Genomic DNA, 57,671 nt, shown 5'->3' with positions numbered 1-57,671 from the left:
GGTGATGCCCTGGTCGATGAACGCGCGGTCCAGGGCATCGGAGCGTTTGGCCAGGTCGTCGACGTCGTTGGCCGCCATCGCGGCGTGGATGCCCTTGTACGGCGCGCGCACCTTTCCCGACCCGTCGAACATCTCGTCGAACGCGTCGGCGAAGCGGCCCGGCCCGTATCCCTCGAACAAACCGGTGTGCGTGGAAGCCGGTAACCCGTTCGTTCTCACCAAGGCCGGTGATGCAGATCGAGCCGAACCCGGCGCAGTGGTGGAGGTCATGACAAAAACTGTGCATCACCCGGCAGCAGGGTCGTGTGTGACACAGGTAAATTCTTCGCATCACCTGAAACGGGTGAAATCGGCGTCGCCTCCCCGGTCGGCCGGATGAGGGCCGATTTCGCCGGGGCGGTGCCGAGCTGGTAACCTCGATCTTCGGCGCGGTGTTACCTGTAGTTCAGCACCAACTGCTGCATCGTGGGCGCGCGCCCGACGAGCTTTCAAGGAATACCACCCAGCGACAGGAAACCAGAGGATACAGGCGTGGCCAACATCAAGTCTCAGATGAAGCGGATCCGTACCAACGAGGAAGCGCGTCAGCGTAACCAGTCGGTCAAGTCCGCGCTGCGCACCGCGATCCGCAACTTCCGTGAAGCTGCCTCCAGCGGTGACAAGGAAAAGGCTGCTCAGCAGCTGCAGTTCGCGAGCCGCAAGCTCGACAAGGCCGCGTCCAAGGGCGTCATCCACGCCAACCAGGCGGCCAACAAGAAGTCCGCGCTCGCGCTGGCTCTGAACAAGATCTGATTCCCGGCGAGCCTGGTGCTCGCTGGCAATACTTCGCAAGACGCAGCCGCCGTGGCCTCGATGACCACGGCGGCTTTTGTCGTTCCCTTCGAGGGGCTACCATTCGCGCCATGTTGACGGTGTACGCGAATCAGACGGTGGTACGAGGCGATGACCTGGCCGAGGTGATCCGCGCGGCGGAGATCCTGGGTATCGGTCTCAAGGTCGAAAATGTGATGGTGCCCGACGAGGACGGTGGCTACGGCGCCGCCTGGATCGTCACCCGTGAGGACGAGGTTCCCCTGTACGACGAGTGGGAAGGCCGCTACGACGATCTGGACGACGACGAGGACGCGGATGTCTCGCTCGTCATCGCGGGCGAGTAGCTAGTTCACGCAGGGCACCTGCCCCGAGGTGATGTCGCTGCGGACCGGCTTGCCCGCGTCGGGAGTCTCCGGCTCCGATGCGGTCGTGCTGGTCTGCCAGGCGCCCGCTGTCGACTCCGCCGACCAGGCGGCCGGGGGCTCGGTGCGTTGTCCGGTGCGCTTGGTGGTGGAGGCCGGAACCGGCATGCCGAAGGCCGCGGCGATCTCGCGGCGGATCGCCGCCCGGTCCACGATGTTCACATCCTGGCCATTGATCACGTCGTAGCGCAGCACCGGCAGGGTGCGGAATTCGACCTGTGGATCGTCGGCGTTGCCGAGGGTGCGGACGAACTCGGTCATGTTCCAGCCATCCGACAGCACGATATTGCGATGTGCCACGTCCATCAGTGCCGAGAGTTTGCCCGCGTCGGTGAGGGTGCCCGCACTGCGGAGCTGCCGGGCCACCGAGGTCAAGAACGCCTGCTGACGGTGGGTTCGGTCCAGGTCACCGTTCTCCAGTCCGTGCCGTTGCCGGACGAAGGCCAGTGCCTGGGCGGGATTCAGGTGCTGGCGGCCCGCGGGGAAATCGGCGCCGGAGTACGCCTCGTCGCGGACCGGGGAGTTCAAGCAGACTTCCACCCCGCCCAGCGCGGCGGCCAGGTCGTAGAACCCTGCGAGGGTGACCTCGGCGAACCTGTCGATCGGCACTCCGGTCAGATCGCGGACCGCCGCCACGGTCGAGGCCCGCCCCGCCTCCCTGCCCGCCTGTTCCAGCTTCCGCTGATCGGTGACTCCCCGCGCGATCAGCTGGTCCTGCACGGCCGCCTTCCTCAGCCCGTACGCCTCCTTGATCTTGGCGTGGGTGTAGCCGGGGATGCCGCGCACCGGCACATAGTCGTCGCGAGGGATGGATACCGCGACGATCTTGTTCATCGCGGCCGGAATATGCACCAGGATCAGGGTATTGGCGTTGTACCCGCCCTCGTCGCCGTCACCCGCGTGCAGTTGATCGAGGACCTCGGCCGGCAGTTCGTTGCCGTTCTGATCGCGCCGGGTATCCAACCCGATCAACAGGATATTGAGATCACCCCCGAGCGAATGCGGAGCGTCGTCCCCGATCGCCCCCGACCGCAGGAACCCCGCATCGAAGCTCCCCGCCGTCGACCACCCATACGCCGTCACCACCACTACCGCGGCCGACAAGAGGGCCGCGACCACCTTCACTACTTGCCTCGCGACGCGCCCCGCCGAACCCCGACCGCGTCGACCGCGCCCGCCTTGTCCGTTCCGGTGACCCGTCGGCTCAACCATCGCATGATCAACTGTGCCAGCCGTGACAGCGAACAGACATCGCGATTCGATCCCGATTGGATGGAGGTGCGGCGCGCCTCATCAGTGGGGACGGGTGCCGAGGTCCTGCGAAATCCGCAGCGGAGCTGTCCGGTCCTGCACCGCGAACTGGCGCACGCCGACCGCAACGGTACAGACCCGCGCCTGGTTCAGCCGGTGGCGCGGAGATCGAGGATGCGGGCGAGGGCGTGCTCCACGGCGTAGGTGGCGTCGGCGGCGCCACCTTTGACGTCGGCGTTGAGGGTGGCTACTACCTGGAGGGCGGTGCCGATGGTGGTGGGATTCCAGCCGCGGGCTTGGGCTTGGGCCTTTTTGATCTTCCAAGGGGGCATGCCGAGTTTTTGGGCGAGGGCGAACGGGTCGCCGCGGCCTGCTGAACCGACCTTGGCGATGGTGTGCACGGAGTCGGCGAGGGCATCGGCCAGGAGAACGTGCGGGACACCGCGGTCGGTGGCCCAGCGCAAAGCCTCCATCGCGCCGGGTCGATCGCCTGCCACGGCGAGGTCGGCAACGTCGAAGCCGGTGACCTCCGCTCGGCCGGAGTAGTAGCGGCGAACCGCGTTCGCATCGACCTTGCCACCGGTGTCGGACACCAATTGCGAACAGGCGGCGGCCAATTCGCGCAGTTCCGAACCGACGGATTCGAGCAGCACCTGAACCACCTCGGTCGGCACCTTGACGCCGAGGGACCGGAACTCGCCACGCACGAACTCCACCCGCTCGGCACCCTTGTTGAGCTTGGCGCACTCGTGGACGGTCGCGCCCTTCTTCTGCAACGCGGGCGCCAGTGCCTTGGCCCGCCCGCCGCCCGAATGCAGGACCATCAGCACCACACCGTCGGGCGGATCGGCCGCCGCCTCGGTGATCACCGCGACCGCGTCCTTGCCTGCCTCCGCCGCCGACTCCAGCACGATTACCCGGTCTTCGGCGAACAGCGACGGGCTGAGCAACTCCGCCAGCTCCGCGGTGCTGGCATCGCCGGCACGCAATCTGTCGACCGGCACCGAATCCGGGTCGGGCGCACAGGCCCGCACCTGCGCGGTCACCTTCGCAACCGCACGTTCGACCAGCAGTTCCTCGTCTCCGAGGACCAGATGCACCGAGGCAGGGCGTTCGCTCACCTCCGCGATCCTACGTACGCCCACCGACAACCGGACACGCGCGGCCTTCCCGCGCCGGACCCGTCGACGGACCCGTCGACGGGTCGTCACAGTTCGCAGGTCGGCGGCGGTCCCCACGATCACGACATCACCGTCGAGGTCGGTCCGAGCCACCGTGGTGCCGAGCGTGGCAAGGGTGGTGGTCACTGTGGGGTGCGGATGACCGAAGGTGTTACCTGCCCCGGCGCTGACCAAGGCCAGACGTGGACCGACGGCACGCAGGAATTCCGGTGTGGTGGTGCGTGATCCGTGATGCGGCACCTTGAGGATGTCGGCCCGGACATCGCCACCGCGCACCATTCGCCCCTGCGCCTCGGCCTCGATGTCACCGGTGAACAGGATCGTTCCGGCCGGCGTCCGGGCCCGCATCACCAGTGACCGATCGTTGGCCTCGTCCGCGGCCAGCGAACCAGGCACCGCGCGGCTCGGCGCCAGCACCCGCAAACCGACTGTGCCGAACGTCATTTCGTGCCCGGCGAAGAGCTCCATCAGCGGGATCCCGGCCGCACCGGCGAGCTCCGCCACCCGTTCGACCCCACCGGTGTCATCGCTGTGACCGTGCGACTCCCGCTGTGCAACGCCATGTTCCGGTGGCGTCACCTCAGGCATCGGAGCCCGCTCCCCCGGTGTTCCACTCGGACACACCGAGTTATCTCCCGTCGGCCGAGGCTCTGCACCCACGCTCGATTGCCACGCCCTAGAGGATGATCCAGCGACCCCGGCGCGGTGCGACGACTCCACTCCGTTCTCGTGGTCCGGCGACGAGCCGATCTCCTGGGTGAGGCGCGTCGGACTCGTGGCGGAGTTCGCGGACGTTCGGTTCGCCGCCGCGCATGTGCTGGCGATCGCTGAGCGGAGTTCGCCTGGCGCGGTGGCTATCGCGTCGACGGTACGGCCGCGGAGGGCGCCGGCGAGCCCGTTGATGTGATCGGCATGGGGATGGGTGAGCACGAGGAGCGGGATGTGGGTGATTTCCAGGCGGTCCAGACAGGTCCGAATCGGGCGTGGGTCGGGGCCGACGTCGATGACGACCGCGGCAGCCGGGGCGACTGACAAGACCAATCCATCCCCCTGGCCGACGTCGCACATCGCGAGCACCCAGCCCGACGGCGGCCAACCCGGCTGCAAGAAGCGGACCGGAACCAGCACGATGGACACGCCCAGTGCTGCCACCGCCAGGAGCCTGCGGGTGTGCGACCAGCGCAGTGCCGCCACGACCCCGACGACTACCACCGTCGCGGCCCCACCGCCGACCGCGCCGCCCGGCACCGTCATCGTGGCGCCTGGCACGGCGGCCGCACGATCCGCGACGCCGAGCAACCACCACATCGGTGGCCGAGCGCACCACAGCACCCACACCGCGGCATCGCCCCACGCACAGGCCACGACCGCGCCCACCGCCCCGATCACCGTGATCAGCCCGACGACCGGTGCGACAAGCGCATTCGCCACGATCGCGACCAGGCTCACCCGTCCCGACAACGCGACCATCAGCGGCACGGTGACGACGAAGGCGGCCGCCGACACCGCGACGATCTCCGCTGGTGCGCGCCACCAACCGCGCGCCCGCAACCAGTCCGCCCAGCTCGGCGCGAGCAGGATGAGGCCGGCCGTGGCAAGCACCGACAGTGCGAATCCGGCGCTCACGGCCAATTGCGGTGCGACAGCGAGCAATCCGATCACCGCCGCGCACAGTGCGGGTAGCGCCTGTTTTCGCCTGCCGGTGAGCAGGGCAAGCACCGTCACCGAACCCATCGCCGCCGCGCGCAGCACACTCGGGTCGGGACGCGCGATCACCACGAACAACCCGACCACCACCGCGGCCGCCGCGGCACTGGTCCGTGGACCGGCGGTGAGCAGTCGGGCGAGCGCGAGCAGCGCAGTCAGGATTATGGTGAAATTCGCGCCGCTGACTACGCACAGATGTTGCAGGCCAGCGATTTCGAACGCATCGCGCACATCGTCGGGCAATGCGGCGGTATCGCCGACGACGAGTGCGGGCAGCAGCCCCGCGGCGTCCGGCGGGAGTGCCCGAGCTGAGGCGTCGGCCAGATCCGATCGCACACTTGCGGCCATCCGCTGCCACCACGGCGGCGCACCGATCCGCTTCGGTGCATCAGTGGTGTTCAAGGTAGCCACCGTCAGGTCGGCACGGTTCGGTTCACGCACCTGCGCCCGGAACCGCACCATCTGTCCAGGCGACAGCTCGGCCCATTCACTGCCCTGCGCGAGCACCACAATCGATCCGCCGGCCCGCGTCCACGCCTGGCCCTGTCCGAATTCGCGCAGATCCGCACGGACAATCCACCGACGTTCGCCACCGAATCCACCGGCGCGCATGGGTTTCGCATCGTCGGTGACCACCGCGCGCACGTGTACCGACCGCCCGAACGACTCTCGCAGTGGGTGCGACCGCACATGATGCTCCTGCCAAGCACCCGCTGCCGCGAAGCCTGCCCCGAGCAGCATCGTCGCCAACCCGGCCACCGCGACAACCCGCCACCGCTCCCGCCGATGCGCCATCGCCCACAGCAACACCACCCACAGCCCGATCGCCACCACCACGGCACCAACCGCCACCACCAGTCCCGCGACCCACCCCACGGTCACCGCGACGATCGTCGCCGCCCAACACCCGAGCGCTGCAGGTACCAGCCGCATGTCCAGTACCTGCGGCTTCGACTCCTCCGCTTCCGGCTCCTCCCGTACTGCTCCCTCGCCCGGCGCTGCTCTCATCCGCCGGCCAGGTCGTCACGTCTGTGCGTGCCGCTGTCCGTATTCCCCGTGGCCACGTCCGCAGGGCACTGCATTTCGCCGAGTCCGTTCGCACATGCCGGGCGGGTGTCCCCCGATGCCGACGCGCAGTCGTCCACCGCTCCCTCGGATCGGTCTGTGGTGCGCCGACTTTCCTTCCTCGCGCATGGCCACACCGGGCAGTTCATGCGGTCACCTCCGCGAACGCGACCGTCCGGTTGCCATTGATTGCGGTGCACCGGACTTCGTACTGGGTGTTACGCCACGGCGGAGGGATCATGTCGTCACCAGGTCGCGCAGTTTGGCCAAGCGAGCCGGGCCGATGCCGTCTACCTCGCCGAGTTGGGCGACATCGGTGAAGCGGCCGTTGGTGGTGCGCCACGCGAGGATCGCTGTCGCGGTGACCGGGCCTACGCCGGGCAGGGCGTCCAATTCGGCTTCGGTCGCGGTGTTCAGATCGACGCGGGAATTGCCGGGCGCGGCACCGGCGCTGGTGCTCGAACCCACCGTGCTCGAACCCGCGGGCTTCGAAGGCGAGGTGTTCGAGCCTGCGGTACTCGACGGAGTCGCCGGTGGACGGCCCGCGCCGATCATGATGCTGCCGACGCGTGGTTGGCCGGACTGTGGGTCGGTCGCTCCGACGACGACTTGGTCGCCGTCCGCGAGTCGTTGAGCCAGATTCAGGCCTGCCAGGTCGGCACCTTCCCGGATACCGCCTGCCTTCTCCAAGGCGTCGGCAATCCGCGAGCCGTCCGGCAATCTGTGCAGCCCGGCGCTTTCGACCAAGCCGACCACACTGACAACGACATCGGCGCTCGGGGACGGGCCCTGCCCGGATATCGCCGCGACCACGGCAGTCGGTCCTGGCTGTACCGCAGCACTCTCCGCCCGCAGCACCGGCACCGGCACCGGCGGCACCGCACGCGCCACCGGCTGATCGCGCAGCACCATCACACCGGTCAGCACCACAGCGATAACCCCGACCAGGCCGAGCACCAGCGCACCGCGTCGGCCCGGATCCAGCCGCGCTTCCCGAAAGCGCTCGGGCACCAGCCGGTTTCGCCGTCCCGTTCCACCACCTTCGAGCCACCCTGGTGTCCCCACCGCACCAGGTGGTCCCGACGACGGTGCGAGTTCGTCGTCGTCCCAATGCCCTTCGCCATCATCAGAGTCCGAAGCGCTGTTCCCGTCCGCCATCCCGGACTCGCGCAGCGGTCGGCTGCTCGGTCGTGCTCGCTCGCGGACCGCCAGACCACCCAGCCGCTGCCGTACTCGCTCGTGCTCTTCGTGTCGTGACATGGCAGCGACGCTATGCCTGCGCCGACCGAGCGAACACGCGCCGACCTGGCCTCCGAAGAAACCTGTGGATAACTCCGACCCTGTGGATAACTCACCCTTCAGGCGCCATCGAGCCCGGAATCGGCCTGCCCGAATAGATACCGTGCGCTCATGACCGGATCGAAGTACTCATGGACGTATGGGACTCGCACAACGATTCCGCGACTTCGCACTTCGCGAAGCACGCGACAATTCCCCGCTGTATCACCAGCGCGCACTGGACATCAGCACGGACCAGGACGTACTGGCGCTGATCGCCCAGTTGCCCACGGACAAGCAGCAACCCAACCTGGTCCTGGCTGCCGCGCGAGTGAACGGCGCGATCGCGGTTCCCTACAGCGAGTTCCGCGATCAGCTGCGCGAGAACTGGTCGGCGATCTCGGCGACCGCGCTGCGTCGGCGGACGCAGACGAACGAGGCGGGCCGGGCAGCCACCTTGCTGCCGGCACTGGCACTTCTACCTGGACCACTGTCACTCATCGAGGTCGGAGCCTCGGCCGGACTGTGCCTGTATCCGGATCGTTTCAGCTATCGCTACGGCAGTGCCGCGCTCGATCCTTCCGACGGCCGGTCACCGGTCGTGCTGACCTGCAAGACAACCGGGGCGGTACCGATCCCGGACCGGCTCCCCCGAATCGTCCATCGCGCGGGCGTCGATCTGAACCCGCTCGATCCCGGCGACAGCGACGACCGGCAATGGCTGTCCGCGCTCGTCTGGCCGGGTCAGGGCGAGCGGCTGTCGCGGCTGAACGCGGCCTGCGAGATCGCCGCGGCGGATCCACCGACCATCGTCACCGGCGATCTGAACGAGAAGATCACCGAACTGGTACACGCGGCACCGCGCGACAGCACCGTGGTGGTGTTCCACAGTGCTGTGCTCAGCTACCTCTCGCCCGAGGCGCGGGCGGACTTCCGCGCGACAGTGCGGGGCCTGCCCTGCCACTGGATTTCGCAGGAGGGCACCGGGGTACTCAGCTCGCTGGCCGACCGGCTGCCGCGACGCGAGAGCGTGGCGGCCCGGTTGGTGCTCGCTCTCGACGACGAGCCGTTGGCGTTCGCCGGGCCGCACGGCCAGTCGCTGGACTGGTTCGGCCCGGCGTAGCGACCTCAGATTCGGCGCATCACCGACACCACGCGACCCAGGATGACTGCCTCGTCGCCGTCGATCACGGAGTAGGCGGGGTTTCGCGGTTCGAGGTGGACGTGGCCGTTGCGGCGGCGATACACCTTGACCGTGGCTTCCTCGCCGATCATCGCGGCGACGATATCGCCGGAGTCGGCTTCGCGCTGACTGCGGATCACGACGAGATCGCCGTCGCAGATCGCCGCGTCGATCATCGAGTCACCGCGCACCCGGAGGCCGAAAACCTCGCCGCGGCCGACCAGTTCACGCGGGAGGGTCATGACGTCGTCGGGGTTGTGCTCGGCCAGGATCGGGGCACCCGCGGCGATGTCACCGACAACGGGCACCGATACCGAGGCGTCGGAATCGGCGGCGGGCGCGCCACGCAGGAACAGGCGCACGTCGATGGGACGGCCCATGGAGGCGGAGCGACGCAGGAAACCGTCCTCCTCCAAGGCCTTCAGGTGTTGAGAGACCGTGGATGTGGAGCGCAGGCCCACCGCGTCGGCGATCTCCCGCGTGCTCGGCGCGTAGCCGTTGGCCTGCACCGAATCCCTGATCACGGCGAGAATGTGTTGCCTGCGGGGAGGCAGGTTCGCGGCGTCGAGATAGTCGAAGTCGTCGTATCCGGTCATCGGGAAATCGTAGATCCCCCAGCGATCACGACTTCAGTGCAGGTTCCTCGCGCGCACCCGCATCACCAGCGTGCGGTTTGCCCTCAGCGAGATTCTGAGCCGCCGCGATCAGACACAGCCGCCCGGCAGTACCGCGACGCCGAGGGCGCCGACGCCCAGGTGCACACCGAGTGCGGGGCCGAACTCGGCGATGTACAGTTCTCGAACTTCCGGCAGCTGCTCACGCAGTTGTGCGGCGATGTTTGCGGCGGCCTCGGGGGCACCGAGATGCTGGATGCCCAGCGCCGCACCGTCGGACGCGGCCGCGTCCACCGCGGCGGCCACCAGCTTGGTGTAGGCGCGCGATCGGGTTCGCACCTTTTCGCGCATTTCGAGCTTGCCCTCCACCAATTGCAGCAGTGGCTTCGTCACCAGTTCGCTGCCGAAGAACGCGGCGGCACTGCTCAGCCTGCCGCCCTTGCGGAGTTGCTCGGTGCGGTTGACCAGGATGAACGTGCGCGACCGGGTCGCGGCCGACACCGCGCACTCGTAGACGTCGTCCAGCGCAGCACCGGCCATCGCCCTGCGGGCGGCCGCCAGCACCGGCAAGCCGGTGGCCAGGCCCGCGCCGAGCGAATCCACCACGCGCACACGGTCTTCGGCGCCCATGTCGCGCACCGCCTGGCGGCCCGATTCCCAGGTTGCCGACAGCAGGCGCGACAGGTGGACGGCCACGACACCGTCGCCGTCGCTGCGGGTCAACGCGTATTCGTAGGCTTCGCGCAGTTCACCGGGCGAGGCGGCCGAGGTGGTGACCGAGTCGGCGGTGTAGTCGATCTCGATCGGGTCGACGCCCTCGCGGATCTCCCGCTCACCGACGAGCACGTGCAACGGCACCACGTCGATACCGAGCTCGGCGACGAGGTCAGCGGACAACCCCGCCGCCGAATCGGTGACCACCACAACGGCCACGGACTACCGGACCTCCTGCAGCGCCTTGGTCATCGCCGTCGCGACCGCCGCGTGCCCGGCCCAGCCCCAGTGGATGCCGTCCGGGTTCGCGGACCCCGACTCGATGTCGTCGCGCACGGCCTCACCGAGGTCGACGAGCGGTACCGAGGTGCGACCGGACCACGCCTGCAAGGCCTTGACCGCCCGCGCCCTGCCCCGGTGCACTCGCCCGTAGGCGTCGCACTTGTGCACCGACGGCAGTACCGCGACAACCGGCAGCTCCGGACGCAGATGGTTCAACGCGGTACGCGACTGTTCCAGGTAGTCCACGCTCACCCGCGGCGGAAGGGCAACCGGGCGGCCGAGTTTCGACAGCTTGGGCTGCAACCAGTTGTAAGAAGCCCGCACGCCACGACGCAACCGCGGCGGACGGATGTAGCGGATCATTTCCCGCAGCGCGGTGGGCAGCGGGGACGGCAGGGTGTCCATACCGCCGACGGCGAACACGACCGCCCCGGCGCGGGGCACCGCGGCCCAGACCCGCGGATCTCCGATCAGCGCCCAGTAGGCATCGCGACAGGTCCAGCCGATCCGCGCGATCAGCTCGACATCCCAATCCAGTTCCGCGGCAACCATGTTCGGCCAGATCCGCGGATCGTCGGCGGGCAACCCACCCTTTGGCCCGTAGTAGGCGAGGGAATCGGCGATCACCAGCAGCACGGGTCGCGGTGCTGCGGACTCCACCGGCCTCGGCGAAACGGCTTCCTCGACGAGCACCGAACCGGCAGCGGCCTCAGCGACCGATTCACCTTGCGGTGCCTCGGGGTTCGCGGACACGTCGGCTACAAGATCGGTGTGCGCCGCAGACGAAGGCGCGAGCAAGGCGTCAGCGGAGCCCGCGTCCAGACCTACCGCGGAGGGCTCGACCTGAGCTCCTGCGTCGTTTGCGGAGTCGGCGGCAGCCGCCTCGCCGGCCGACAGAGTTTCGGAATCGTCGACAGAAGGAGCGACCTCGGCATCCGCGACAACCGGATCAGTCGTTCCCTGTCGGAGAACTTGTGGCGCAGCCGGATCGATCGATTCTGTGGCAACCGCGAACGACTCGGCGACCACCGCCGGATCGTCGACGGAGCTGCCGCTTTCGGAGACGACTTCGGCGGTATCCGCCGCAGGCTCTACGGTATCCACCTGCTTCTCGTCGGCCTCGCTCGCGACATCGTCACCGACCGAAGTCACCGCGCTGTCGGTGGCGTCGCCGTCGGCCACGGAATCGCCGTCGGCCGACGACGCGGAATCCGCTGTCGCCGAGCCGGACTCGACGGCATCCGCCGTCGAGCTGACCAGCTCGGGTTCCGGGGCGGCCGGCGGTGGAACCGGGCCGAACAGGGCATCGGGCAGCGATCGGGTGCTGCGCGCGGTGACCTGCTGGAAGAGTTCGTCCGGTACCGATCGGATCGGCTCCTCGCGCTCCGCGCGAGCGGGCCGAGCGGGTGGCGGACCGAAAAGCGCGTCCGGCAATTGCCGTCCGGCTTTGGCCGTCACCTGCTGGAACATCTCATCAGGTACCGATCGGACAGGCTCTTCATTGGACATCGGGAGCTACCTTCGCCGCTGCGTTCCAAACATCGAGGCGCCATCCGGGTCGGTCGATATCCGGGCCGTGACTGGAAAGCTGCACCCAGCTCGTATTGGCCAGCCCGCCGAGGGCAGGCCAGTTCTCCGGTGGCAGTTCCAGCAACGCGGCCGTCAGAGCAGCGATCAACCCGCCGTGCGCAACCAGGATGATAGTCCGACCGGGCCAATCCTGTCGCTCGTTGTAGAGTTCGCGCACCACAGGCAGCGACCGCGCACCGACCTCGAGCTTGCTCTCGCCGCCGGGCGGTGTGTAGGTGGCGTCGAGACGCCACTGCACACGCGCGCCGGGGTAGTCGGCGTCGACCTCGAGGTGGGTCAGGCCTTCCCAGTCACCGAGGTTGGTCTCGCGCAGCCGCGGATCGGTGATGACAGGCAGATCGGTGATGTCACCGAGCGCCTGCGCGGTTTCCTTGGCGCGCCGCAGATCGGAGGCGTGGATCGCGATGGAATTGCGTGAACCCAGTTCGCGCGCAGCCTCTTTGGCCTGCTGGCGACCGAGTTCGGTGAGATCGGTGTCGATCTGGCCCTGCATCCGGTCGGCGGCGTTCCATTCGGTCTGCCCGTGCCGCAACAGGATCAGGTTGCGCACATGGGCGTACTTGCTCACTCGCTGTCTGCCTCTACCTGCGCGTCGTCGTCGGCGGCCGGAGTCGGCAGTGCCGCGATGCCCTCGACGGGAACCGCCGGGCAGTCACGCCACAGGCGCTCGAGCGCGTAGAAGTTGCGCTCGTCGTTGTGCTGAACGTGCACGACGATGTCGACGTAGTCGAGCAGCGCCCAGCGTCCCTCGCGGGTGCCTTCGCGGCGGACCGGCTTGTGGCCTGCCTCGCGCAGCTTGTCCTCGATGTTGTCGACGATCGCGTTGACCTGGCGCTCGTTGGGCGCCGACGCGATCACGAAGCAGTCGGTGATCACCAGCTGTTCCGAGACGTCGAGAACGACGACATCGGTAGCGAGCTTGTCGTCGGCCGCGAGTGCCGCGACCGTGGCCATCTCGATGGCTTCGGTAGAGGCACTCATGCGGTCTCCTCCTGCTTGGTCAGAACCATGTGGCTCAACGTCAGCTACCTTCCGTTCCTGCGGGCACGTAGAGGTGCCGCTTCGATATGTACTGCACCACGCCATCAGGGACGAGGTACCAGACCGGTCGGCCGTCGGCGGCGCGGCGGCGGCATTCGCTCGACGAGATGGCCAGCGCGGGGATCTCGACCATCGTCACGGCGTCGGCGGGAAGGTCCCGCAGATGCTCCTCGAGATGATCGGTGTTGAGTTCGTAACCCGGTCGGCTCACCCCGACGAACTTCGCCAGTTCGAACAGTTCGGTCCAATCCTGCCATGTCAGGATGTTGGCCAGCGCGTCCGCACCGGTGATGAAGTACAGCTCCGCGTCGGGGTGGGTGTTCTGCATCTCCCGCAGGGTGTCGACGGTGTAGGTGACCTTGTTGCGTTCGATGTCGGCCCGGCTGACCGAGAACCTCGGGTTGGACGCGGTGGCGATGACCGTCATCAGATAGCGGTCCTCGGCGGGGCTGACCTGCTTGTTGACCTTCTGCCACGGCTGCCCGGTCGGCACGAAGATCACTTCGTCGAGCTCGAACCGGTTCGCGACCTCGCTCGCCGCGACCAGGTGGCCGTGGTGGATCGGGTCGAAGGTGCCGCCCATGACACCGAGCTTGCGGCGCGGCCGAGCTGTTTCGTGCATGAGGTCTGAGCTTAATCCGGGCGCCTGGATCGGGGCGGACCGGACTACTGCGCGACATCACGGTGCTCGTGCGGCGCCGACGTCTGCGCACACATCTGCGCGAATTGCGCGCGGGTGGTCTTCAGCTCTTCGACCAGGTGTGCTGCCGGGTCAGCGGCGACCCGGCGATCGAGTTCGGTCAGCAACACCTTGATCGTCACCCACCATGGCCCGCGCACCCGTCCCCGCGGTCCGCGCAGCTGTAGCCAGGCAGCGGCGCGCAGGCAGCGGGCCCGCGGCACGATCTTGTCCTGTTCGCCCCACAGCCCCGCGGCGCGCAGGTAGCCGCCGAGCGCCTCGGATTCCTGTCCGCAGCACTCGCGGGCGACCGCGGCCGACCACACCAGGTCGGCGTGGTGGCGGCGCTGTGCGGGCGAGCCGGCGATCAGCCGCGCCGCCTCGGCGAACTGCCAGGCGGCCTGGCGGTAGCGGCCGAGGTGGTTCAGCGATTCGGCGAACTGGGCGCGAACCAGCGCGAGTTCGGCGGGTGGGTAGCCGACGGGTCCGGTCAGCAGTGGGCGGTCGAATGCCGCGACCGCCCGCGCGTGCTTGCCTGCCCGATGCCACGCGCGACCCGCGACCAGCCACAGGTGGACCGCGTCGGCCGGGGAGATCGGCTGCCAGCACGCGGCGGCCGAGGCGGCGGCTCGGGCGACATCACGGTCTCGACCCGGCTGGGCGGCGACGGCGGTGACCAACTGGGTGCGCATCGCGGCGAGCTCTCGTCCACCCAGCTCACCGGCACCGACGACGAGCGCCCTGCGCAGCTGTTCCTCCGCCGCGGCGGGCGCGTCCACCAGTCGCGCCGCGGCGACCCCGGCCAGACGCCGCGCCGTGCGCGCCCCCGAACCGGGCGCGAGCTGCGGAGATTCGGCACCTGGTGAGCTGTCGACGACCGCCATGGATGACCGGGCAGCGGAGTCATTCCCGGAACCGGGCGAAGCGCGTCGCGAGGCGCCTTCCGGGGAGGCCGCCTCCCACCAGTCGACAGGTCGACCTTCCACCGAGTCGGCCGGGGTGCCGCCTACGGCGATGGGCTCGCCGTAGGAGCGATCGTTCTCGAGCGGATCGGTCACCGGGTGGACCGCGCCCAGCCGGCGAGCGCACGGCCCGACCGCACCATCTCGACATCCGATATCCGTCGATCGGATCGCTCGTCGTCGCGCGACGCCCCTGCCAGCATGGGCGTGATCTTGGTAGCCGCGCCATGTGAGGCGCTTAACGTCGGCTGAAGTGGTCAGGCGGTGGGGCGTTTCGACTTCGGGAGTTTGGCGACGACCGCGTCGTAGGAGGCGTCGATCAGTTCGCGGAGCTCGTCGTCGGGCACCGCGCCGCCGACGCGGATGCTGTTCCAGCCGTAGCGGCCGATGTAGGCCGACACGGTGACATCGTCGGGGTACACAGTGACCAGTTCGTCGGCTTCGGTGCGGTCGCGGCCGCATTTGAGGCCGATCGATGTGCCCGCGCCGAGGAAGGCGAAGATCTTGTCACCGACCTTGGCGACGGTGTCGCCCTCCCACGGCTCGTCTTCCCAGGCACCGGGTTTGGCCAGGCAGTAGGCCAGCACGTCCACACTCATCCTCGAAGCTCCTTCAGACGGGCAACAGTCGGGAGACCACCTCGGTCAGCTGCCGAGCAGATCGGCATTCGTGCATCTCGATCACCGAACCGTACTCGTGAGCCGCCGAATCGCCTGTCCCCCATAGATTTTTGGGCTCGGGGTTGAGCCAGTGCGCGTGCCGGGCGGTGCCGACCAGTTCACGCAGAGTGTCGAGTCGCGGATTGCGGTAGTTGGTGCGGCCGTCGCCGAGGACGAGCAGCGAGCTACGGCTGGTGACGGCTTCGCCGAAGTTCTCGGCGAAGCTGGTCAGCGCGTAGCCGTAGTCGGAGTGGCCGTCGGCGTCGATGATGCGCGACTCGGTGAAGATCCGGGTCATCACGTCGTCGAGGCCCGCGTACGGCTCGAAGAAGCTGGTGACTTCGTCGGTGCGGTCGACGAACGCGAAGATCCGCACCCGCGAGAACTGCTCGCGCAGCGCGCTCATCAGCAGCAGGGTGAAATTGCTGAACCCGGCCACCGAGCCCGAGATATCGCACAGCAGCACCAGTTCCGGGCGACCGGGGCGAGGTTTGCGGTTCACCAGGTCGATCGGCACGCCACCGGTGGACATCGAGGCACGCAAGGTCTTGCGCAGATCGATCTCGCCGCGCCGGGCTCGTTTGCGCCGCACCGCCAGCCGGGAGGCCAGGATTCGAGCCAAACGCTGGGTGCCGCGCCGCAATTCGGTGAGCTCGCGTTCGGAAGCGCGTAAGAAGTCGGCGTCCTCGGCCTGGCGGGCGACGCCGTAGGTCGCGACGCGTTCGCGTCCGATCTGTTCGGCCACGCGCCGGTTGGTCTCGGCTTCCACGCTCGCCCGGAACCCCGCGATGCGTTCCCTGGCGACGCGGCGCGCCACCTCGGTGTCGCGCTCGCTCGCGTCCGCCGGCAGGGCAAGGCCCGCCAGCACCTTGGCCAGCAAGGTCTGTGGCGCAAGATCTTTGAGTGCCTGGTACGCGGAGAAGGATGGTCCGCGCGCGGACTGGTACTGCCCGAGCTGCTCGACGACCTGTCCGGCCAACATCTGCAACTGCTCGCCACCATCCTCGGCGGCGAGCATCTCGGCGAGTTGCGCACGGAGGGCGGCCAGGTCGATCTGACCGTCGGGGGTGCGTGGCAGGTCCGGCGCCGCGGCGGTGCGATCGCCCACGGCGACGGGGAACCATAGGTCGAACAGACCGTCGAAGGTGGCGCGATGGGTGGGCCTGCGCAGCAGCGCACAAGCCAGCCCCTCACGCACCGCCTCGCGATCGAGCAGATCCAGCACAGTCAAGACCCGGCCCGCGTCGACGGTTTCCGAGGGCCCGACCGGCACCCCACGGGCCCGGAGCGCACCGACGAAACCGGCGACGTGGCCACCGATTCCATGTGGTGCCGGCGCAGTCACGGTCAGGCCAGCTTCAGCTCGGCCAGCGCGCGCTGGTGATCGCTGCGGTGCTTGAGCACCACGCCGAGCGTGGCGCGCACGGTCGCGTCGTCCAGGTCCGCGGCGCCGAGCGCGAGCAAGGTGTTGCCCCAGTCGATGGTCTCGGCGACCGAGGGCAGCTTCTTGAGCTGCATACCGCGCAGCACGTGCACGACCCGCACCAGTTGCTCGCCCACAGTGCTGGGGAGTTCCGGTACACGGCTGGCCAGGATGCGGCGCTCGAGGTCTTCGTCGGGGAAATCGAGGTGCAGGTACAGGCAGCGGCGTTTGAGCGCCTCCGACAGTTCCCTGGTGGCGTTCGAGGTGAGCACCACGAACGGCTTGCGGGTGGCGGTGATGGTGCCCAGTTCGGGCACGGTCACCGCGAAATCGCTGAGTACCTCGAGCAGCAAGCCCTCGATCTCGACGTCGGCCTTGTCGGTCTCATCGATCAGCAGCACCGTCGGCTCGGTGCGGCGGATGGCGGTGAGCAACGGGCGCGAGAGCAGGAATTCCTCGGTGAAGACGTCGGCTTTGGTTTCGGCCCAATCGTTTTCACTCGACGCCTGGATGCGCAGGATCTGCTTGGCGTGGTTCCACTCGTAGAGCGCGCGTGCCTCGTCGACGCCCTCGTAGCACTGCAGGCGCACCAGTTCGGCGTCGGCGACCTGGGCCACCGCGCGCGACAGCTCGGTCTTGCCGACACCGGCCGGGCCTTCGATGAGCAGCGGTTTGCCAAGCCGATCGGCGAGGAAGACCGACGTGGCCGTTGCCTTGTCGGCCAGGTAGCCGGTGGTGGCGAGCCGGTCGATGACATCGTCGACCGAGGAGAAGATCGGTTCCTGTACGAGAGCCATGATCACACCGGCCGAGTCTGGCCGTCGCCCCACACGATCCACTTCGTGGAGGTGAGTTCGGGCAGTGCCATCGGGCCGCGGGCATGCAGCTTCTGGGTGGAGATGCCGATCTCGGCGCCGAAGCCGAACTGCTCACCGTCGGTGAACGCGGTGGACGCGTTCACCATCACCGCGGCGGCGTCGACGCGGGCGGTGAACTCGCGGGCAGCGGCAAGGTCGGCGGTGACGATGGCCTCGGTGTGGCCGGTCCCCCAGGTGTTGATGTGGTCGACCGCGGCGTCGAGGTCGTCGACGACCTTCAGCGCGATATCCATGGTGAGGTACTCCTCACCCCAGTCGGCGTCGGTGGCCGGGACCTGACCGGGCAGATCGCCGTGGATGGTGACGCCCGCGTCTTCGAGCGCCTTGCTGAGGCGGGGCAGCGCGGTCGCGGCGACGGCGGCATCGATGAGCACCGTCTCGGCGGCGTTGCAGACGCTGGGGCGGCGGGTCTTGGCGTTGAGCACGATGGCCTCGGCCATGTCCAGGTCGGCTGCCGAGTGCACGTAGACGTGGCAATTGCCGGTGCCGGTCTCGATGGTGGGCACCTGTGCGTCGCGGACGACGGCGTTGATCAGGCCCGCGCCACCGCGCGGGATCACCACGTCGACGAGGCCGCGGGCCTGGATCAGGTGGGTGACGCTCGAGCGGTCATGACTGGGCAGCAGCTGTACAGCGTCGGCCGGAACACCTTGGACGACAAGGGCTTCGCGCAGTACTTCGACCAGGGCGGCATTGGAGTTCGCGGCCGACGACGACCCACGGAGCAGCGCCGCGTTACCCGACTTGAGGGCGAGGCCGAAGGCGTCGACGGTGACATTGGGCCGCGCCTCGTAGACCATGCCGACCACGCCGAGCGGGACACGGGTCTGGCGGATCTCGAGACCGTTGGGCAACGTGGAACCGCGCACGATGACGCCGACCGGGTCGGGCAGGGTGGCCACCTGGCGCAGACCCGAGGCGATGCCGTCGATCCGAGCCTTGGTGAGGCGCAGCCGGTCGAGCAGATTCTCCTCGGTTCCGGCCGCCTGCGCGGTCGCGATGTCGGCGGCATTGGCCGCGAGCACGCGATCGGCGGCGGCGAGCAGGGCGTCGGCCGCCGCGTGCAGTGCGTCGTTCTTCTGCGCCGTGGTCAGCTGTGCCAGCACACGGGACGCGACGCGAGCCCTGCGGGCGGCGTCGTGCACCGCTGCGCGGATGTCGAGCTCGGGGGTCACTTCTACCGTCATGGGTATCAGCGTACGCAGTGCGCCTTGCGCGCTCGACCCCACCCAGGACCCGGAATACCCCTCCGACCGGCACCGGGACCGAGTTGTCCACAGGTTCGGCGCCGCCGTCAACGGAGTTATCCACAAGGCGTGACCACTGGGTTTCCGTGCGTGCACGCCGACCGGCCGAATGCGACGAACCGCCCGAACCCGATAGGAGCGGCGGCGTCACCGTTAGATTTACCGCCATGGATCGCCCCGATTCCCCGACCGTCGTCGTACTCGGCAGCGTCAACATGGATCTGGTCACGACAACCGCACGCAGGCCCGCACCGGGCGAGACCGTGCTCGGGACCGAGTTCGCGACCGTGCCGGGGGGTAAGGGCGCGAACCAGGCGATCGCGGCGGCGCGATCCGGTGCGCAGGTGCGGTTTCTCGGGGCGATCGGCGACGACGCGTTCGGCACGGAGCTGGCGGCCACGCTCTCGGCGGCCGGCGTCGATATCACCTTGCTACGCAGGGTCGACGGTGCCAGCGGGGTCGCCTCGATCATCGTCGACGGCACCGGCGAGAACAGCATCATCGTGGTGGCGGGAGCGAACGGGCGAATGACCGAGCTGACCGCCGCCGAACTCGCGGCGATCGCGGATGCCGACATGCTGTTGTGCCAGTTGGAGATTCCGATCGAGACAGTGCGCGCCGCAGCACAGCACGCCCGCGCGTCGGGCACGGTCGTCGCGCTGAATCCTTCGCCGGTGCAGCCGCTGCCCGAGGAGTTGTGGGCCGCCGTCGACCTCGCGATCGTGAATTCACTGGAGTCCGAGCAGTATTCGGCCGAGCTGACGCAGGTAGCGCATCTGGTGCGCACGCTCGGTGGGGACGGGGCGGTCTATCGCGGCGATGGAACCGAGCTGTCCGCCGCGGGCCTCGACGTAGCGGTTCTCGACACGACCGGCGCGGGCGACGCGTTCACCGGCGCACTGGTCGCGACCTGGGATCAGGGCGCGTCTACCGCGCTGAACTGGGCGAATACCGCCGGAGCATTGGCGACCACCAGTCTCGGCGCAAGCTCGTCGATCCCTGGGAGCGCGCAGATCGCGGCTGCACTCACCCCCAGTTGACCTTCAGGCGCCGTGAAAATCAGGTGCGACACATCCGCCCCACCCATACCGTTGGTCCTTCATCCAGGAAAGGACCGACCATGTTTCCCGTCGAGCTGCGCGGTACGCGAGCGCAGACGCTCATGTGGGCCGACGAGCACGAGATCGAGCAGTCAGCGCTGCGCCAGCTTCGCAATATCGCGAATTTGGAATGGGTGCACGGACTGCGCGTGATGCCCGATGTGCACCTGGGAAAAGGGGCGACAGTGGGCTCGGTGATCGCCATGCGTCATGCGGTCGCGCCCGCTGCGGTCGGGGTCGATATCGGCTGCGGGATGGAGAGTGTGAAGACCGATCTCACCGCGGCCGATCTGCCGGACGATCTGCGGTCGCTGCGGAGCCGGATCGAGCAGGCGGTGCCCGTCGGCTTCCAGGCGCACAAGGACGCGGTGAACGTGACGAAGCTCGGTGCCGAGCTCGCGGGTTCGCACGGGCAGGCGGCGCTGCGCGCCAACGGCTGGGCGCGGTTCTGGCGTTCGTTCGGCGAGCTGCATCCCGGGGTATCCCAGCTGGAATCCAAGGCGCACAAGCAGATCGGCTCACTCGGGTCCGGCAATCACTTCATCGAAGTCTGCCTCGACTCCGAGGACGCCGTCTGGATTCTGTTGCACTCCGGTTCGCGCAATATCGGCAAGGAACTGGCCGAGCGGCACATGGCGGTGGCGCGCGCGTTGCCGCACAACCAGTCGCTGCCGGATCGGGATCTGGCCGTGTTCGTCTCCGGGACCGCGGAAATGGACGCTTACCGGCGCGATCTCACCTGGGCGCAGGAGTACGCCGCGCGCAATCGGGCGGTGATGCTGTCGCTGGTGTGCCGTGCGGTGCGCGACGAATTCGCCGGGCGCGAGGTGCGTTTCGACGACCCCGTTTCGTGCCACCACAACTATGTGGCCGAGGAGATCATCGACGGTGAGCCGATGCTGGTGACCCGGAAGGGTGCCGTGCGGGCGGGTGCCGGTGAACTCGCCTTGATTCCGGGATCGATGGGGACGCGCTCGTATGTGGTGCGGGGCAAGGGGAATCCTGCTTCGTTCCAGTCGGCTTCGCACGGTGCGGGGCGGCGGTTGAGCCGGTCGGCGGCCAAGAAGCAGTTCACGGTCGCGGATCTGGTGGCGCAGACCGAAGGTGTGGAATCGCGCAAGGACGCGGGCGTGGTCGATGAGATCCCGGCCGCGTACAAGGACATCGACCAGGTGATCGCGGCACAGGCCGACCTGGTCGACGTGGTGGCGACGCTGCGTCAGGTGCTGTGTGTGAAGGGCTGATTCATCGTCGGCGCAGGGTGCCCGCCACACCTGCGCCGACGAGCAGCAACCCGACGACGAAGGTGTAGCCGTTGGTGATCCACGCGTTGATCGCGAGGTGCATCTCGTCGTTCATCAGCGGCAGATCACCGACCATCCGCCAGGTGCTCTCCGGCGACACGAAGTAGACCAGACTCGGCAGCACGCCCCACACCAGCCCGGCCAGGACCGTCGCGATCGGGGTGAACCCGGCCAGGGCGCTGACCAGCAGGAGCAACAGCGCGCCCACGATGATCTGCAGGGTCGAGCCGAGCCGGTCGGCCGCATCACCGAGGATGACCCACCGGCTGGTGTCCAGCGCGCCGTGCGCGGCCAGCCCCATTCCGACCGGTGTCACGATCAGCGCGAGAAACGCGCCGATCAGTGTCCGGGAGGTGTTCGAGTTCGTCTGGAATTGCGAACCGGGCGGCGACCACCCCGCAGGCGAGTCGAATCTGTTCGACATGAGTCCCCTCCCACAGCCCGGTGATCAGCCCTATTCTCCTCCCCCACGGGCCGATTCACCGGGTGATCGAGCACGACCGGCCACCATCGCGCGGAGGTGGTTCTGTACCGCCGATCAAACTTGTCGGTGGGACAAGGCAGCATGGGCCGCATGACCTCACCCGCAGGCAACGATGTGCTCGACCTGACGGCTCCTGACCTGCGCGAACGAGCCGAGGAGCTGCTCCGTGAGCTCGCCGGGCCCGACGCGCGGTTGCGGGAGGACCAGTGGATCGCGATCGAAGCGCTGGTGGTGCAGCGCAGGCGGGCGCTGGTGGTGCAGCGGACCGGCTGGGGTAAGTCGGCGGTGTACTTCATCGCGGCCAAGTTGCTGCGCGGTGCGGGGCGGGGGCCGACGGTGATCGTGTCGCCGCTGCTGGCGTTGATGCGCAACCAGGTGGCGGCCGCCGAGCGCGCCGGGGTGGTGGCGGCCACGATCAACTCGGGCAATGTCACCGAGTGGGACGAGATCCATCAGCGGGTGGCCGACGGCGAGGTCGACGTGCTGCTGGTGAGTCCGGAACGATTGAACAACCCCGACTTTCGCGATCAGGTACTGCCCCGGCTGGCCGCCGATGCCGGGCTCGTCGTGATCGACGAGGCGCACTGTGTATCGGACTGGGGACACGACTTCCGGCCCGATTACCGTCGTATTCGCACGCTGATCGCCGACCTGGGATCCGAGGTGCCGGTGCTGGCGACCACCGCGACCGCCAACGACCGGGTGGTCACCGATGTGGCCGGGCAGATCGGCACCGACACGCTGGTGTTGCGTGGCACGCTGGATCGCGAGTCGCTGCATCTGTCGGTGGTCCGGTTCGACGACGCGGTCCAGCGCACGGCGTGGCTGGGTGAGCAGCTGCATCGGATGCCGGGTTCGGGGATCATCTACTGCCTCACCGTCGCGGCGGCCAACGATCTGGCCGACCTGCTCAACTCGCACGGCCACACCGTCGCCGCCTACACCGGCCAAACCGACCCGGCCGAACGTGAGGTGCTCGAAGCAGCCCTGCTGAACAACGAGGTCAAAGCACTGATCGCGACGTCGGCGCTCGGGATGGGCTTCGACAAACCGGATCTCGGATTCGTCGTGCACGTCGGGGCGCCGTCCTCGCCGATCGCCTACTACCAGCAGGTCGGCCGTGCGGGCCGAGGCACCGAGCGCGCCGAGGTCGTACTGCTGCCGGGGCCCGAGGACGCGCGGATCTGGAGCTACTTCGCCTCCGTCGCCTTCCCTCGGGAGCACATCGTGCGCTCGGTGCTCGCCGCGCTGGACAGCGACCGGGCGATGTCGACGGTGGCGATCGAGCCGCTGGTCGAGCTGAATCGATCACGCCTCGAGATGGTGCTGAAGGTGCTCGATGTCGACGGTGCCGTGCGCCGGGTCCGCGGCGGCTGGCTCTCGACCGGCCAGGACTGGACCTACGACACCGAACGCTACGAGGGCTTGGCCGCGGCACGCGACGCCGAACAGCAGGCGATGATCGACTATCAGGCGACTGCCACCTGCCGGATGACCTTCCTGCGCCGCCAACTCGACGATCCAGGCCTGGACGGGCTCGCCACCTCGGACCTCGATTGCGGCCGCTGCGACAACTGCACCGGCACCCGCCCCGACACCACCGTCGACGACGCCGCGATCGCCGCCACCCGAGCCCGCCTCGACCGCCCCGGCCTCGACCTCGCTCCCCGCAAACAGTGGCCGAGCGGTATGGCCAAACTGGGAATCCCGTTGTCGGGCAAGATCTCCGGCGGCGCCGAAACCGGCCGCGTCCTCGGCAGGCTCACCGACCTCGGCTGGGGCATGCGCCTGCGCGCCCTGCTCGACGCCCCCGACGCACCGGTGCCCGACGCGGTCTTCGACGCCTGCATCGCGGTCCTGCGCGACTGGACCTGGGCCACCCGCCCCACCTCGGTCCTTGCCCTCGAATCCCCTCGTTATCCCCAGCTCACCACGAGTCTCGCCGAGCGCCTGGCGCACATCGGCAGACTCGACAACCTCGGCACTCTCCACACGAGACCGGACCGCCCCCCGGTCTCCGCGGCGAACTCCGCCCACCGCGTGGCCGGCCTGTTCGACTCCTGGGAGCTCCCCGACCTCGCCGACGTCAATGGCCCCATCCTCCTCGTGGACACCCTCACCGATACCGGCTGGACCATGACCGTCGCCGCCCATGCCCTGCGCACCAGCGGCGCCGACGCGGTCCTGCCTTTCGCCCTGGCCACTCCCACCTGACCCGCCCACACGCCAAAACCCCCAACACGCCGCCCAGATTGTGTGCACCCACCGTCACCAGTGCTTGAATGCGCCTATGACCAGGACCACATTTGCTCGAACCCTGATGGCCGTTGCCGCGGGCTGTGCGGCCGGATTCACCCTCTTGACCGTTCCCGCCCAGGCGTCGAACGAGAACCCACTCGACTGCGCGGGCGTGCCAGGCGCCCAGGCCGCCGCCGACCGCGAGAGCGCCATCCGCGGCATCGCCATCACGCCGCTGTGCTTCAGCGGCGGCCTCTACAGCGGTATCCACGCCGGCATCCCGCTGGCGGTGTTCAACCCCCTGACCATGCCCGGCACCGCGAGTGTGTGCGTCGCGGAACGTGAAACCGTCGAGGCGGCAGCGAAGTTCGAATGGACCGAGCAGGTCCATGTGATGCCGATGTGCATCCAGAACCGGGCGTTCGGCGTCTACGAGCTGTAGTTTCGCCCGCGACGGAGCGGTCCGCACGGAAGTAGTTCCGTGCGGACTTTTTTTGCCTCTTGCTCTATACGTATACATCTACTTATAGTGAGTCGAACGGAACGTACGACCACCACAACTGCACACAGACCCACGACGACGGCCCGGAACGAGGGGTACGCCGCTCGTACACCCATGCCCATATGCGCACTGCCTTATCGAATCGGAGCGAACGATGACCGACGCCACGCACGACACGGACACCGCCGCGGTGGACACCACCAAGCCGACTATCACCGACAACGACGACTTCGCCCCCGTCACCGTGAAGGTAGGCCCCGGCGGCGGCCGCACCCAGCGCTTCACCGGCCGCAAGGTCGGCGAATCACGCCAGGTCACCCGCAAAGCCATCGAAACCGTCCGCGTGTACGTGACCCGCAAGGGCAACTTCCTGGTGCACAAGCAGACCGCCGCGTGGTCGGACTACAACGAGCTCGGCGACTGGACCGAGGACTGGAAGAACTGGCGCTCGATCCTCGGCAAGGGCGAACAGAGCTGGGGCGACTACACCACCCAGGTGGTCGACTCGCTCGACGCACTGCGCCCGCTGGTCCCACCGAAGGTCCATCTGATGATCGTCGACCGCGTCGAGCACCCGCTGAACCACGACCTCGACGTCTGAGAATCCAGGCCGGAAAGGACCTACCACCATGTTCGCCAGACTGGGACGCGTCGTCGTCCATCATCCCTGGAAAGTGATCGGGCTCTGGGTGCTCGCGATCGTCGCCGTGTTGTCCACGGCGCCGACGCTCACCGCGACGACCGACCAATCCGAGTTCCTGCCTTCACATTACGAGTCGATCCAGGCGATGAAGCTGCAGGAGCGGGCATTTCCGCAGCATGCCGCACCCGCCGCCCTCATCGTGGTGGTCCGCGCGGACGGCGCGGCGCTGACCGAGGACGACTCGACCGCGGTCACCTCCGCCGCCGCCGCACTCACCGCACGGAATATCGAGGGCGTCACCGGCATTCAGGTGACACCGCCATCGGAGAACCGGCTGGTCCAGGTCATCGCGGTGCAGATGACCAAGCTCACCGACGCCGCCGACAAGACCCAGGGCGAGGCGGTGAAGAGTCTGCGCGAGCAGCTGAAAGAACAGGTGCGTGACACCGGGTTGAAGGCAGGCATCACCGGCACCGCGGCGCAGACCCTCGATCAGACCGAAGAGGGTGAGAAGGGCATGGCGATCATCGGCATCGCCACGATCGTGCTGATCCTGGTGCTGCTGCTGATCATCTTCCGCAGTCCGGTCATCGCGTTGCTGCCGGTGCTCACCATCGGCGCGATCTCGAGCATGGTCAGCGGTCTGATCGCCATGGCGGCCAAGGCTTTCGACCTCGATATCGACACGTCGATCAGCGCGATTCTGCTGGTGGTGCTGTTCGGCGTCGGCACCGATTACATCTTGTTCCTGATGTTCCGCTACCGCGAACGGCTGCGGGCGGGCGACGATCCGAAGACCGCGATGGTCAATGCCGTGACCCGCGTCGGTGAGGCCATCACCTCGGCGGCGGCCGCCGTGATCATCGCGTTCATGGCGCTGACGCTGTCGAGCCTCGGCATGTTCCGGGCGATGGGTCCGGCGCTGGCGATCGCTGTCGCGGTGGCGCTACTGGCCGGCCTCACACTGGTACCCGCGATCGTCTCGCTGCTCGGCACCAAGGTGTTCTGGCCATCGAAAGCGTGGCAGGTCGAGCCGAGGGGCGCCCGGTTCGGCGCGATCGGTGCGGCGATGGGCAGGCGACCCGGCGTGTTCGCCGTCGCCTCCGGCGGTGTGCTGGTGGCGCTCGGGGTGTTCGCGGTCGGCTTCAATCCGACCTTCGACCTGAGCTCGGGCTCCACCTCCGACGCCTCCGAGTCGGTCGTCTTCACCACCGAGCTGCTCGAGGGCATGCCCGCCGGTGCCACCCAGCCCTCGGACGTGCTGCTGCACTCACCCGGCGGGCCGCTGGGCGACGACCAGCTCGCGACATATCGGACGGCACTGACCCAGGTCGACGGCGTCGGCCAGGTCGGGCAAGCGCAGCTGTCGCCGGACCGGACGATCGCGAACTTCCAGGTGACGCTCGCCAACGCACCGGAATCCGATGCCGCGCTAGACACGGTGGCCGGTCCACTCCGTGAGGTCGCGCATCAGGCAGCGCCCGCGGGTGCCACCGCGGCGGTCGGCGGCATGACCGCGGTGTACGTCGACTTCAAGGACGCGATGAATCACGACTACGCGATCGTGTTCCCGGTGGCCGCGATCCTGATCATGCTCGTGCTGGCGCTGCTGCTGCGCAGTCTCGTCGCGCCGTGGTACCTGATGGCCTCGGTGTTCCTCGGCTTCGCCGCGACCCTTGGTGCGACGGTGCTGGTGTTCCAGCAGATCCAGGGTGAGAACGGGCTGATCTTCACGCTGCCGGTGATCATGTACCTGTTCGTCGTCGCGCTTGGCACCGACTACAACATCCTGATGGTCGCCCGCCTGCGGGAGGAAGCCCGCGAGGGGCACACCCCACGCGAGGCGGCGGCGCTGGCCGTGCGGCACACCGGGCCGACGGTGGCCGCGGCCGGGTTGATCCTGGCAGGCACGTTCGCCTCGATGATGTTGGCGGGCAACAGCACGCTGTCGCAGATGGGCTTCGCGATCTCGGTGGGCATCGCGATCGCCGCGTTCGTGATGGCGCTGTTCTTCACCCCAGCGGTGACCGCGCTGCTCGGGCGACGCGCGTGGTGGCCCGGCCACGGCGGTGACAGCGACGAGGACGCGAAGTCCCGTTGGGCTGAGCACTCCTACGCCGAGAGCTACTACACACCGCCGACGGAGAACAGCCGCTGGTAGACACAGCAGCACCACGCGACGCAGGTCCGCTCCCCGCCGGGGGCGGGCCTGCTCGTCTATCGTTGGGCGGGTGGCCAAGTCTGCGGCGCCTGCGGTCGAACTACCGGTGGGTGAGCACACGGTGCGGGTCAGCAATCCCGACCGGGTGTATTTTCCCGAGCTCGGGGTGACCAAGCTCGACCTCGTGCGGTACTACCTGAGCGTCGGGGACGGGATCGTCAACGCGCTGCGGGATCGGCCCTGCATGCTGCACCGATTCCCCAAAGGGCTGCCCGGCGGGAAGGTCCATCAGAAGCGGGTGCCCGCGGGTGCGCCGGACTGGATTCCGACGGTGCGCGTGTACTTTCCGCGCTACGGCAGGCACGCCGACGAGCTGTGCGTGCAGGAGCTCGCGGACGTGATCTGGGCGGTGCAGATGTCCACGGTCGAGTTCCATCCCTGGAATTCCCGGGCCGCCGATACCGAGTCGCCCGACGAATGGCGCATCGATCTCGATCCGATGCCGGACTGCCCGTGGTCGCGGGTGCAGCGGGTAGCCGGGGTGGTGCACGAGGTGCTCGACGAACTCGGGGCGGTCGGCTGGCCGAAGACCTCCGGTGGTTCGGGGCTGCATGTGTATGTGCGGATCGCACCGGAGTACGGCTTCCAGCAGGTCCGGCGGGCCGCGCTCGCGTTCGCGCAGGAAGTGGAGCGACGCGCGCCCGAGGATGTCACGACGGCCTGGTGGCGCAAGGATCGCGATCCGGCACAGTTGTTCGTCGACTACAACCAGAACGCGCGCGACCACACCATCGCGGCCGCCTACTCGGTGCGCGGCGTCCCGGAAGCGACCGTGTCGACCCCGGTGCGCTGGACCGAGATCGACGACATCACACCGCGTGATTTCACCGTCCAGACCGTGCCCGCCCGCTACGCCGAACTCGGTGACCTGCAGGCCGACATGGACAAGGCCGTTTTCGACATCGCACCCCTGCTGGAACTGGCCGACCGGCACGGCACCGAAGAGCCCGTCGACCTCGACGAATCGTGAGCCGCCCGGCCCGGACACCGCCGCGCACGGGACGGGACGGGGAGGGTGCGGCGGCGCCGTCGACAGCGACGAGGAAGAATCAGAGTCCGGGACCGCACGCGGTGCCGATGACAGCGCTCGAGCCGCAGTGCGGCGCAGACTCACCGATCGACCCAGGAGGTCTCTGTGCAGGAATCCGCGACCACGATCGCGCTCGCCCCGGATCAGCCGGCGCCGCGTTTGCTCGAGAAGGCGGTCGTCGGAGCGGGCGCTCTGGTCGGTGAGCTGGCGGAGGCCGACGCACTGATCTGGACCGGCACACCCGGCGACTTTCCGGTGAGCCTGCCGTCGTCGGTGCGCTGGGTGCAGTTGCCCGCCGCGGGGATCGAGGACTTCTTCGACGCCGGTGTGTTCACCGCGCACCCGGACGTGCGGTTCACCTCCGCGGCCGGCGCGTTCTCGCACAGCGTCGCCGAGCACGCGCTGATGCTGTTGCTGGCCGGTGTGCGGTATCTGCCCGAGCAGTTGCGGGCGACGTCGTGGCAGCAGCGCGAGTTCTTCCCGCACGTCGGGTCGTTGCGCGGGAAGACCGTGACGATCGTCGGCGCGGGCGGGATCGGGCGCGCGCTGATCCCGATGCTGGCGCCGCTGGGCGCGCACGTGATCGCGGTGAACCGGTCCGGCCGCCCGGTGCGTGGTGACGGCATCCCCGCCGACGTGGAGACGGTGCCGAGCGATCAGCTCGCGCGGGTCTGGTCGCACACCGACCACGTGGTGGTCGCGGCTCCGGCGACGGCGCAGACCCGCCACCTCATCGGCGCGGACGAGCTGGCCCGGCTCAAGCCGTCGTCGTGGGTGATCAATGTGGCCCGTGGCAGCCTGATCGACACCGACGCGCTGGTCGACGCGCTGACCGGCGGGTTGATCGGGGGCGCCGGGCTCGACGTCACCGACCCGGAACCACTGCCCGACGGCCACCCCCTGTGGACGTTGCCGAACGCGATCATCACCCCGCACGATTCGAACCCACCCCAGCTGCGGCTGGCGGCGTTCGCCGATCATGTCGGCGCGAATGTGGCGCGGTTCGTCGCGGGCGAGCCGCTGGACGCGATCATCGACACCTCGCGCGGCTACTGAGAGGTCCGGCCGCTCACCCAGGCGGCGATCTGGCTGCGTTTGGCGAAGCCGAGCTTGGTGAGGATGTGCTGAACGTGGTTCTGGGCAGTACGGTCGGAAAGTACCAGGGCACTGGCGATCTCGTGATTGGTGAGGCCGCGGGTCACCAGATCGGCGACCTCGCGTTCGCGTGGTGTCAGCGCGATGCAGCTGATTTCGCGTGCGGCGACAACGTGCAGGCGCTCCACCCACGGACACATGCCGAACGAGACTGCCTGCGGCACAGCCCTTTTCGCGATAGTGACGGCCTCGACCGGGTCGCCGTCACGAAGTAGCAGCTCGGCGAGTTCGCAATCGGCTTCGACGGCGAAACCCGGAGCCCCGATCGCGCGAGCGGTCTGCGCGGCGTGGCCCAGTTCGGTGCGAGCCGTGTCCGGATCGTCCAGTGCCCCAGCGAATTTTCCCAGCCACAGCGTGACCGGGCCGAGGTAGTGCGCGTTTCCGCCACCACCGGTGACGTGCATGCCCCGGAAGGGGTCGAGTCGCTCACGGAAGTAGTCGACGTCATCGGCGAGCCCGAGCGCGGCGGCGATCGACCCGCCGACCGCGAGCACATTGAGCCGGAAATACGGTGGTATCGACCACTTCCGGGGTGGACCGAGGCTGCGATAGAACGGCTCGGCTTCCGTGATGAGCCCGCTGTCCACCATCGGAAACGCGGTGCCGAGGGCGGCGAACAGCAGATTGCGCACTTCCCCGCGCGCCGGCGCGCCGGGACCCGTCAGCGCTTCATGTCGATGGCCGCGGTGATGGCCGACGACGGCCAGCAGCGCCCGGTGCGCACCCTCCCCCGCCGGATGCCCCAGCTTCGCGGCGAGCGCGTGCGCCTGCCCGCCGAGCTCGAGCGCATCCTCGAATTCGGCGTGCGCCTGAGCCAGCGCGGCCTGCGCGATGAGCAGGTGCCACCGCGACATCGGCCCACCGGTGCGGTCCGAACACCAACCCAGACAGGACAATTCGCCGGTGATCTCGCTCAGATCCCCCTGCTCCCACAACGCATCGATGCGCCACAATCGGCCCCACATCTCCACGGCGGGATCCCGCGCGCGTTCGCCCGCTTCGATCATCCGGGCGGCGAGGACACGGTGTTCGTCGCGGTGTTCGGGTCCACTGCGGGCGAGTTGACGGGCCCGCAGCGCGGCGGCGAGCACACCGGGATCGTCACTGCGATCCGCTGATTCCAGCGCGGCCCTGCTTGATTCATCGACACCGCCGAGATTGCCGAGGTAGACCGCCGCCTCGGTGGCGCGGGCCAGCAACCGTGCCCGCAGCGATTCGGGCAGCACGCCGACGGTCGGCGCCTCGGTGGCCGGTGTGCCGGGCATCGAATCAGCGTCCGCTACGGCGGGCATGCCATCGACGGTCGGCGTGCCGATCGGAGCATCGGCAGTCATGCTGTCGGGCCAGGTGTCGGCGGCCAGCGCTTCGGCACAAGCGTCGGCGATATCGCGATCCCAACTCCGGTCGCCGATCGGCTCGAGGACCAGCGCGGCTTCGGCCAGTAGCACAGCGGCCTTGTGCCGGTCCTGTGCGGAATCGCCAGCCCCACAAGTGTTTTGTCGACCCCGGGCCGCGCGCGCTACTGCCTGCGCGGCAGCGCAATCCGATTTCGCGGAAGTCAGGTCGCCGGCGCGGGTGGATGCGGCCGCCCGTTGGAGCAGCAGGCCGCCCCGGTCGATCGGATCGACGTCGGCGGCGTGCGCCAGGGCCAATCCGTAGAGCCGCACGGCTTCCTCGAACGCCAACTCCCGCAGTGCGACATCGGCCGCCCGGCGCGCCCAGCGTACGGCTGGTTCGTACGCCCCACCCACGGCGGCGTTGGCCCAGTGCCAGGCCAGGGCGGCCGAATTCGACTCCACCGCATCGGGATACAGCTCTTCGATGGCCAGCGCCGCCCGCTGATGCAGCACCACGCGCTGCTGGAGCGACAGTCCGTCGAGCAGGGCGGCGCGCACCAGCGCGTGGGTGAAACGCACCGCGCCCGGTTCTTCGCCCGGCACCAGCAAACCGGCCTCGATCGCCTCGTCGACCGCGGCCAGGCACTCCGGGATCGACCGCTCGACGAGCCGTGCGACCACCGCGATCGTGAACCTTTCACCCAGGATCGACGCGGCCCGTAGCAACTCTCGCGCCGACGTCGAGCGGGGTGTCATGCGGCCGCGCACCACCTCGCGCAGGCTGGTGGGCAGACGGAGCGCGTCATCGGTGGAGCCGCGCAGGGAACGACCGAGTTCACGCAGGTAGAAGGGGTTTCCGGCGGTCATATCGAAGGCCTCGCCCGCCAGCTGGTCGGGAAGATCGCGGCCCGCTTCGATCCGCAGGCAGTGCGCGGAGTCGGCGGGCGAGAGTCCGCGCAGGGGCAGCGACCCCGCTACCGGTTCACGCAGCAGGTCGGGTTTGATGGTGGTCCAGCCGGGGCCCGCGGTACCGGAGCATTCGGTGGCGCACACCATGATCCGACGCTCGCGTGAGGCACGCACCACGTAGAGCAGGGCTTGCAGCGATGGCTCGTCGGCCCAGTGGATGTCGTCGACGACCAGCAGAACTCCGGATGTCGCACCGTCGAGACCCGCGGCGAACCCGTCGAACAGGGCAACTCGGTCGGCGCCGGGAGCAGGCGTGCTGGTGCCGAGAGCCTGATGCCACAGCCAGAACGGCGGGGTATCGGGCAGTTCCAGGGCACGGGCCCACAGGGTGCGCACGCCGTCGCGTCGCGCGCGCCCGGCCAGTTCCGCGACGAGGCTGGTCTTGCCGACGCCCGCCTCGCCGGAACAGATCACCAGTTGCGGCGCACCGCGCACCGCGTCGTCGAGCCGACCCAGCAGATCGGCCAGTTCGCCGTCACGTCCGATCAACTCGGTCGTCACACCTCACCTCCGAGTATCAGAGCATACTCGCAGGTGAGGGGCTATAACAGGGCTATGAGGCGGTGCGCTCGGTCAGGCCGCCAACCGAAACTACGTACTCCTTCGCTTGATCGTCGAACTCGATCGAATAGGTGGTCGGGTAGCGGGTCGAGTGCTGGTAGGCCGCTGGTTGGGTGATGTCGCCGGTGAACGATGGCTTGGTGAGCAGCCAGGCCCTGGTGAACATCGGCTCGGTGAAGATGTACTGGCCGTCCCACGCGCCACTGATCAACGTCTGGGTGAAGTCGAACTCGCCGGGAACCACCGGTTTCGTGCCGTCGACCCAGTGCACGCCCATCGCGGGCACCGCCTGTATCTCGATCGGTTCGGGCAGGGTGGTGTAGCCGGTCGGCATGTACTTCGCGTCGGGCTTCACGGCCGCCTTGGCGAGGAACTGCGGATCCTGCGGGCTGATCGCCTGCACCGCGGCATCGTCGATGAAGTAGAAGTGCGTGTCGAAATGCGGTTCGTCGAAGACGCCGACCGGTGGGTGGCCGTGCGGGACCCAGTCGAAGGTGAGGTGGTTGACCACCGTGCCCTCGGCTTCCTTCGGGAACGCCATGCCGGGGCTGGCCGGTGGCGGCCCCTCGGGCAACGTGGCGGGCATCGGCAGGCCGTCGAGCGCCGACTCCTGGATGCGCAAGCCGAGCTCGGTGGGATGGCCGTCCTTGTCGGTGGTCACGTAGGTGCGGATCTGGCCGTTGCCCATGGATCGTTCGTCGCCGTAATAGGTTTTCGGGCCGGAATCGTCAGTACACGCGGCCGCGGCGGCCAGGACGAGCGCGGCCGCCAGCGCCGTGGTGAGTGTTCGCGCGCGCCGCTTGATATCGGACATGACCGCTCCCTTCGACGGGTCTGCCCTGACGGTAGAAGCCACGCAGGACCTGAGCGTCCGCCGAAATACTCATCTGAGGTACTCATAGCGGGCAAAAGATTCCATTCGACAGTGACGGGGTCTGATCAGTAGGCCGGAATCGGACACAGCGGGTTAGGCTGTCCCCGTCCTGGTTCGGTAAGGATGGGATCGGCAATGGGATGGACCTTCACCGCTGACGAATTCGCGCACGTCTGGCGGGAATCGGGTCGCGATCGCATGCCCTTTCCGCTGCGCGTGCTCGAGTCACCGCGCACCGAGCACGACGCGGCCCGGCTACGCGCGGGCCTGGACGACCGACTACCCGGGGGCGACCCCGACGTCGCCGCCTGTCTGCGGATCATCGCCGAACCGCACGCCAGGGTGGTGCTCGTCGGCGGCGCCCATACTCCCGGCAGCGAAATCCGGTTGCTCGCCTGCGCGGTCTACGACCGTGCGGTGCTGGTGGTGCAGGAACCGAGTACCCGGCCCGACTACGGCGGCAACGTCCGTGTTTCGATCGGGCACACCGCGGGGATCGGCGCTCGCGTGACGGCCTGTCTGCCCGATACCCCGCCCGGACGCGAACCCGCGCGTGAGGCCGCGACCGACGCGGTGCGCGATGAGGAAACCGTGCTCGCCACCCATCCCGCGGTGCCGCGCATTCAGCGATTACTGCGCAGGCCGCACACCGCCGAGGGCCACATCCGGATCGAAACCGGGCTCGACCGCGCGGTGCCGAATCCGCCGGTGCACTACAGCTGGATCGACGTGGCCAATGACGGTCGCTACCTGCTGCGGGCGGGCGAAACCGTGCACGTGGTGCCGGCGTCGAGCGGTCAACTAGCCGCACAGTTACAGCGAAGATTGGTGCCGGCGCACAGTTCGCACAGCAGAAGGTCCGGCTAACCTGGACTCCACCGCATCATCTGGAGGGGAGACGCGATGACGATCGAGAGCAGCAGAGCCGAGATCTCCCGGTTCCGCAGCGCCGCCACGGCGGGGACACTCACATTCGACCCCGATGCCGCGCGCAAGTGCGCCGACCTCTACGAGCAGCAGGCCGAGCACCTCGCCCAGCTGCGTCAGGGGCTCGAGAACGCTGCCGAGGCCGAGGGATTCGGCGGATTCGTCTCCGCCCAGCAGTTGCAGGCGGGCTTCGCGCACAAGGCCCGCGACGCCGCCGAGCTGCTCGACCGCTACATCGAGGCGGCCTACCGGATGAAGGAGGCGTTCCTGCTCAGCGCGGGCCTCTACGAGGAAGCCGACGCCGCCGCGGCCGCCGCCTTGCGCGCCGTCGACACGAGGGTGCGCGGATGAGCACCGACCCCACCTATATCAGCGCGATGGAACATTTCGAATCCATGCCGCACGAACAGATCTACGCGCGCACCCAGCAGATCGACGCCGGGGCCATTCTCGGCGCGTCGATGACCTGGCTGGAAACCGCCGCCACCCTCACCACCTCGATGCCGCTGACCAAATCCAGTGCCGACCGGGTGATCAACGAAACCGGCTGGTCCGGAACCGCCGCCGATGCCGCCGCCGCGAGCACCCGCAGCTTCGCCGCCTCGATCGACGAACTCGCCGTGGTGATGGCCGAAGTCGGCGCCCGCCTCGGTGGTGTCGCCGCGGCCGCCGAAGCCGTGAAGCTGGCCGTTGTCGCGCCCGGCGGGTCGGGCCCGATCGGGGCGATCGCCCGGCTGCTGGAGAGCGCGCAGGTGATCGACGCGCAGATGGCGGCCGAGGCGTTGCGCCAGGAGGCGGTGCTGGCGATGAACATGATCTACAAGCCGTCGTATTCGCTTGCCGGAACCGGCGTCCCAGCGTTGCCCACGGCGCCCGGGGAAACGGAATCGCCGTCGAGCCACGGAGGTTCACCCGCACAGAACAACGGTTCGACGCCCAGCCCTGGCACGAACCCCTCTGCACCACAAGGCAATTCGCCGGAATCATCACAGAACCCGGAATCCGGCACGACACCCGGTGACACTCCGGCGCCCGGCGAAGACCCCGCACCCCGAACCCCCGCACCGGCAGAAACTCCCGCACCCCAAGGCCAGGGCTCAACTCCGCAGTCTCCGACATCGGAGACACCCACTCCCACCACCGAAGCGCCCGCGCCCCCCACCGAAGCGCCCGCGCCCCCCACCGAGCCACCCGCGCCGTCGACCGCGCCCGCACCAACTGCCGAAGCGCCCGCACCAACTGCCGAAGCGCCTGCGCCCCCTGCTGAAGTGCCTGCGCCGTCTACCGAACCGCCCGCCCCGAGCAGCCAAGCGCCCATCACTCCGCCGACGAGCGCACCCAGCGAAGCCCCCTCCCCCTCGCAGCCGAACCAGCTACCGACACAGCAGGATTCGAACCCGCCGGCCCCGAAACCACCGGCAGCAGAGGCTCCCCAGCCGACAGAACCCCCCGCGCCGACTTCGGAACAGCCTGCGCCACCACCGATCTCGACAACACCACAACCGCCCGCCACCGAGCCGGCGCCACCGCCGCAAGCCCCGGCGCCGGAACCGCCCGCCCAGCCGAACGTTCCCGCGCCGACCTCGGAGCTACCAGCCTCACCAGCCCCACCCGGTCGCCAAGCACCACAACCACTTCCGCTACCAGGCATGCCCGACATGTCCGACCCAGGCGGTCAACCCGGCGTCACCGGCCCGGTTCCCGGCGCCGACGTGTCACCATCGCAGCCCGCCACCCCCAAGGCGCCACCCCCCGAGACCGACCAACCGGGCGTCGTTCCGCAGCAGCGGTAGACCGCCACAGCGCGCCCAGCCCCCGAGCCCGACCCAACCTGGCGGCGCAACGGTGCACACGACCGAGCCCGAGACGGGCGCTGTCGGCCGCCCGAAAAGGAGTCGAGCCGGGCTACGACAGTGCGGTTGGATAACTACCTGCGGCGGGCCGCCGCGCGCCAGCGAACATGGATGACAGAGGAGTGGACGATGCCGATCGCCAAGCTGCGAGGCGTGACTCTGGACTGCGCCGATCCCCGGGCTCTGGCCCGGTTCTACCGAGAGCTGACAGGCATGCAGCTCTGCTATGACAGTGACGAGTTCGTCGCCCTGACCGATGGTTCGGGTTGCGACCTGGGCTTCCAACGGGCGGACGGATACCGGGCCCCGCGGTGGCCCGGTCAGGATGTACCGCAGCAGTTGCACCTGGACCTCAGGGTCGAGGACCTCGACGCGGCGGAGGAGTCGGCGCTGGGGTTCGGCGCGGTCAGGCCGGACCACCAGCCCGGCGGCGACCAGTGGCGGGTGCTGGTGGATCCAGCCGGTCACCCGTTCTGCCTCGTCCTCGGCTGACCGGTCGACGAACGCCCGAACAGAAGTCAGACCTTGACCAGATCATCCGCGTGGATCACCGGACGTTGCATCGTGTCAGGAAGATCAGCCGTAGAGCGCCCGAGCATAGGGCTGAGCTCGGCACTGTCGTATTCGATAACACCCCGAGCAACGATCTCATCATCGGGACTGACCAGGTCGACAACGTCACCACCGAAGAAGCGGCCGCGAATGCCGGTGATGCCCGCAGCCAGCAGCGAATGCCGCTGAGCTACCGCGTCGACAGCGCCCGCATCGAGCAGCACCGCACCACGCGGGTCAGCAGCATGCCGAACCCAGAACTTGCGACCGGACAGCCGAATCGGGCGAGCGGCGAACGCGGTACCGACCGCACCATCGGTGAGCGCGGACGACGCGTCGGCGGCCGAGGCAAGCAGGACCGGAATGCCGGCGTCGGCGGCGAGCCGGGCAGCGGAGAGCTTGGACGCCATACCCCCGGTCCCGAGCGCACCACCACTACCCGCGATGACCCCATCGAGGTCAGCACTACTACGCACCTCGGGAATGAAGTTGGCGGCCCCCTTGCGCGGATCACCGTCGTAAAGCCCCGCCACATCCGACAGCAGAATCAGCGCGTCAGCACCCACCAGATGCGCAACAAGAGCGGCGAGACGATCGTTGTCGCCGAAGCGGATCTCCTCCGTGGCAACCGTGTCGTTCTCGTTCACCACCGCAATCGCACCGAGCGATCGCAACCGGTCGAGCGTGCGCTGCGCATTGCGATGATGCTCGCGCCGAGCGAAATCATCTGCGGAGAGCAGGATTTGGCCGACCGTGCGCTCATAGCGAGCGAAGGAGGTTCCCCAAGCATGAGCGAGAGCCAGCTGGCCGACACTGGCCGCGGCCTGCTTGGTGGCCAGGTCCTTGGGCCGCTTCGACAGCCCGAGCGGTGCGAGCCCCGCACCGATCGCGCCCGAGGACACGACCACCACATCCGACCCCGCCCGCATCCGCGCTTCGACCGCGTCGGCCAGCAGGTCGAGGCGCGCGGTGTCGAGACCACCTTCGAGGCTGGTCAATGCCGACGAGCCGATCTTCACCACGACGGTGCGCGCCGACACGATCGCCGCGCGTCCCTGACTCAGCTCCGAACCCACCTGCATCGTTCAACTCCCTGCACCACGATCACCGAGCTACATCGGACCCATCGCAGTATGCCGATCCCACAGTCGCGCCCGACAGTGATTTTCGCCGGACGCGACCCGCCTCACTCTTTGCGTTCGCCGTTTTCGTCGAGCAGACCACGCCGCGCCTGCGAGGCGAGCTTGCGCTCGGCCGCACCGATCCGGTCGTTGGTCTCCAACCGGAGGTCGGTACCGCGGCCGGTCGGCTGCATATCGACACCCGCCGAGATCATCGGCTCCCATTCGAAGGTCACACCGGCGATGGTGACCGGACAGCCCGGCTGCGCACCCTGCTTGACCAGCTCGGCTTCGACACCCAGGCGAGCCAGCCGGTCGGCCAGGTAGCCGACGGCTTCGTCGTTGTTGAAGTCGGTCTGGCGAATCCAGCGCTCGGGGCGCGTACCGCGCACGATGAAGCCACCCGGCTCCTCGGGATCGGCGATGACACTGAAACCGGTCTCGTCGGTCGCGATCGGGCGGATGATCGGGCGCTTGGCCACGGCCTTGGGGTGGGCTTCGCGGTATTCGCGCACCATATCGGCCAGCGCGAAGGTCAACGGACGCAGGCCCGCCCGGCTCACCGCGGAGATCTCGAACACCGGCCAGCCACGTTCAGCGAACTCGGCCGACACCATCTCGGCCAGTTCGGCCGCATCCGGCACGTCGGTCTTGTTGAGGATCACCACGCGCGGCCGGTCGGCCAGGTCGCCCAGGCTGGCGTCACCGGACAGCGCCGGCTTGTAGGCGGCGAGCTCTGCTTCGAGCGCGTCGACATCGGAGACCGGGTCGCGACCGGGCTCGAGGGTCGCGCAGTCGACGACGTGGGCGAGCACCGCGCAGCGTTCGATGTGGCGCAGGAAATCCAGGCCGAGGCCGCGGCCTTCGCTGGCGCCGGGGATCAGGCCGGGCACGTCGGCGATGGTGAAGGTGGTGTCACCGGACAGCACGACGCCCAGGTTGGGGACCAGCGTGGTGAACGGGTAATCGGCGATCTTCGGCTTGGCCGCGGACAGCACCGAGACCAGCGACGACTTGCCCGCGGACGGGAACCCGACCAGTCCGACGTCGGCGACCGACTTCAGCTCGAGTACGACGTCGACCTCGTCGCCCTCTTCACCGAGCAGCGCGAAACCAGGCGCCTTGCGGGCCTTGGACGCCAGCGAGGCATTGCCGAGGCCACCGCGGCCGCCACGGGCGATGATGAACCGGTTGCCCGCGCCGACGAGGTCGCAGACCACCTTGCCGTCGTCATCGACGACGACCGTGCCGTCGGGGACCTGCAGCACCAGATCGGCGCCGTTCTTGCCCTCCCGGTTACTGCCCTCGCCCGGCTTGCCGTTGCCCGCCTTGGCGTTGGGGTGGAAATGGAAATCGAGCAGGGTGTGGACGTTGGCGTCGACCTCGAGGATCACGTCGCCACCGCTGCCGCCGTTGCCACCATCGGGGCCACCGAGCGGCTTGAACTTCTCACGATGCACCGAGGCGCAACCGTGTCCACCTCTACCGGCACGAACATGCAGCACGACGCGGTCGATGAATTTGGACATGGGTTGATCCTCCTCCTTCTGACTTGTCGTTTTCGGTAAGGGTGGGCGAACACGACAGAGCGGGTCAGGGAAACCCTGACCCGCTCTGGTGTCCGTGGGGAGCGAAAGCTCCAGGCGGTCAGGCCTGGACCGGCTCCGGTACAACGATGTTCACGGTCTTGCGGCCACGCTTGGTGCCGAACTCGACCGCGCCCGCCTCGAGGGCGAACAGCGTGTCGTCGCCACCACGGCCGACGTTCACGCCCGGGTGGAAGTGGGTTCCACGCTGACGGACCAGGATCTCGCCCGCGCTGACCTTCTGGCCGCCGAAACGCTTCACGCCGAGGCGCTGGGCGTTCGAATCGCGGCCGTTCCGGGAGCTGGATGCGCCCTTCTTATGTGCCATTGCTTCGTCTCCTCGGGAAAATTCTTACTTGATGCCGGTGACCTTGATGACCGTCAGCGGCTGACGGTGACCCTGGCGCTTGTGGTAGCCGGTCTTGTTCTTGAACTTGTGGATCCGGATCTTCGGGCCCTTGGTCTGGTCGATGACCTCAGCGGCCACGGAGATCTTGGCCAGCTTGTCGGCGTCGGTGGTCAGATCGGCGCCGTCGACGACGAGAACCGGGGTCAGCGCCACGGCGGTGCCGACGGGACCCTCGATCTTCTCGACCTTCACCAGGTCACCGACCGCGACCTTGTACTGCTTTCCGCCGGTCTTGACGATTGCGTACGCTGCCATCGGTCGGCTTCCTCCACTCACATTGGTGCTGCACATGTCCACGCCGCAGCTGCGACGCGTATTCCTGGGCTCATCCCCGCAGAGCGGGGGAAGAACGTTTGCTGCCTGCGGTACGCACCCGGCCTGTTCGGCCAGATGCTCAATCACTGGGCAGCGACCGACCTAGGTTACCAGAGCGGTATCCACTCCCCCAATTCGGCCGGTCAGGGGCCGAATCGAGGGCTTGCGTGCGCGAACGGATCCGCGCACGCAAGCATCGAGCTACTGCGAATCCGCCGGTGCGCCCGCGGGACGGCCCACCGCGCGCCGGCGCGGTTTGCGTTCCGGGACGACGACAGGCTCCGCCGCGAAATCCACGACGGCCGCCGCGGGCGGCTGTTCGTTCGCCGACAGGACGAACACGGCTCCCGTGCTGTCCGGGGCGGGTGCCGCGGTCGACCGGGCCACACGACGCCTACGAGGTGCCCGCGGTGCGGGTTCGGCGGCAGCCGGAGCCGGTTCGGCGACCGGGGTGGACTCGGACTCGGCGGCCGGAGCCGGTTCGGGCTGCGTGACCGCGGCGGGCTCGGATGCCGATTCCGGGACAACAGGAGCGACCGCCAGCGCAGCGATCCCCGCGTCCTCGGTCACCGCTTCCTCAGTCACCGCTTCCTCGGTCACCGCTTCCTCGGGTTCGGCGTCTCCGGAAATAACCCCGGTGAGCGGACCCTCGGTGCTCGGCTCAGGATTCGCCGCGGCGGAACCACGTCCCGACCGGCGCGAACGCGACCGGGAACGCGACCTGGTCGGCTCGGCGGGCGTCTCCTCGACGGCTTCGGCAACCTCGGTGGCCTCGTCGTCGTGGTGACCTGCCATCGCGAGCACGACCGGGTGGGCACGCTTGACCGCGATGTCCTCCTCGGCGTGTTCGGCGGCCGGTGCGGTGCCGTTGGCCGCCGGTGCGGCAGTGGTGGCGGGCTTGTCGCGATCCTTACCGCGACGACGGCGCGAACCGCCCTCCTTCGACCGCGGCTCCTCGACGCCCGACCCGGAATCCACCGGGTAGGAGTGCACGAGGATGCCGCGACCGTGGCAGTGCTCACAGGTGGTGGAGAACGCCTCGACCAGTCCGGTGCCCAGCTTCTTGCGGGTCATCTGGACCAGGCCCAGCGAGGTGACTTCCGAGACCTGGTGGCGGGTGCGGTCACGGCCGAGCGCCTCGGTGAGACGACGCAGCACCAGGTCACGGTTGGATTCGAGGACCATGTCGATGAAGTCGACGACGATCATGCCGCCGATATCGCGCAGCCGCATCTGGCGCACGATCTCCTCGGCCGCTTCCAGGTTGTTCTTGGTGACGGTCTCTTCGAGGTTCGACGAGCCCGAGCCGGTGAACTTGCCGGTGTTGACGTCGACGACGGTCATCGCCTCGGTGCGGTCGATCACCAGGGTGCCGCCCGAGGGCAGCCACACCTTGCGATCGAGCGCCTTGGCCAGCTGCTCGTCGATCCGGAAGGCGTCGAAGACGTCGACGCCGTTGTTCTCGTGCCGGTTGACCCGACCCAGCAGGTCGGGCGCGACGGTGCGGACGTAGGTCTCGACGGTGCTCCACGCGCGGTCACCTTCGATGACCAGCTTGGCGAAGTCCTCGTTGAACAGGTCGCGGATGACCTTGACCAGCATGTCGGGCTCTTCGTAGAGCGCCTTCGGTGCGTTGGTCTCCTTGGCGGCGGCCTCTTCGATGGTGCGCCAGGCGGCCTGCAGCCGTTCGACATCGCGTGCCAGTTCGGGCTCGCTGACACCCTCGGACGCGGTCCGGATGATCACGCCCGCGTCGGACGGGACGATCTCGCGCAGGATCTCCTTGAGCCGCTTGCGCTCGGTGTCGGGCAGCTTGCGGCTGATCCCGGTCGACGTGCCACCGGGCACGTACACCAGGAAGCGACCGGCCAGGGAGATCTGGGTGGTCAGGCGGGCGCCCTTGTGACCCACCGGGTCCTTGGACACCTGCACCAGCACCTGATCGCCGGGCATGAGTGCCTGCTCGATCTTGCGCTCGCGACCACCGAGACCGGCGGCCTCCCAGTTCACCTCACCGGCGTAGAGCACGCCGTTGCGGCCGCGGCCGATGTCGATGAACGCCGCTTCCATACTGGGCAGCACGTTCTGCACCTTGCCGAGGTAGACATTGCCCACCATCGACGCCTGACCGGAACTGGTCACGAAGTGCTCGACGAGGATGTTGTCCTCGAGGACCGCCACCTGGGTGGTGGTCTGGTGGCCGGGCGCGTGTTCGGCCGGGTCGAACGCCTTCTCGCGCACGACCATCACCCGGTCGACCGCCTCGCGGCGGGCCAGGAACTCCGACTCGGTCAGGATCGGCGGACGGCGACGCCCGGCTTCCCTGCCGTCACGGCGGCGCTGACGCTTGGCTTCCAGGCGCGTGGAGCCGGAGATGCCCTGCACTTCGTCGGGGTTGTTGTTCGCGCTGGAACGTTCGCGCCGCTTGTTGCGTGGCTCGCGCTCGTGCACGACGGTGTTGGGCGGGTCGTCCTCGGTCGCTGCCTCGGCATCGGCGGACTCACCGCCCACCTTGCGGCGGCGACGGCGACGGCGACGGCGGCTCGCGCCATCGGAGGTGCCGTCTTCGTCGTCGGTGTCGCTGTCCTCGGCCGGTTCGGCCTCGGCGGTGACCTGCTCGGCCGGCTGCTCGGCCTCGTCGGTGTCGTCCTCGTCGGACTCGTTGTCCTCGCCGTCGGCGGACTGCTCGCCACGACCGCGGCCACGGCCACGGCGGCCACGGCGGCGGCGGCGGGGCTGACCGTCGGCGTCGTTGTCGTTGTCATCGGCGGCGTCGGCGGATTCCTCGGTCGCCTCGACCTCGGCCTCGATCTCCTCGACCGGCGGCGCGACGGGCTCTTCGCGCTTGGGGGTCCGCTCGGCGCGACGGCGCTTGCGGGTCTCCTCGGCGGCGGTGGCATCCGGCGGGAGGAACAGCGGCATGCCGACGGAGGCGGGTGCGTCGAAGGTCACCGGCTCGGTCTGCGCGGGAGCATCCGAGGACCGGTGGGTGAACAGATCGGTGTGCGCGTCTTCGCGCATCGCGGCGAACACCTCGTCGGTGCGCGCGACGTGCGGTGCGGAGAACAGCGACGCGGGCGCCGCTGTGGTGTCGGCCGGCTGCTCGGCGACGGGGGTGGACGCGGCGCGCTTCTTCGCGCGCGTAGTGGGTGCGGCCACCTCGGGTTCGCCGGGTTCGGCGTCAGCGGCGGCGATCGCGTCGCGCACCGTTTCGGCGACCGAGCGGTCGACATTGGATTGAACGCTGCGCGCCTCGGCGCCCAGCTCGGCCAGTTTGGCCAGGATGCGTTTGCTGGTCACTCCCAACCGTTTGGCCAGTGCATGAACTCGAATTCGCTCCGGCAATTGATCGGCATCCTGTTGTGTTGTGTCCAGCGGCTCTTTTTCGGCCACGAAGTCTCCTCGGGCCCCCGGGCGCGTCCTTCCCCGGTACGGGAGGAACGCGGCCGACGCGGGGGCATCGTCCGTGCACCTCGTACCCGATGGTACGAGGGTCATCTGGTCTCGCCCCGCGTGTCCGGTCGCACCTTGATCGATCATCTGGCGGGCCAACCGGTCACACGGCGCCTGGCTGTACGGCGTGCCACCGCGCTTTCGAGCGCTCATCCAGCGTGCCTGCGCGGGCAACCCCAGCAACAGGGCCGTCCGTGGCAGCGATGATCGGCATCAACCGCGGTGTCATCCGGTCATGTCCGCCGCCGCGTCACGTACCTGCGCGACAGGTCGGCGTCGAACACATCCGTAGTCAGTATCCCATACCGCTCGCGCGGGGATCGCCATCGGCGCAACTCACGCGAACTCCGCCCCGCTCGCGGCCGCCGTATTCCTCGGTGCACAGCCACGTGCGAGGCCAACCCGGTCGAGCGGAGTTCGATACCGCCTGACCGGGTGTCCAACTGTCTCTACTGCGCTACCGACCAGAGCGGTCAGGCGGGAAATTCGGGGAACCAGAGGGCGATCTCGCGCTTGGCGGACTCGGGCGAGTCGGATCCGTGGACCAGGTTGAACTGGGTCTCCAGGCCGAAGTCGCCGCGGATGGTGCCGGGAACGGCCTTCTCGACCGGGTCGGTGCCACCGGCGAGCTGACGGAACGCCGCGATCGCGCGCGGACCCTCGAGCACGGCCGCGACGACCGGGCCGGAGGTGATGAATTCGATGAGCGAGCCGAAGAAGGGCCGCTCGGCGTGTTCGGCGTAGTGCTCGGCCGCGAGTTCCGCGGACACGTTCTTCAGCTCCAGCGCCTGGAAAGTGAGGCCCTTGCGCTCGATGCGCGCCAGGATCTCGCCGGTGAGGCCTCGGGAGACACCGTCCGGCTTGATGAGTACCAACGTCTGCTCAGTCACGGGGTAACCCTAGCGTCGGCCGCGTCAGCACGCCGATCGGGCCCTCGAGCTGTCAGGACTCGGTGCCCATTCGCTGACTGGGGAGGAGTCCCGCATCCATGCGGCGCTGGACGTCCGAGCGCAGGACGAGGATGAAGGCCCAGACCGCGATGAACACCACCGCGATCACGCCGATGGACAGGTGGATGAACGCACCGGCGAGCAGCAACACCTGCAGCCCCAGGTTGAACGGGATCGCCCACGGCTTCCGCTGCACACCGGCGCCCAGGATCATCAGCACCGACAGCACCACGAGGTAGGTCCCGGAGAACCACGTGACACCGCCGCCGACGTCGGCGACCACCGGCAGCGCAAGCAGCACCACGATCGCCTCGAGGACCAATGTCCCCGCCATGACCCCGCGCAGACCCTTCCAAGGATCAGTGGCGGGAGGAGGCACTTCACTCATGCCGGTCCCTTTCCGAACAGGGCACGCGCCGCGCCCGCGGTGACGACCGACCCGGTGACGATCACGCCGGCACCCGAGATCACGTCGCCGTCGTCACCGGCCTGCTCGGCCAGCGCGATCGCCGACTCCAGTGCGTCGGGCAGCGTCTCAGCGGTGATCACGCGTTCATCGCCGAACCGCTGCACGGCCAGGTCGGCCAGTGCGTCCACATCCATGGCCCGGGGTGAGCCGTTGCTGGTGACGACGATTTCGTCGAAGACCGGTTCGAGCGCGTCGAGAATGCCGGCCGCGTCCTTGTCGGCGAGCACCGCGACCACCCCGACCAGCTTGCGGAAGTCGAACTCGCCGGTGAGCGTCGCGGCCAGTGCCTGCGCACCCGCCGGGTTGTGGGCGGCGTCGACGAAGATGGTCGGCGCGTTGCGCATCCGTTCCATCCGGCCAGGGCTGGCCACAGTCGCGAAACCGGTGCGCACCGCCTCGATATCGAGCTGACGATCCGCGCCCGCACCGAAGAACGCCTCGACCGCGGCCAGCGCCAACGACGCGTTGCGGGCCTGGTGCTCACCGTGCAACGGCAGGAAGATCTCGTCGTAGACGCCGCCGAGTCCCTGCAGCGTCAGTAGCTGTCCGCCGACGGCGACGGCCCGTTCCAGCAGCCGGAACTCCGCGCCCGCGCGGGCCACTGCGGCATCCTCGGCGACGGCCCGGCGCAACAGCACGTCCATCACCTCGGGCTCCTGCTCGGCGATCACCGCGACGGTGTCGGTCGGGATCAGCGCCTCGGGGGCGCGCTTGATGATCCCGGCCTTCTCCTTGGCGATCGATTCGAGGTCGGGGCCGAGGTACTCGGTGTGGTCGAGGCCGATCGGGGTGATCACCGTGACCTGCGCCCCGATCACGTTGGTGGCGTCCCAGGTGCCGCCCATGCCGGTTTCGACGACGGCCACGTCGACCGGTGCCTCGGCGAACGCGGCGTAGGCCATGCCGGTGAGCACCTCGAACTTACTCATCGCGGGGCCGTCGGTTTCGGCGGAACGCTGGTCGATCATCTCGATATAGGGGGCGAGTTCGTGATAGGTCGCCACGTAGTCGGCCGGCGAGATCGGCGCGTTGTCGATGCTGATCCGCTCGGTCGCCAGCTGCAGGTGCGGGCTGGTGATCCGGCCCGTGCGCCGGTGCAGCGCGGTGAGCAGGGCGTCGATCATCCGCGTGACCGAGGTCTTGCCGTTGGTGCCCGCGACGTGGATCGCCGGATAGTTGTTCTGCGGATTGCCGAGCAGGTCCATCAGGGTGGAGATCCTGGTGAGCGAGGGCTCGATCTTGGTTTCGGGCCAGCGCTTGTCGAGTTCGGCTTCTACCAGTGCCATTTCGGCGAGGTCGACCGGTGAGGGCCCGGTGTCGAGCCGAGCCTCCTGATAGCCGGTACCACCGAAGTCACCGCTGTCGTCGGGTTCGATGTCCTCCGGGTCGATATCGCCGGGGCCGAGGTCGCTCATTTGGCGCTCAACTCCGCCAGGCGAGCGCCGATCCGAACCACTTCGGCCGTGGCCACATCACGACGCGCGGTAATCTTGTCGACGACCGGCTGTGGCGCCTTGGCCAGGAAGGCCTCGTTGCCGAGCTTGGCCGTGGTGGTGTCGAGATCCTTCTGCGCGGCCGCGAGATCCTTCTCCAGCCTGCGCCGTTCGGCGTCGAGGTCGATCGCGCCGGAGGTGTCGAGCTGCACGGTGACGGTGCCGCCGGACAGTCGCACCTCCACCTCCGCGGTGGTGGCGAAGTCCTCGCCCGGTTCGGTGAGGCGGGCCAGGTTGGCCACCGAGTCGGCGAAACCACCGAGCCCGGCGTCCTCGATGCCGACGAGGGTGGCCTTCACCTTCTGCTTGTCGGCCAGGCCCTGATCGCCGCGGAACCGGCGGATCTCGGTGATCAACCGCTGCGTATCGGCCACTCGCTGCGCGGCGAGCTCGTCGGTCGCGACGCCACTGGCCTGCGGCCACGCGGCGATCACCACCGATTCGCCGCCGGTGAGCGCCTTCCACAGCGTCTCGGTGACGAACGGGATCACCGGGTGCAGCAGGCGAAGCACCGCGTCGAGCACGCTGCCGAGCACCACCGCGGTGCTCTCGGCACGCGCGTCGGATTCGGCGAACTGCACCTTGGACAGCTCCAGATACCAGTCACACAGTTCGTCCCACGCGAAGTGGTAGAGCGCCTCGCAGGCCTTGCCGAATTCGTAGGCGTCGAAGGCCGTGTCGACCTCGGCGCGGACCTCGTCGAGCCGGTCGACGATCCAGCGGTCGGCGTCGGTGAGGGTCTCGCGCGGGGGCAGCTCGCCGGTGCGCGCGCCGTTCATCAGCGCGAACTTGGTGGCGTTGAACAGCTTGGTGACGAAGCTGCGCGAGGCCAGCGCGTGCGCGTCGCCGACGGAGAGGTCGCCGCCGGGCTGGGCGCCGCGGGCCAGGGTGAAGCGCAGCGCGTCGGCGCCGTAGGAGTTGATCCAGTCGAGCGGGTCGATACCGTTGCCGCGCGACTTCGACATCTTCTTGCCGTGCTGGTCGCGGATCAGGCCGTGCAGGAACACGTCTTCGAACGGGACCTGCTTCTGTCCGCCCTTACCGGCGGTGAGCACCGGGTCGTCGCTGACGTACATGCCGAACATCATCATCCGGGCCACCCAGAAGAACAGGATGTCGTAACCGGTGACGAGCACGCTGGTCGGATAGAACTTCGACAGCTCGGGGGTCGAGTCGGGCCAGCCCATCGTGGAGAACGGCCACAGCCCGGAGGAGAACCAGGTGTCGAGCACATCGGGGTCCTGCACCCAGCCCTCGGGCGCTTCCTCGCCCGGGCCGAGGCACACGATCTCGCCGTCGGGCCCGTACCAGATCGGAATGCGGTGACCCCACCACAGCTGACGCGAGATGCACCAGTCGTGCATGTTGTCGACCCAGTCGAACCAGCGCGGTTCCTGGCTGGCGGGGTGGATCTTCACGTCGCCTTCGCGCACGGCGTCGCCCGCGGCCTTGGCCAGGGTGTCGACCTTGACCCACCACTGCATCGACAGGCGCGGCTCGATCGGCTCGCCGGAGCGCTCCGAGTGACCGACCTGGTGCTTGTAGGGGAACTTGCGTCCGGCGATGCGACCTTCGGCCTCGAGCCGCTCGCGGATCTTGACGCGGGCCTCGAAGCGGTCCATGCCGTCGAATTCGGTGCCGCTGTCGGCGATCCGGCCCGTCTTGTCCATGATCGTCGGCATCGGCAGCCCATGGCGCAGGCCGAGTTCGAAGTCGTTGGGGTCGTGCGCCGGGGTGATCTTCACTGCGCCGGAACCGAATTCGGGGTCGACATAGTCGTCGGCGACGATCGGGATCTGGCGGCCGGTGATCGGGTGGTACAGCGTGCTGCCGATCAGCGCCTTGTATCGCTCGTCGTCCGGGTGCACCGCGACGGCGGTGTCGCCGAGCATCGTCTCCACGCGGGTGGTGGCCACGATCACGTGCGGCTCGTCGTCGTTCAGCGAACCGAACCGCATGCTCACGAGTTCGCCGTCGACCTCCTTGTGGTCCACCTCGAGGTCGGAGATACCGGTCTGCAGCACCGGCGACCAGTTCACCAGTCGCTCGGCGCGGTAGATCAGCCCGGAGTCGTAGAGCCGCTTGAAGATCGTCTGCACCGCGCGCGAGAGACCGTCGTCCATGGTGAAGCGGTCGCGGGCCCAGTCGACGCCGTCACCGAGGCGACGCATCTGCCCCTGGATCTGCCCGCCGGACTCGCGCTTCCAGTCCCACACCTTGTCGATGAACAGCTCACGGCCGAACTCTTCTTTGGTCTTGCCGTCGGCGGCGAGCTGCTTCTCCACCACCGTCTGGGTGGCGATACCGGCGTGGTCCATGCCCGGCAGCCACAGCACCTCGTAGCCCTGCATCCGCTTGCGGCGGGTGAGCAGGTCCATGATCGTGTGGTCGAGCGCGTGGCCCATGTGCAGGGTGCCGGTGACGTTCGGCGGCGGCAGCACGATCGAGTACGGCGGCTTGCCCGAGGCGGCGTCGGCGGCGAAGTACCCGGCGTTTACCCAGCCCTCGTACAGGTCGGCCTCTACCTCGCTGGGGTTCCAGCTCTTGGGCAGGGCATCGGCACGATTACGCGAGTTGTCAGGGGCTGTGCTGGTCACGTCCCAATCCTAAGGGGAAGCGGCAACCACCCTTTCCCCGCCTACCCCGGCACAAAAAAGACGGACTCTTCGGTGGATGAGGGACACCGAAGACTCCGTCTACAGCACTGATACTACCGGCGATTAACTCCGCCGACGAGAATCCATATGGAATTCTCAGCTTCGGCCTTGTGCTGGTCAGCAAGGCCTGTGACGCGCCACGACGACACGCGGAAACCGTTGTCGCCCAACACTCGAGCGGAATATCCGGGTAACCCCGGATTGCCGTTTTGTCCGATTTACCGGACCCTGGAGAGGGTGACGCCCCCGCTCGAATCCTCCTCCCCCGTTCCGCCGTCGGCACCGCGGACCATCACCCCGGTCGCCCTGGTGGACCTACGCGCGAGCGAGGTCGAAGAACTGCGCTACCCGCGCACCACCGTTCTGGTCTTCGCCGGCGTCCCCGGCGCGGGAAAGTCCACCGCGCTACACCGTTTCTTCGGTGCGGGACCCGACGCCGAACACCCGGTGCGCACCGCTTCCGGCGCTCTGGTCCTCGATTCGAACCACACCCGCAACCGCCTTCGCCATCGTCTGGGCTGGGCGCCGTACTCGCTGTGGCGCCCGCTGGTGCACCTGGCGCACTACCGCGCGATCCGCGACGCGCTGCGCGAGACCGACGGGCCGGTCGCCATCCACGACTGCGCGACCTTCCGCTGGAGTCGGCGCCTGATCACCCGCTGGGCCGAGCAGGGTCACCGCGAACTGCACATGGTGCTGATCGATGTGCCCGCCGACGAGGCGCGGCGCGGCCAGATCAGCCGTGGCCGCAGCGTCAACGGCCTGGCCTTCGTCGCCCACTGCCGCCGCTGGGACACGATGATGGACGAACTCGGCGCCCGCGACACCACCCACACCGCGGACCCGCGACCGCTGTCCTCCACGTCGGTGGTGATCATCGACCGGCCGACCCTGCATGCCGTGTCGCGCATAGCTTTCGACGCCGCCTGATCGACGTGACCGTCCTCGTCGTCGACTCGGCTACGCCCGGGTCGACGACGGCGCCCGCCGTCACGTTCCAGCCGCTTACGGCACCAGAACAGTCAGCGCCCCCGGCATCGCCTGCACCGTCACCGGCAACATCCCCGCGGGCTCACCGTCGGCCGTCGCGTACCCGCCTTCGGCACTGACCGTGATCCGCCGGGCCCGGTACCGCTTCGTCGCCGGGTGGTCGATCCGCTTGCCCGCCGACAACGCGGGCAACAGCCGCGCCATCTCCAGCCGCGACACCGCGCCCACCACCGTGATGTCGAGATACCCGTCGTCGGCGCGGGCCTCCGGACACACCAGCATCCCGCCCCCGTAGGTGCGGGTGTTGCCGATCGGCGCCATCACCGCATCGGTGAGGATCACCACATGCGAGTCCGGCGGGTTGTCGAGAACACCGGGCGCCAGACCTGACAACTCGATCCGGAACGGCAGCGTGTAGCCGCGCATCAGCTCGACCACCGCGGCCGCGGTGTAGCGCAGCGGCCCGCGCGGATACCGCATCTTGTTGGCGCGCAAGGTAACTCGTGCGTCGAACCCGGTACCCACCACGGTCGCGAACCAGGTGGGTGCGGCGGTGGGCGATTCGATCCGCCCCAGATCGATGGTGCGGGTCCGGCCGCCGAGCACGATGTCGACGGCGGCCTTCGGATCGCCGGTCGGTATCCCGAATTCCCGGGCCAGGTCGTTGCCCGTGCCCGCGGGCACCAGTCCGAGCGGAACTCCGCTGTGCGCGACGGCGGCCAGCAGCACATTCATCAGTCCGTCACCGCCGACACAGATCACCGCATCCGGCCGGTCCTCGCCCGCGACCAGCGTCCGCACCTGCGTCACCGACTCGTCCGCACTCGGCGCCCGCACCTCGACCACCTCGACACCGCGCGCCGCGAGCCGAGTCAGCACCGTCTCGGCGACACCGTCACCACGGCCCGACCCCGAATGCGGGTTGGTGACCACGACGACGCGCCGCACCGGATGTTCGCTCACGACCGCACCCCGCAGGCGCTCGGCTCCGTCGGCATCTGATTCGCTGGCCAAAGCTGCTTCACGGCACCAGCTTTCCAGGGTTGAGCACCCCGGTGGGGTCGAGTTCGCGCTTCACCGCACGCAAAACCCGAACACCCAGGTCACCGATCTCGGCACGCATCCACGGACGGTGGTCGGCGCCGACCGCGTGATGGTGGGTGATGGTCCCACCCGCGGCCACCATCGCGTCGCTCGCGGCGGATTTGGCGATGCGCCACTGCGCGATCGGATCGTCGAGCTGCTTGGCGACAACGGTGAAATACAGCGACGCGCCGGTCGGATAGGTGTGCGAGATGTGGCACATGACCAGCGCGGGCGTGCCCTGCGCACCGAGCGCGTCCATCAGCGCGCCGGTGACCTTCACCTTCAGATTCGCCAGATTGGCCCAGCTGGTGGCGGTTTCGAGCGTCTCGCACAGCACGCCGACATCGAGCAGCGCGTCGCGCATGTAGGGCGCGGCGAACCGGCCGTGCTCCCACTGCTGCGCGGGCGCCGCACCGAGCGCGGTGCCACCCGCGGCGGCCAGCAGCTCACTCGCCTCGGCCGATCGCGCCGCGACATGGGCCCGGCTGCCCTCGAAGGTGGTGATGGCCAGACAGCCCGACACCGGGTTGCCGCCGACATCGGCGGAGCGGGCCAGGTTCAGTCCCGTTTCGGCCTCGTCGGACAACCGCATCACCGTCGGCGCGGCACCGGCCTGCACCACACCGCGCAGCGCGGCGGCACCGGTGGCGAAGTCGGGGAACGACCAGGCCTGGTAGCCAACGGTTTCCGGCACCGGATGCACCCGGAGGGTGACCGAGGTGATGATGCCGAGCGCGCCCTCCGACCCGACGAACAACTCGCGTAGATCCGGCCCGGCGGCCGACGCGGGAGCGCGGCCGAGGTCGAGGGTGCCCTGTGGGGTGGCGATCACCAGGCGTTCGACCATGTCGTCGAACCGGCCGTAGCCCGCCGACGCCTGACCCGACGACCTGGTCGCGGCGAACCCGCCGATGCTGGCGAATTCGAAACTCTGCGGGAAGTGTCCGAGCGAGAGCCCGTGCGCACCCAGCAATTCCTCGGCCTGCGGGCCGGTGAGACCGGCACCGAGAGTGGCGGTGCCGCTGGCCGGATCGACCGCGGTGAGTGTGTCCAGCCTGCGCAGATCGAGGGCGATCACGGTGGCGAAGCGCCCGCGCACCGGATCGACGCCACCGACGACGCTGGTTCCGCCACCGAACGGGACCACGGCGATCCCGCGATCGGCGCAGTACGTCAGCAGCGCGAGGACCTGCGGGTGGTCGGCGGGGAAGACGACGGCGTCGGGGGCGTTCTGCGGCTCGCTCGCGCGGCGGCGCAGCAGGTCCGGGGTGCTCTTGCCGCCCGCGTGCCGGAGCCGGTCGAGATCGGCGGTTGTGAGATGTTCGTCACCGACGATCTCGGCCAGACCGGTCCGGTCGGCGGCCGTGAGGGCGGTGGGTATCAGCGGCACATCGTTCTCGTCGCGGCGCGCTACCGGTTCACCCGAGATCCCGAACACCTGCCCGAGCAGGCCACGGATCTGCGCCGACAGCGGCTGATGACCGGCGGCGACACCCCAGGCATCCCACACCATGCTCGGCGCCTCGGTGGCAGACCCGGATTGTTCGTGTTGCGTCTCGACCATGCGTTACATAATGACATATAGTGTCAAGCAGTAACCAACGACATGTCCCAGAGTCGGCATCCGTACCGCTGTCGGATGTCACTACCGAACATTCGCGACGTCAACCCTGCTGGTCCGCTCGATACCCTTGGGCGGTTCCAGCCCGACCACGGCGCCCTCTCCGGGCGCCGCCGAACACACCGGCGGTGAAGCACGATGATCGACCTCGCGACCCACGCTGACCAGCTTTCGCCCACCGACGTGGCGATTCTCGATGCCACACGGGCTTGCGTCGTCGATTTCGGCGTTCGCCGAACCACACTCACCGAGGTGGCGCGGCGGGCGGGCGTGAGCAGGCCGACGGTGTATCGCCGCTGGCCCGACACCGGGTCGCTGATCGCCGAGCTGCTGGTCCGCGAACTGCGCACGATCGTCGCCGAGACCGTGCCCGACACCGGCCTCGGCCGGGATCGGCTGGTGCGCGGCATCGTGGCGGGTGCGGGGGCGATCAGGTCGAATGCGGTTTTCGCCAAGATCTTCCGCACCGACACCGACCTGATGCTCACCTATGTGTTCGGTCGGCTCGGCCGCAATCAGCGCACGCTGATCGGGCTGTTCGCGACGGTGATCAGGATCGGGCACGAAGACGGGTCGATTCGGGCGGGCGATGCCGAGCACATGGCCACCATGCTGCTGCTCATCACCCAGTCGGCGGTGCAGTCCGCGGGCACCGTGGAGTCGCTGCTGGCCGGTGCGGAGTTCGATGCCGAATTGTCCAGGGCTGTCGAGGGTTACCTGCTCCCGCTACCCGACAAGGACTGTGATGACTCCTGACTCCAAGGCCACGCTGAACGCCGCGCGCCGCACCTTCGACCTGCGCGCCCTCGGTGACCATCCCGACGTGGATGTGGTGGTGATCGGCGGCGGCGTGACCGGAACCGGCGTCGCCCTCGACGCCGCCGCGCGCGGTCTGCGCACACTCCTGGTGGAGCGCAACGACTTCGCGTTCGGCACCAGTCGCTGGAGTTCGAAACTGGTGCACGGTGGGTTGCGCTACCTCGCGAGCGGGCGGGTCGGGATCGCGCACGAGAGCGCGGTCGAACGCGGCATCCTGTTGCGCACCACCGCACCGCATCTGGTGCGCCCGCTACCCCAGCTGGTACCACTGCTGCCCGGCCTGAAATCGGCCCAGAGTTCGCTCATCCGTGCGGGTTTCGCCGCCGGCGACGCACTGCGGATCGCGGCCCATACGTCCGTCGACACATTGCCGCGCTCGCGCCGGGTGGCCGCCGCCGAGGCCCTGCGACTGGCGCCGACCGTGCGCCGCGACGGGCTGCGTGGCGGGTTGCAGGCGTGGGACGGGCAGCTCGTTGATGATGCCCGCCTGGTCGTCGCACTGGCCCGCACGGCGGCCGCCGAAGGCGCGACAGTTCTGACCCGCGTGGAAGCCGTTGCGGCGAGCGGTGATTCGGTTCAGCTGCGCGACACTCTCACCGGCGAAACCTTGGACGTGCGCGCCCGCGCTGTCATCAACGCGACCGGCGTGTGGGCGGGCGAGGTCGACCACAGCATCGAACTGCGGCCGAGCCGCGGTACCCACCTCGTCTTCGACGCCGCGGCCTTCGGCGGGCTCAGCGCCGCACTGACCGTGCCGGTGCCCGGCAGCATCAGCCGGTTCGTCTTCGCGCTGCCAGCCGCCCACGGCCGCGTCTACCTCGGCCTCACCGACGAGGACGCCCCCGGCCCGATCCCCGACGAACCCCAGCCCACCGAGTCCGAGATCGACTTCCTGCTCGACACCATCAACACCGCGTTGCGGGAACCGCTGACCCGCTCCGACATCCGTGGCAAATTCGCCGGCTTGCGCCCCCTGCTCAAAACCGCCGACGACAGCACCGCCGACATCTCCCGCGAACACGCCGTCCTCACCGCCCCCGACGGCCTGATCACCGTCGTCGGCGGCAAGCTCACCACCTACCGCCAGATGGCCGAAGACGCCGTCGACGCGGCAGTAGCCCAGGCAGCACTCCCCGTCACCCCCTGCCGAACCACCCGCCTCCCCCTCATCGGCGCGGTCGCCGGCGCCGCCCGCGACCGCATCGACGCCCCACCGGTCCTCATCGAGCGCTACGGCACCGAAGCGAGCCAGATCGTCTCCGCCTGGCTCGCCGACCCCACCCTCGCCGAACCGGTCGCCCCCGGAATCGACGTCACCGCAGCCGAATTCGACTTCGCCCTCACCCACGAAGCCGCCCTGACAGTCGACGACCTCCTCGACCGCCGCACCCGCATCGGCCTGATCCCCACCGACCGCGAAGCCGCCACCCCCGCCGCCGAAGCCGCCCTCACCAGAAACGCCACCCTCACCACCTGACCCATCCGATCAAAAACACCCTCCCGCACTCCCAACCACACCGGCCACCCCGAACACCCCCGTGGCCTTGCCATACAACCACCCAGGGCTACCACTCACCCACTCACCCATTCCTCCAGGTAGCCACCTCTGCACGCATACAAGCACGAGGCCACTCATCAAGCCCATGAGCAACCTCATCAACCCGAATCGCACGCAACCCCGCAGACTCGTCCGCAGGCGAAATATAAGTGAACCCGAGCCGCTCGTAATACGGCCCGTTCCACGGAACCTGGGTGAACGTAGTCAACGTGATCTCGCGCAACCCCTTGCTTTTCGACCACCCCACCGCATGGTCGATCAGCCGCTTACCGATCCGCGCCCCCGCATGAGCCGGATCGACAGAAACCTGCTCGATATGCGGCTGATCGTCGACAAGCCCGAGAATCAGATACGCGATCGGCTGATCGTCCCCATCAGGCCAGACCCACGCGCGTCCATCGGTCACGAAGCCCCGCAACACTTCCCGGGAGGGCGGCTCGTCGTCGGCGATCGCACCCATGCCCACCTCGGCGAACGGCGCGCCCGCCCGCCGCTCGATCTCCTGCAGCGCCGCGATCTCGTCCTGGCGCGCGAGCCGGACCGGCCCACCGACCGCCGGGGTGGCGATGATCCCATTGAGCAGCGCGCGAATCGCCCAGCGCCCACGCGCGTCGCTCTCGGCACGCTCGACAGCTTCGGCGGCGATATGGCGGTAGATCAGATCGCCGGCCCAACCGGCGGTCACGGCGTCTGCGCCCCCCTCACGCAGCAGACCGAGCAGCTGTTCGCGTAGGCCGACGGCGTGTTCGGTGATCGGAAACCGCCCGAACGCGACGAGCGCGAGCCCGTCATGGCGGCCCAGCGCCTCGATGGCGGACTCGACCAACCGGGTCACCCGCGCACGCCAGTCCCCCTCGGCGGGCACGGTGACCTGGGACAGCACGTGATCGAGCATCCCGGTCAGCAGGTCGTCACGATGAGCGACGTAGACGTACAGCGACGCGGCGCCGGTGTCGAGCTCCTTGGCCACCCGGCGCATGGTGAGCGCGCCCGAGCCATCGGTGTCGAGGATGCGCAGGCCGGTCTCGATGACAAGGTCCCGGCTCAGCGGGACTTTCGCCGGTCTGGCCCGGCGACTGACGGGTGCGGCGTTCATGCGCCGATCCTACGCTCCGGACGAACGCCGTTTGACACGAACGACGTTCGAAATTCACCTGCGGACCTTATCCCCGAGCGTCCGGCCATCTATGCTGGCGGCGGGACCTCGGTCGCGGTCTGCCGCAGGGCGTGACCGGCCGGGGCGGCGGTGAAGGCCAGTCCGATTAGGAGGCGTTGATGCACGCGCATTCGTCCACCGTGGCCATCGTGCCGGGGACCGGGATCGTCGCTAGATTCGGCGACGTCGTGGTCTATCTGGCCGGGGAGACACCGTCGACCGATCGCTTACTCGGCGCGGTGGAAACCGTCGCCAACAGCACCGCGGCGAGCGCGCCCGGCGCGGCTCTGGCGCAGCGGCTGGCGGGCGTGGTCTTCGGCGGCGCCTCTGCGCCACCGCCTTTCGGTGTACTCGCCCCGACCGCCGACGGCATGCTGATCCTGTTGCGCGGCGCGGTGATCGCCGAGATCTCCGGCGCGGAGGGCAACCGCCGCCTCGCCGGCGACCGCGCCTTCACCTGGGTCGACGAGATCATCCGCGAACCCGTCCGCCGGATCGCGGTCGGCGCCGAGATGGCCGACCCGACCAGCGCCAATCCGCGCACCGATCTGCGCGCGGGCATCGTCACCGGCAACGGCTTCGTCCTCAACCTGGGCCGCCGCCGCAATCCCCCGCCGCGCCGGGTCGAGGCCATCGACGAACCGGCCCCCACCGAGGCCACCGGCTTCCAGGCAGTTCGCCGACCGTCCACGAGACCGACCGACACCAGCGGCGCGCTGCCCGCCACCGCGGGATTCCCGGCTCCGGATCAACCCGCGACCTCGGGTTTCCAGCCCGACGGCGAAACAGTGAGTGCCCGGCCGAACACCGGCGAAAGCGTCAGTACAGGTCCGGCCAACTCCGACGGCGTCACGGTGAGCACCGGCCCACGCAACACCCCCGCCGCCAACGCGCCACGCGCCTGGTCCCAAGCACTCGATGCCGCCAAACGCGCCGAACCGGTCGCGTTGAGCAAAGGCACTGCGCCCCACAGTGGTTCGCGCGGCGCCCTCGTCACCGAAGACGGCTTGAGTTACCCACTGGACCGGTCGTATGTTCTCGGCCGCAACCCCTCGGGCGAGGAGTCGGTGCGCGCTTCCGCGGCGACGCCGATACTGATCGAACGGGATCGGCTCGTCTCGCGGGTCCATGCCTTCGTCGCCCCCGACCGTGGCAAGGTGTTCGTCCGCGAGGCCCCCGCGACCTCCGGAACCTTCTTCGCCGCCCCCGACAGCGAACGCTGGTCACGCGTCGGCACCCTCCCGATCGA

49 protein-coding genes and 1 pseudogene (2 of these 50 running past the window's edge) are annotated in these 57,671 nt (G+C 68.7%); 19 read left to right on the top strand and 31 right to left on the bottom strand.

Annotated elements, in window-relative coordinates; all coding sequences use genetic code 11:
- Window positions 1-270 carry the start of a circularly permuted type 2 ATP-grasp protein gene (locus ACQHI0_RS02120; RefSeq protein WP_427906253.1) on the bottom strand. 1,404 nt of this gene lie to the left of the window's left edge, so 270 of the gene's 1,674 nt are visible here — the first part of the coding sequence; it begins with the start codon at window positions 268-270; the stop codon falls past the left edge of the window.
- Window positions 271-531: 261 nt separating this feature from the next.
- On the opposite strand from ACQHI0_RS02120, the gene rpsT reads away from it, so the two are divergent.
- Both rpsT and ACQHI0_RS02110 read left to right on the top strand, forming a co-directional pair.
- The gene (gene rpsT / locus ACQHI0_RS02115) at window positions 532-792 is read left to right on the top strand and encodes a 30S ribosomal protein S20 (protein WP_266298552.1); all 261 of its coding nucleotides are present in this window, start codon (window positions 532-534) and stop codon (window positions 790-792) included.
- A gap of 110 nt (window positions 793-902) precedes the next feature.
- Entirely contained in the window at window positions 903-1,157 is a 255-nt protein-coding gene (locus ACQHI0_RS02110; RefSeq protein WP_427906252.1) for a hypothetical protein, read from the top strand.
- Here the strand turns inward: ACQHI0_RS02110 and ACQHI0_RS02105 are convergent, their stop codons facing one another.
- From ACQHI0_RS02105 to ACQHI0_RS02090, 4 genes and pseudogenes are all read right to left on the bottom strand, one after another.
- Entirely contained in the window at window positions 1,158-2,354 is a 1,197-nt protein-coding gene (locus tag ACQHI0_RS02105) for an LCP family protein (protein WP_427906251.1), read from the bottom strand. It lies immediately after the preceding gene.
- A 281-nt stretch (window positions 2,355-2,635) separates the two neighbouring features.
- The gene (holA, locus tag ACQHI0_RS02100; protein WP_427909050.1) at window positions 2,636-3,607 is read right to left on the bottom strand and encodes a DNA polymerase III subunit delta; all 972 of its coding nucleotides are present in this window, start codon (window positions 3,605-3,607) and stop codon (window positions 2,636-2,638) included.
- Between the two features lie 948 nt (window positions 3,608-4,555).
- A pseudogene (locus ACQHI0_RS02095) lies at window positions 4,556-6,307 on the bottom strand (ComEC/Rec2 family competence protein); the annotation flags it as partial.
- A 369-nt stretch (window positions 6,308-6,676) separates the two neighbouring features.
- Window positions 6,677-7,699 carry a ComEA family DNA-binding protein gene (locus tag ACQHI0_RS02090; RefSeq protein WP_427906250.1) on the bottom strand — a complete coding sequence of 341 codons (1,023 nt, stop codon included), beginning with the start codon at window positions 7,697-7,699 and terminating at the stop codon, window positions 6,677-6,679.
- Between the two features lie 178 nt (window positions 7,700-7,877).
- Between ACQHI0_RS02090 and ACQHI0_RS02085 the strand changes: the two genes are divergently transcribed.
- Window positions 7,878-8,840 carry a DUF2332 domain-containing protein gene (locus ACQHI0_RS02085; protein WP_427906249.1) on the top strand — a complete coding sequence of 321 codons (963 nt, stop codon included), beginning with the start codon at window positions 7,878-7,880 and terminating at the stop codon, window positions 8,838-8,840.
- Between the two features lie 5 nt (window positions 8,841-8,845).
- Here ACQHI0_RS02085 and lexA read toward each other — a convergent pair whose 3' ends face one another.
- From lexA to ACQHI0_RS02030, 11 genes are all read right to left on the bottom strand, one after another.
- Window positions 8,846-9,496, bottom strand: coding sequence for a transcriptional repressor LexA (gene lexA, locus ACQHI0_RS02080; protein WP_427906248.1), 651 nt, complete (start codon window positions 9,494-9,496; stop codon window positions 8,846-8,848).
- A gap of 108 nt (window positions 9,497-9,604) precedes the next feature.
- A complete protein-coding gene (locus ACQHI0_RS02075) occupies window positions 9,605-10,447 on the bottom strand; it encodes a DegV family protein (protein ID WP_427906247.1) in 843 nt (280 codons plus the stop codon).
- A gap of 3 nt (window positions 10,448-10,450) precedes the next feature.
- Window positions 10,451-12,019 carry a diglucosylglycerate octanoyltransferase gene (gene octT / locus ACQHI0_RS02070; RefSeq protein ID WP_427906246.1) on the bottom strand — a complete coding sequence of 523 codons (1,569 nt, stop codon included), beginning with the start codon at window positions 12,017-12,019 and terminating at the stop codon, window positions 10,451-10,453.
- Window positions 12,009-12,668: a histidine phosphatase family protein gene (locus ACQHI0_RS02065; RefSeq protein ID WP_427906245.1), complete on the bottom strand. Its 660-nt coding sequence runs from the start codon at window positions 12,666-12,668 to the stop codon at window positions 12,009-12,011. The genes octT and ACQHI0_RS02065 overlap by 11 nt, the downstream gene beginning before the upstream one ends.
- On the bottom strand, window positions 12,665-13,081 hold the full coding sequence (rsfS, locus tag ACQHI0_RS02060; protein ID WP_427906244.1) for a ribosome silencing factor: 417 nt from the start codon (window positions 13,079-13,081) through the stop codon (window positions 12,665-12,667). Before rsfS ends, ACQHI0_RS02065 begins: the two co-directional genes overlap by 4 nt.
- Before the next feature lie 40 nt (window positions 13,082-13,121).
- Window positions 13,122-13,763: a nicotinate-nucleotide adenylyltransferase gene (gene nadD / locus ACQHI0_RS02055; protein ID WP_056821473.1), complete on the bottom strand. Its 642-nt coding sequence runs from the start codon at window positions 13,761-13,763 to the stop codon at window positions 13,122-13,124.
- A 44-nt stretch (window positions 13,764-13,807) separates the two neighbouring features.
- Window positions 13,808-14,878 carry a hypothetical protein gene (locus tag ACQHI0_RS02050; RefSeq protein ID WP_427906243.1) on the bottom strand — a complete coding sequence of 357 codons (1,071 nt, stop codon included), beginning with the start codon at window positions 14,876-14,878 and terminating at the stop codon, window positions 13,808-13,810.
- Window positions 14,879-15,039: 161 nt separating this feature from the next.
- Window positions 15,040-15,381 (bottom strand): MmcQ/YjbR family DNA-binding protein, encoded by a 342-nt coding sequence (locus ACQHI0_RS02045; protein ID WP_427906242.1) that lies wholly within the window; start codon window positions 15,379-15,381, stop codon window positions 15,040-15,042.
- A gap of 13 nt (window positions 15,382-15,394) precedes the next feature.
- Complete coding sequence (locus ACQHI0_RS02040; protein ID WP_427909049.1) at window positions 15,395-16,792, bottom strand: vWA domain-containing protein; 1,398 nt, start codon at window positions 16,790-16,792, stop codon at window positions 15,395-15,397.
- Complete coding sequence (locus tag ACQHI0_RS02035; RefSeq protein ID WP_427906241.1) at window positions 16,789-17,661, bottom strand: AAA family ATPase; 873 nt, start codon at window positions 17,659-17,661, stop codon at window positions 16,789-16,791. Before ACQHI0_RS02035 ends, ACQHI0_RS02040 begins: the two co-directional genes overlap by 4 nt.
- Before the next feature lie 2 nt (window positions 17,662-17,663).
- Entirely contained in the window at window positions 17,664-18,929 is a 1,266-nt protein-coding gene (locus ACQHI0_RS02030; RefSeq protein WP_427906240.1) for a glutamate-5-semialdehyde dehydrogenase, read from the bottom strand.
- Window positions 18,930-19,156: 227 nt separating this feature from the next.
- Here ACQHI0_RS02030 and ACQHI0_RS02025 point away from each other — a divergent pair, with 227 nt between their 5' ends.
- Both ACQHI0_RS02025 and ACQHI0_RS02020 read left to right on the top strand, forming a co-directional pair.
- The gene (locus tag ACQHI0_RS02025) at window positions 19,157-20,029 is read left to right on the top strand and encodes a ribokinase (protein ID WP_427906239.1); all 873 of its coding nucleotides are present in this window, start codon (window positions 19,157-19,159) and stop codon (window positions 20,027-20,029) included.
- A gap of 80 nt (window positions 20,030-20,109) precedes the next feature.
- The gene (locus tag ACQHI0_RS02020; RefSeq protein WP_427906238.1) at window positions 20,110-21,333 is read left to right on the top strand and encodes an RtcB family protein; all 1,224 of its coding nucleotides are present in this window, start codon (window positions 20,110-20,112) and stop codon (window positions 21,331-21,333) included.
- A 1-nt stretch (window position 21,334) separates the two neighbouring features.
- Here ACQHI0_RS02020 and ACQHI0_RS02015 read toward each other — a convergent pair whose 3' ends face one another.
- Complete coding sequence (locus ACQHI0_RS02015) at window positions 21,335-21,817, bottom strand: hypothetical protein (protein ID WP_427906237.1); 483 nt, start codon at window positions 21,815-21,817, stop codon at window positions 21,335-21,337.
- 150 nt (window positions 21,818-21,967) lie between these two features.
- Here ACQHI0_RS02015 and ACQHI0_RS02010 point away from each other — a divergent pair, with 150 nt between their 5' ends.
- The 6 genes from ACQHI0_RS02010 (at window position 21,968) to ACQHI0_RS01985 (ending at window position 29,567) form a co-directional block, all read left to right on the top strand.
- Window positions 21,968-24,091, top strand: coding sequence for a RecQ family ATP-dependent DNA helicase (locus tag ACQHI0_RS02010; RefSeq protein ID WP_427906236.1), 2,124 nt, complete (start codon window positions 21,968-21,970; stop codon window positions 24,089-24,091).
- Between the two features lie 76 nt (window positions 24,092-24,167).
- Window positions 24,168-24,557 carry a hypothetical protein gene (locus ACQHI0_RS02005; protein ID WP_427906235.1) on the top strand — a complete coding sequence of 130 codons (390 nt, stop codon included), beginning with the start codon at window positions 24,168-24,170 and terminating at the stop codon, window positions 24,555-24,557.
- Between the two features lie 214 nt (window positions 24,558-24,771).
- The gene (locus tag ACQHI0_RS02000) at window positions 24,772-25,218 is read left to right on the top strand and encodes an EXLDI protein (protein ID WP_427906234.1); all 447 of its coding nucleotides are present in this window, start codon (window positions 24,772-24,774) and stop codon (window positions 25,216-25,218) included.
- 28 nt (window positions 25,219-25,246) lie between these two features.
- Window positions 25,247-27,421 carry an MMPL family transporter gene (locus ACQHI0_RS01995; RefSeq protein ID WP_427906233.1) on the top strand — a complete coding sequence of 725 codons (2,175 nt, stop codon included), beginning with the start codon at window positions 25,247-25,249 and terminating at the stop codon, window positions 27,419-27,421.
- Between the two features lie 70 nt (window positions 27,422-27,491).
- Window positions 27,492-28,451 (top strand): non-homologous end-joining DNA ligase, encoded by a 960-nt coding sequence (gene ligD / locus ACQHI0_RS01990; protein ID WP_427906232.1) that lies wholly within the window; start codon window positions 27,492-27,494, stop codon window positions 28,449-28,451.
- 165 nt (window positions 28,452-28,616) lie between these two features.
- Window positions 28,617-29,567, top strand: a complete 951-nt coding sequence (locus ACQHI0_RS01985) for a D-isomer specific 2-hydroxyacid dehydrogenase family protein (RefSeq protein ID WP_427906231.1) — start codon at window positions 28,617-28,619, stop codon at window positions 29,565-29,567.
- On the opposite strand, the gene ACQHI0_RS01980 is transcribed toward ACQHI0_RS01985, so the two are convergent.
- On the bottom strand, window positions 29,561-32,473 hold the full coding sequence (locus ACQHI0_RS01980) for an AAA family ATPase (RefSeq protein WP_427906230.1): 2,913 nt from the start codon (window positions 32,471-32,473) through the stop codon (window positions 29,561-29,563). The two genes, ACQHI0_RS01985 and ACQHI0_RS01980, sit on opposite strands and share 7 nt — an antisense overlap.
- A 52-nt stretch (window positions 32,474-32,525) precedes the next feature.
- A complete protein-coding gene (locus ACQHI0_RS01975) occupies window positions 32,526-33,347 on the bottom strand; it encodes a DUF5602 domain-containing protein (RefSeq protein ID WP_427906229.1) in 822 nt (273 codons plus the stop codon).
- A 195-nt stretch (window positions 33,348-33,542) separates the two neighbouring features.
- Here ACQHI0_RS01975 and ACQHI0_RS01970 point away from each other — a divergent pair, with 195 nt between their 5' ends.
- The 4 genes from ACQHI0_RS01970 (at window position 33,543) to ACQHI0_RS01955 (ending at window position 36,679) form a co-directional block, all read left to right on the top strand.
- Entirely contained in the window at window positions 33,543-34,274 is a 732-nt protein-coding gene (locus tag ACQHI0_RS01970) for an ESX secretion-associated protein EspG (protein WP_427906228.1), read from the top strand.
- 36 nt (window positions 34,275-34,310) lie between these two features.
- Entirely contained in the window at window positions 34,311-34,685 is a 375-nt protein-coding gene (locus tag ACQHI0_RS01965; RefSeq protein WP_427906227.1) for a hypothetical protein, read from the top strand.
- Window positions 34,682-36,127 (top strand): hypothetical protein, encoded by a 1,446-nt coding sequence (locus tag ACQHI0_RS01960; protein ID WP_427906226.1) that lies wholly within the window; start codon window positions 34,682-34,684, stop codon window positions 36,125-36,127. Before ACQHI0_RS01965 ends, ACQHI0_RS01960 begins: the two co-directional genes overlap by 4 nt.
- Window positions 36,128-36,316: 189 nt before the next feature.
- Window positions 36,317-36,679: a VOC family protein gene (locus ACQHI0_RS01955; protein ID WP_427906225.1), complete on the top strand. Its 363-nt coding sequence runs from the start codon at window positions 36,317-36,319 to the stop codon at window positions 36,677-36,679.
- Window positions 36,680-36,705: 26 nt separating this feature from the next.
- Here ACQHI0_RS01955 and proB read toward each other — a convergent pair whose 3' ends face one another.
- The 9 genes from proB to ACQHI0_RS01910 all read right to left on the bottom strand — a co-directional run bounded on the left by proB (window position 36,706) and on the right by ACQHI0_RS01910 (window position 49,132).
- Window positions 36,706-37,821 (bottom strand): glutamate 5-kinase, encoded by a 1,116-nt coding sequence (proB, locus tag ACQHI0_RS01950; protein ID WP_427906224.1) that lies wholly within the window; start codon window positions 37,819-37,821, stop codon window positions 36,706-36,708.
- Between the two features lie 104 nt (window positions 37,822-37,925).
- Complete coding sequence (gene obgE, locus ACQHI0_RS01945; RefSeq protein ID WP_427906223.1) at window positions 37,926-39,389, bottom strand: GTPase ObgE; 1,464 nt, start codon at window positions 39,387-39,389, stop codon at window positions 37,926-37,928.
- 118 nt (window positions 39,390-39,507) lie between these two features.
- On the bottom strand, window positions 39,508-39,774 hold the full coding sequence (rpmA, locus tag ACQHI0_RS01940; RefSeq protein ID WP_056821498.1) for a 50S ribosomal protein L27: 267 nt from the start codon (window positions 39,772-39,774) through the stop codon (window positions 39,508-39,510).
- Window positions 39,775-39,798: 24 nt separating this feature from the next.
- Window positions 39,799-40,110, bottom strand: a complete 312-nt coding sequence (gene rplU, locus ACQHI0_RS01935) for a 50S ribosomal protein L21 (RefSeq protein WP_056821499.1) — start codon at window positions 40,108-40,110, stop codon at window positions 39,799-39,801.
- A 261-nt stretch (window positions 40,111-40,371) separates the two neighbouring features.
- The gene (locus ACQHI0_RS01930; protein WP_427906222.1) at window positions 40,372-43,563 is read right to left on the bottom strand and encodes a translation initiation factor IF-2 N-terminal domain-containing protein; all 3,192 of its coding nucleotides are present in this window, start codon (window positions 43,561-43,563) and stop codon (window positions 40,372-40,374) included.
- A gap of 533 nt (window positions 43,564-44,096) precedes the next feature.
- A complete protein-coding gene (gene ndk / locus ACQHI0_RS01925) occupies window positions 44,097-44,513 on the bottom strand; it encodes a nucleoside-diphosphate kinase (protein WP_266298471.1) in 417 nt (138 codons plus the stop codon).
- 52 nt (window positions 44,514-44,565) lie between these two features.
- Window positions 44,566-44,961, bottom strand: a complete 396-nt coding sequence (locus ACQHI0_RS01920) for a DUF4233 domain-containing protein (protein ID WP_427906221.1) — start codon at window positions 44,959-44,961, stop codon at window positions 44,566-44,568.
- Complete coding sequence (gene folC / locus ACQHI0_RS01915; protein WP_427909048.1) at window positions 44,958-46,328, bottom strand: bifunctional tetrahydrofolate synthase/dihydrofolate synthase; 1,371 nt, start codon at window positions 46,326-46,328, stop codon at window positions 44,958-44,960. Before folC ends, ACQHI0_RS01920 begins: the two co-directional genes overlap by 4 nt.
- A gap of 125 nt (window positions 46,329-46,453) precedes the next feature.
- Complete coding sequence (locus ACQHI0_RS01910) at window positions 46,454-49,132, bottom strand: valine--tRNA ligase (protein WP_427906220.1); 2,679 nt, start codon at window positions 49,130-49,132, stop codon at window positions 46,454-46,456.
- A gap of 297 nt (window positions 49,133-49,429) precedes the next feature.
- Between ACQHI0_RS01910 and ACQHI0_RS01905 the strand changes: the two genes are divergently transcribed.
- On the top strand, window positions 49,430-50,122 hold the full coding sequence (locus ACQHI0_RS01905) for an AAA family ATPase (RefSeq protein ID WP_427906219.1): 693 nt from the start codon (window positions 49,430-49,432) through the stop codon (window positions 50,120-50,122).
- Window positions 50,123-50,197: 75 nt separating this feature from the next.
- Here the strand turns inward: ACQHI0_RS01905 and ACQHI0_RS01900 are convergent, their stop codons facing one another.
- Together ACQHI0_RS01900 and ACQHI0_RS01895 are read right to left on the bottom strand one after the other, a co-directional pair.
- On the bottom strand, window positions 50,198-51,145 hold the full coding sequence (locus ACQHI0_RS01900) for a diacylglycerol kinase family protein (RefSeq protein WP_427906218.1): 948 nt from the start codon (window positions 51,143-51,145) through the stop codon (window positions 50,198-50,200).
- A 58-nt stretch (window positions 51,146-51,203) separates the two neighbouring features.
- Window positions 51,204-52,832, bottom strand: a complete 1,629-nt coding sequence (locus tag ACQHI0_RS01895) for an FAD-binding oxidoreductase (protein WP_427906217.1) — start codon at window positions 52,830-52,832, stop codon at window positions 51,204-51,206.
- 195 nt (window positions 52,833-53,027) lie between these two features.
- On the opposite strand from ACQHI0_RS01895, the gene ACQHI0_RS01890 reads away from it, so the two are divergent.
- On the top strand, window positions 53,028-53,645 hold the full coding sequence (locus ACQHI0_RS01890) for a TetR/AcrR family transcriptional regulator (RefSeq protein ID WP_427906216.1): 618 nt from the start codon (window positions 53,028-53,030) through the stop codon (window positions 53,643-53,645).
- Window positions 53,635-55,185: a glycerol-3-phosphate dehydrogenase/oxidase gene (locus ACQHI0_RS01885; protein WP_427906215.1), complete on the top strand. Its 1,551-nt coding sequence runs from the start codon at window positions 53,635-53,637 to the stop codon at window positions 55,183-55,185. Before ACQHI0_RS01890 ends, ACQHI0_RS01885 begins: the two co-directional genes overlap by 11 nt.
- A 103-nt stretch (window positions 55,186-55,288) precedes the next feature.
- On the opposite strand, the gene ACQHI0_RS01880 is transcribed toward ACQHI0_RS01885, so the two are convergent.
- On the bottom strand, window positions 55,289-56,362 hold the full coding sequence (locus ACQHI0_RS01880) for a GNAT family N-acetyltransferase (protein ID WP_427906214.1): 1,074 nt from the start codon (window positions 56,360-56,362) through the stop codon (window positions 55,289-55,291).
- A gap of 179 nt (window positions 56,363-56,541) precedes the next feature.
- On the opposite strand from ACQHI0_RS01880, the gene ACQHI0_RS01875 reads away from it, so the two are divergent.
- Window positions 56,542-57,671, top strand: the 5' portion of a protein-coding gene (locus tag ACQHI0_RS01875) for an FHA domain-containing protein (protein ID WP_427906213.1). Its footprint extends 58 nt past the window's final position; only the first 1,130 of its 1,188 coding nucleotides appear in the window; it begins with the start codon at window positions 56,542-56,544; its stop codon lies off the right edge, out of view.

This window comes from Nocardia sp. FBN12, assembly GCF_050320175.1.
GTDB lineage: Bacteria > Actinomycetota > Actinomycetes > Mycobacteriales > Mycobacteriaceae > Nocardia.
This window is presented reverse-complemented; position numbering and strand designations above follow the sequence as displayed.

What these genes read in the sequence shown, in the direction of transcription:
- ACQHI0_RS02110 (WP_427906252.1), top strand. Translation starts at nt 903, where the DNA reads ATGTTGACGGTGTACGCGAATCAGACGGTGGTACGAGGCGATGACCTG.
- ACQHI0_RS02090 (WP_427906250.1), bottom strand. Translation starts at nt 7,699, where the DNA reads ATGTCACGACACGAAGAGCACGAGCGAGTACGGCAGCGGCTGGGTGGT.
- ACQHI0_RS02085 (WP_427906249.1), top strand. Translation starts at nt 7,878, where the DNA reads ATGGGACTCGCACAACGATTCCGCGACTTCGCACTTCGCGAAGCACGC.
- lexA (WP_427906248.1), bottom strand. Translation starts at nt 9,496, where the DNA reads ATGACCGGATACGACGACTTCGACTATCTCGACGCCGCGAACCTGCCT.
- octT (WP_427906246.1), bottom strand. Translation starts at nt 12,019, where the DNA reads ATGTCCAATGAAGAGCCTGTCCGATCGGTACCTGATGAGATGTTCCAG.
- rsfS (WP_427906244.1), bottom strand. Translation starts at nt 13,081, where the DNA reads ATGAGTGCCTCTACCGAAGCCATCGAGATGGCCACGGTCGCGGCACTC.
- nadD (WP_056821473.1), bottom strand. Translation starts at nt 13,763, where the DNA reads ATGCACGAAACAGCTCGGCCGCGCCGCAAGCTCGGTGTCATGGGCGGC.
- ACQHI0_RS02045 (WP_427906242.1), bottom strand. Translation starts at nt 15,381, where the DNA reads ATGAGTGTGGACGTGCTGGCCTACTGCCTGGCCAAACCCGGTGCCTGG.
- ACQHI0_RS02035 (WP_427906241.1), bottom strand. Translation starts at nt 17,661, where the DNA reads ATGGCTCTCGTACAGGAACCGATCTTCTCCTCGGTCGACGATGTCATC.
- ACQHI0_RS02030 (WP_427906240.1), bottom strand. Translation starts at nt 18,929, where the DNA reads ATGACGGTAGAAGTGACCCCCGAGCTCGACATCCGCGCAGCGGTGCAC.
- ACQHI0_RS02025 (WP_427906239.1), top strand. Translation starts at nt 19,157, where the DNA reads ATGGATCGCCCCGATTCCCCGACCGTCGTCGTACTCGGCAGCGTCAAC.
- ACQHI0_RS02020 (WP_427906238.1), top strand. Translation starts at nt 20,110, where the DNA reads ATGTTTCCCGTCGAGCTGCGCGGTACGCGAGCGCAGACGCTCATGTGG.
- ACQHI0_RS02015 (WP_427906237.1), bottom strand. Translation starts at nt 21,817, where the DNA reads ATGTCGAACAGATTCGACTCGCCTGCGGGGTGGTCGCCGCCCGGTTCG.
- ACQHI0_RS02010 (WP_427906236.1), top strand. Translation starts at nt 21,968, where the DNA reads ATGACCTCACCCGCAGGCAACGATGTGCTCGACCTGACGGCTCCTGAC.
- ACQHI0_RS02005 (WP_427906235.1), top strand. Translation starts at nt 24,168, where the DNA reads ATGACCAGGACCACATTTGCTCGAACCCTGATGGCCGTTGCCGCGGGC.
- ACQHI0_RS02000 (WP_427906234.1), top strand. Translation starts at nt 24,772, where the DNA reads ATGACCGACGCCACGCACGACACGGACACCGCCGCGGTGGACACCACC.
- ACQHI0_RS01995 (WP_427906233.1), top strand. Translation starts at nt 25,247, where the DNA reads ATGTTCGCCAGACTGGGACGCGTCGTCGTCCATCATCCCTGGAAAGTG.
- ACQHI0_RS01975 (WP_427906229.1), bottom strand. Translation starts at nt 33,347, where the DNA reads ATGTCCGATATCAAGCGGCGCGCGCGAACACTCACCACGGCGCTGGCG.
- ACQHI0_RS01970 (WP_427906228.1), top strand. Translation starts at nt 33,543, where the DNA reads ATGGGATGGACCTTCACCGCTGACGAATTCGCGCACGTCTGGCGGGAA.
- ACQHI0_RS01965 (WP_427906227.1), top strand. Translation starts at nt 34,311, where the DNA reads ATGACGATCGAGAGCAGCAGAGCCGAGATCTCCCGGTTCCGCAGCGCC.
- ACQHI0_RS01960 (WP_427906226.1), top strand. Translation starts at nt 34,682, where the DNA reads ATGAGCACCGACCCCACCTATATCAGCGCGATGGAACATTTCGAATCC.
- ACQHI0_RS01955 (WP_427906225.1), top strand. Translation starts at nt 36,317, where the DNA reads ATGCCGATCGCCAAGCTGCGAGGCGTGACTCTGGACTGCGCCGATCCC.
- proB (WP_427906224.1), bottom strand. Translation starts at nt 37,821, where the DNA reads ATGCAGGTGGGTTCGGAGCTGAGTCAGGGACGCGCGGCGATCGTGTCG.
- obgE (WP_427906223.1), bottom strand. Translation starts at nt 39,389, where the DNA reads ATGTCCAAATTCATCGACCGCGTCGTGCTGCATGTTCGTGCCGGTAGA.
- rpmA (WP_056821498.1), bottom strand. Translation starts at nt 39,774, where the DNA reads ATGGCACATAAGAAGGGCGCATCCAGCTCCCGGAACGGCCGCGATTCG.
- rplU (WP_056821499.1), bottom strand. Translation starts at nt 40,110, where the DNA reads ATGGCAGCGTACGCAATCGTCAAGACCGGCGGAAAGCAGTACAAGGTC.
- ACQHI0_RS01920 (WP_427906221.1), bottom strand. Translation starts at nt 44,961, where the DNA reads ATGAGTGAAGTGCCTCCTCCCGCCACTGATCCTTGGAAGGGTCTGCGC.
- folC (WP_427909048.1), bottom strand. Translation starts at nt 46,328, where the DNA reads ATGGCACTGGTAGAAGCCGAACTCGACAAGCGCTGGCCCGAAACCAAG.
- ACQHI0_RS01895 (WP_427906217.1), bottom strand. Translation starts at nt 52,832, where the DNA reads ATGGTCGAGACGCAACACGAACAATCCGGGTCTGCCACCGAGGCGCCG.
- ACQHI0_RS01890 (WP_427906216.1), top strand. Translation starts at nt 53,028, where the DNA reads ATGATCGACCTCGCGACCCACGCTGACCAGCTTTCGCCCACCGACGTG.
- ACQHI0_RS01885 (WP_427906215.1), top strand. Translation starts at nt 53,635, where the DNA reads ATGACTCCTGACTCCAAGGCCACGCTGAACGCCGCGCGCCGCACCTTC.
- ACQHI0_RS01880 (WP_427906214.1), bottom strand. Translation starts at nt 56,362, where the DNA reads ATGAACGCCGCACCCGTCAGTCGCCGGGCCAGACCGGCGAAAGTCCCG.